The organism is Mucilaginibacter sp., from assembly GCF_964263795.1.
Taxonomy (GTDB): domain Bacteria; phylum Bacteroidota; class Bacteroidia; order Sphingobacteriales; family Sphingobacteriaceae; genus Mucilaginibacter.
Window position 1 is genome coordinate 57672 of the sequence record NZ_CAXVWK010000058.1, and the last position, 43091, is coordinate 100762.

At 41.0% G+C, this 43091-nt stretch carries 36 protein-coding genes and 1 tRNA gene (1 of these 37 only partly in view); 22 read left to right on the plus strand and 15 right to left on the minus strand.

What is annotated here, in order from left to right; translation table 11 throughout:
* Positions 1-326, plus strand: the 3' portion of a protein-coding gene (locus ACE5CV_RS11015) for an NUDIX domain-containing protein (RefSeq protein WP_374950224.1). 379 nt of this gene lie to the left of the window's left edge; the window shows 326 of its 705 coding nt (coding positions 380-705); its start codon lies off the left edge, out of view; its stop codon occupies positions 324-326.
* A 33-nt stretch (positions 327-359) separates the two neighbouring features.
* Here the strand turns inward: ACE5CV_RS11015 and ACE5CV_RS11020 are convergent, their stop codons facing one another.
* The 3 genes from ACE5CV_RS11020 to ACE5CV_RS11030 all read right to left on the minus strand — a co-directional run bounded on the left by ACE5CV_RS11020 (position 360) and on the right by ACE5CV_RS11030 (position 1855).
* Positions 360-800 carry a Fur family transcriptional regulator gene (locus tag ACE5CV_RS11020; RefSeq protein WP_374950225.1) on the minus strand — a complete coding sequence of 147 codons (441 nt, stop codon included), beginning with the start codon at positions 798-800 and terminating at the stop codon, positions 360-362.
* 15 nt (positions 801-815) lie between these two features.
* Positions 816-1238, minus strand: a complete 423-nt coding sequence (locus ACE5CV_RS11025; protein WP_374950226.1) for a MerC domain-containing protein — start codon at positions 1236-1238, stop codon at positions 816-818.
* A 125-nt stretch (positions 1239-1363) separates the two neighbouring features.
* Entirely contained in the window at positions 1364-1855 is a 492-nt protein-coding gene (locus ACE5CV_RS11030) for an inorganic diphosphatase (RefSeq protein WP_374950227.1), read from the minus strand.
* A 120-nt stretch (positions 1856-1975) separates the two neighbouring features.
* On the opposite strand from ACE5CV_RS11030, the gene ACE5CV_RS11035 reads away from it, so the two are divergent.
* Positions 1976-3355, plus strand: a complete 1380-nt coding sequence (locus tag ACE5CV_RS11035) for an alpha-L-fucosidase (protein ID WP_374950228.1) — start codon at positions 1976-1978, stop codon at positions 3353-3355.
* Positions 3356-3443: 88 nt separating this feature from the next.
* Positions 3444-4742 carry a zinc dependent phospholipase C family protein gene (locus ACE5CV_RS11040; protein WP_374950229.1) on the plus strand — a complete coding sequence of 433 codons (1299 nt, stop codon included), beginning with the start codon at positions 3444-3446 and terminating at the stop codon, positions 4740-4742.
* Here ACE5CV_RS11040 and ACE5CV_RS11045 read toward each other — a convergent pair.
* The 4 genes from ACE5CV_RS11045 to ACE5CV_RS11060 all read right to left on the minus strand — a co-directional run bounded on the left by ACE5CV_RS11045 (position 4729) and on the right by ACE5CV_RS11060 (position 16875).
* Positions 4729-5484, minus strand: coding sequence for a 4'-phosphopantetheinyl transferase family protein (locus ACE5CV_RS11045; protein ID WP_374950230.1), 756 nt, complete (start codon positions 5482-5484; stop codon positions 4729-4731). The two genes, ACE5CV_RS11040 and ACE5CV_RS11045, sit on opposite strands and share 14 nt — an antisense overlap.
* Positions 5484-9521 carry an amino acid adenylation domain-containing protein gene (locus tag ACE5CV_RS11050; protein ID WP_374950231.1) on the minus strand — a complete coding sequence of 1346 codons (4038 nt, stop codon included), beginning with the start codon at positions 9519-9521 and terminating at the stop codon, positions 5484-5486. The genes ACE5CV_RS11045 and ACE5CV_RS11050 overlap by 1 nt, the downstream gene beginning before the upstream one ends.
* A gap of 2 nt (positions 9522-9523) precedes the next feature.
* On the minus strand, positions 9524-16204 hold the full coding sequence (locus ACE5CV_RS11055) for an amino acid adenylation domain-containing protein (RefSeq protein WP_374950232.1): 6681 nt from the start codon (positions 16202-16204) through the stop codon (positions 9524-9526).
* 326 nt (positions 16205-16530) lie between these two features.
* Positions 16531-16875: a hypothetical protein gene (locus ACE5CV_RS11060; RefSeq protein ID WP_374950233.1), complete on the minus strand. Its 345-nt coding sequence runs from the start codon at positions 16873-16875 to the stop codon at positions 16531-16533.
* 178 nt (positions 16876-17053) lie between these two features.
* Here ACE5CV_RS11060 and ACE5CV_RS11065 point away from each other — a divergent pair, with 178 nt between their 5' ends.
* Positions 17054-19180: a tetratricopeptide repeat protein gene (locus ACE5CV_RS11065; RefSeq protein ID WP_374950234.1), complete on the plus strand. Its 2127-nt coding sequence runs from the start codon at positions 17054-17056 to the stop codon at positions 19178-19180.
* A gap of 204 nt (positions 19181-19384) precedes the next feature.
* On the opposite strand, the gene ACE5CV_RS11070 is transcribed toward ACE5CV_RS11065, so the two are convergent.
* On the minus strand, positions 19385-19879 hold the full coding sequence (locus ACE5CV_RS11070; RefSeq protein ID WP_374950235.1) for a hypothetical protein: 495 nt from the start codon (positions 19877-19879) through the stop codon (positions 19385-19387).
* Positions 19880-19939: 60 nt separating this feature from the next.
* A tRNA-OTHER gene (locus ACE5CV_RS11075) sits at positions 19940-20003 on the minus strand.
* Between the two features lie 57 nt (positions 20004-20060).
* Between ACE5CV_RS11075 and ACE5CV_RS11080 the strand changes: the two genes are divergently transcribed.
* A complete protein-coding gene (locus ACE5CV_RS11080) occupies positions 20061-21233 on the plus strand; it encodes a tyrosine-type recombinase/integrase (RefSeq protein ID WP_374950236.1) in 1173 nt (390 codons plus the stop codon).
* A 50-nt stretch (positions 21234-21283) separates the two neighbouring features.
* On the opposite strand, the gene ACE5CV_RS11085 is transcribed toward ACE5CV_RS11080, so the two are convergent.
* Entirely contained in the window at positions 21284-21802 is a 519-nt protein-coding gene (locus ACE5CV_RS11085; RefSeq protein ID WP_374950237.1) for a hypothetical protein, read from the minus strand.
* A gap of 765 nt (positions 21803-22567) precedes the next feature.
* Here ACE5CV_RS11085 and ACE5CV_RS11090 point away from each other — a divergent pair.
* The 5 genes from ACE5CV_RS11090 to ACE5CV_RS11110 all read left to right on the plus strand — a co-directional run bounded on the left by ACE5CV_RS11090 (position 22568) and on the right by ACE5CV_RS11110 (position 26365).
* The gene (locus ACE5CV_RS11090) at positions 22568-24397 is read left to right on the plus strand and encodes a hypothetical protein (protein ID WP_374950238.1); all 1830 of its coding nucleotides are present in this window, start codon (positions 22568-22570) and stop codon (positions 24395-24397) included.
* Positions 24398-24479: 82 nt separating this feature from the next.
* The gene (locus tag ACE5CV_RS11095) at positions 24480-24623 is read left to right on the plus strand and encodes a hypothetical protein (protein ID WP_374950239.1); all 144 of its coding nucleotides are present in this window, start codon (positions 24480-24482) and stop codon (positions 24621-24623) included.
* A gap of 258 nt (positions 24624-24881) precedes the next feature.
* Entirely contained in the window at positions 24882-25118 is a 237-nt protein-coding gene (locus ACE5CV_RS11100) for a hypothetical protein (RefSeq protein ID WP_374950240.1), read from the plus strand.
* A gap of 196 nt (positions 25119-25314) precedes the next feature.
* On the plus strand, positions 25315-26121 hold the full coding sequence (locus ACE5CV_RS11105; RefSeq protein WP_374950241.1) for a hypothetical protein: 807 nt from the start codon (positions 25315-25317) through the stop codon (positions 26119-26121).
* Between the two features lie 43 nt (positions 26122-26164).
* Positions 26165-26365: a hypothetical protein gene (locus ACE5CV_RS11110; RefSeq protein ID WP_374950242.1), complete on the plus strand. Its 201-nt coding sequence runs from the start codon at positions 26165-26167 to the stop codon at positions 26363-26365.
* A 28-nt stretch (positions 26366-26393) separates the two neighbouring features.
* On the opposite strand, the gene ACE5CV_RS11115 is transcribed toward ACE5CV_RS11110, so the two are convergent.
* A complete protein-coding gene (locus ACE5CV_RS11115) occupies positions 26394-26819 on the minus strand; it encodes a hypothetical protein (RefSeq protein WP_374950243.1) in 426 nt (141 codons plus the stop codon).
* A gap of 429 nt (positions 26820-27248) precedes the next feature.
* Here ACE5CV_RS11115 and ACE5CV_RS11120 point away from each other — a divergent pair, with 429 nt between their 5' ends.
* The 3 genes from ACE5CV_RS11120 (at position 27249) to ACE5CV_RS11130 (ending at position 28593) form a co-directional block, all read left to right on the plus strand.
* Entirely contained in the window at positions 27249-27728 is a 480-nt protein-coding gene (locus ACE5CV_RS11120; RefSeq protein ID WP_374950244.1) for a hypothetical protein, read from the plus strand.
* Between the two features lies 1 nt (position 27729).
* Positions 27730-27978, plus strand: a complete 249-nt coding sequence (locus tag ACE5CV_RS11125) for a hypothetical protein (protein WP_374950245.1) — start codon at positions 27730-27732, stop codon at positions 27976-27978.
* 114 nt (positions 27979-28092) lie between these two features.
* On the plus strand, positions 28093-28593 hold the full coding sequence (locus tag ACE5CV_RS11130; protein ID WP_374950246.1) for a hypothetical protein: 501 nt from the start codon (positions 28093-28095) through the stop codon (positions 28591-28593).
* Between the two features lie 20 nt (positions 28594-28613).
* On the opposite strand, the gene ACE5CV_RS11135 is transcribed toward ACE5CV_RS11130, so the two are convergent.
* Positions 28614-28856 carry a helix-turn-helix domain-containing protein gene (locus tag ACE5CV_RS11135; protein ID WP_374950247.1) on the minus strand — a complete coding sequence of 81 codons (243 nt, stop codon included), beginning with the start codon at positions 28854-28856 and terminating at the stop codon, positions 28614-28616.
* 239 nt (positions 28857-29095) lie between these two features.
* Between ACE5CV_RS11135 and ACE5CV_RS11140 the strand changes: the two genes are divergently transcribed.
* Both ACE5CV_RS11140 and ACE5CV_RS11145 read left to right on the plus strand, forming a co-directional pair.
* Complete coding sequence (locus ACE5CV_RS11140; protein WP_374950248.1) at positions 29096-29518, plus strand: hypothetical protein; 423 nt, start codon at positions 29096-29098, stop codon at positions 29516-29518.
* A gap of 105 nt (positions 29519-29623) precedes the next feature.
* A complete protein-coding gene (locus ACE5CV_RS11145; RefSeq protein WP_374950249.1) occupies positions 29624-29827 on the plus strand; it encodes a hypothetical protein in 204 nt (67 codons plus the stop codon).
* A gap of 52 nt (positions 29828-29879) precedes the next feature.
* On the opposite strand, the gene ACE5CV_RS11150 is transcribed toward ACE5CV_RS11145, so the two are convergent.
* Both ACE5CV_RS11150 and ACE5CV_RS11155 read right to left on the minus strand, forming a co-directional pair.
* Positions 29880-30653 carry a hypothetical protein gene (locus ACE5CV_RS11150; RefSeq protein ID WP_374950250.1) on the minus strand — a complete coding sequence of 258 codons (774 nt, stop codon included), beginning with the start codon at positions 30651-30653 and terminating at the stop codon, positions 29880-29882.
* Between the two features lie 591 nt (positions 30654-31244).
* Positions 31245-32831 (minus strand): helix-turn-helix domain-containing protein, encoded by a 1587-nt coding sequence (locus ACE5CV_RS11155; RefSeq protein WP_374950251.1) that lies wholly within the window; start codon positions 32829-32831, stop codon positions 31245-31247.
* A 422-nt stretch (positions 32832-33253) separates the two neighbouring features.
* Here ACE5CV_RS11155 and ACE5CV_RS11160 point away from each other — a divergent pair, with 422 nt between their 5' ends.
* Complete coding sequence (locus tag ACE5CV_RS11160; RefSeq protein ID WP_374950252.1) at positions 33254-34138, plus strand: DUF488 family protein; 885 nt, start codon at positions 33254-33256, stop codon at positions 34136-34138.
* A gap of 4 nt (positions 34139-34142) precedes the next feature.
* Positions 34143-35012: a hypothetical protein gene (locus ACE5CV_RS11165; RefSeq protein ID WP_374950253.1), complete on the plus strand. Its 870-nt coding sequence runs from the start codon at positions 34143-34145 to the stop codon at positions 35010-35012.
* 586 nt (positions 35013-35598) lie between these two features.
* On the opposite strand, the gene ACE5CV_RS11170 is transcribed toward ACE5CV_RS11165, so the two are convergent.
* Complete coding sequence (locus ACE5CV_RS11170) at positions 35599-38046, minus strand: hypothetical protein (protein ID WP_374950254.1); 2448 nt, start codon at positions 38044-38046, stop codon at positions 35599-35601.
* A gap of 508 nt (positions 38047-38554) precedes the next feature.
* Here ACE5CV_RS11170 and ACE5CV_RS11175 point away from each other — a divergent pair.
* The 5 genes from ACE5CV_RS11175 (at position 38555) to ACE5CV_RS11195 (ending at position 42902) form a co-directional block, all read left to right on the plus strand.
* Entirely contained in the window at positions 38555-39163 is a 609-nt protein-coding gene (locus ACE5CV_RS11175; RefSeq protein ID WP_374950255.1) for an ArdC-like ssDNA-binding domain-containing protein, read from the plus strand.
* The gene (locus ACE5CV_RS11180) at positions 39093-39482 is read left to right on the plus strand and encodes a zincin-like metallopeptidase domain-containing protein (RefSeq protein ID WP_374950256.1); all 390 of its coding nucleotides are present in this window, start codon (positions 39093-39095) and stop codon (positions 39480-39482) included. Before ACE5CV_RS11175 ends, ACE5CV_RS11180 begins: the two co-directional genes overlap by 71 nt.
* A 128-nt stretch (positions 39483-39610) precedes the next feature.
* Positions 39611-40999, plus strand: a complete 1389-nt coding sequence (locus tag ACE5CV_RS11185; RefSeq protein WP_374950257.1) for a leucine-rich repeat domain-containing protein — start codon at positions 39611-39613, stop codon at positions 40997-40999.
* A gap of 169 nt (positions 41000-41168) precedes the next feature.
* Complete coding sequence (locus ACE5CV_RS11190) at positions 41169-41852, plus strand: DUF2711 family protein (protein WP_374950258.1); 684 nt, start codon at positions 41169-41171, stop codon at positions 41850-41852.
* A 750-nt stretch (positions 41853-42602) separates the two neighbouring features.
* Positions 42603-42902, plus strand: a complete 300-nt coding sequence (locus ACE5CV_RS11195) for a hypothetical protein (RefSeq protein WP_374950259.1) — start codon at positions 42603-42605, stop codon at positions 42900-42902.
* The last annotated feature ends 189 nt before the right edge of the window (positions 42903-43091 follow it).

A 43091-nucleotide genomic window follows, 5' to 3' on the forward strand; every position in this document is an offset into this window, starting at 1 on the left:
CTAAACTCGCATTTGATCACAGCGAGATTTTTACTACAGGCTTTAATAAGATAAAACGCCGGTTAAACTACCAGCCGATAGCCTTTGAGTTATTGCCCGAAAAATTTACCCTGACTCAACTGCAATCCCTTTACGAAGCGGTACTAAACAAGAAGCTGGATAAACGTAACTTCCGTAAAAAGATGCTGAGCTATGGTTTCCTGAAAGAGCTGGATGAGAAGCAAAAAGGCGTATCATACCGCGCAGCTAAACTTTATAAATTCGACAGGCGCAAGTACACTAAAATTTTCCAAAACGACCTGATACTTGATAAAGTGGGGGTTTAGGCATAACCTTTTTTAGCACCTGATATCCTTTAATTAGCTAACCTTTTTGCTGCATGTTGGGCACAAGCCCGATGCGTACAGCGTAAAGCCTTCTGCACGGAATCCGGCTGGCAATTTTAAATCGGGCAAGGTTAATTCGTTTAAGCAATACACGTTATAGCAGGCTGTACAATTGAAATGTACATGCTCATCATGGTGGTGGTTAGCTTCGCAATCCGAATGGCAAACGGCATAGTTGGCGGTTCCGTTCAAATCGAACACTTTGTGTATAATGCCTTTCTCTTCAAATACGCTCAGTATACGGTAAAGGGTAACCCGGTCAATATCCTGCATCACGCTTTCCAGGTCGGGTTGTGAGGTAGCAGTGTTTTTTGAATACATCATAGACAATACCCTTAACCGTGCAGCAGTTTTTTTAAGTTGGTGCTTATCCAGCAGGTCCTCAAACTGGTATTTGTTTTTTACTGATGACATTTATTAAAGGTATAATTAAGCCGCTATATTATCATGCTTATGGTCATGTTTAACATGCAGAAAGCTATTGCCTGCCTGGCAGGTGCCTGCATATTTATAGTTGATAAAATGCGCTATCGCGATGGTAATGCCGCCAATAGGTACTATTACAGCCTCTAACCAGCCATGTGCAAAAATATGGCCTGCCATTATAATAGCAAAACCCGCAGCGAGTAACGCAATTGGCAACATGCGATGGTGAGAACGCAGATAGGAATTACCAATTGACGCAATGCCAATAAACAGCGCCAGGAGTATCATTGTCCATTCTACCCAGGGATTGGCTAAAAATCCTAAACCCAAAATTGGCAAACTGGTAAAAAATATCGGCACAGCAGCGCAGTGTATTGCGCAAAGGGCAGATGCTGTTATACCAATGTTATCCAGTTTTAACGCCATTGTTGTTGTTTATAATTCAAAGGTAATTATAAATGCAACATTATTACATTTAGAATTCGATTTATCTTAAATTATACAGCGATATAAGCGATACCTTACATTAAATCAACAAAGTTGCAATTGTTTTAAGGTTGCTTTTGCAGGTTGCTGATAATTAAATCGTATGCTTCAGCCGCATCGATTCGGTTCAGGATTTTTAATTCCTTGCCGGCTTGTTCATTGTAATTTTTAAAGAAATGCTCCAATTGGTTCACGATAGCCGGCGGCAGTTGGTTGATGGAATTGACATTGCTAAATTGCTGTGCAACGCCAGGTACTGCAAGGTACCGGTCGTTACGCATTGTACTGCCGTCGCGTTCGGTTTGCTCTACAACCAATGCGCCGATGATCCGTACATCCATTGCACAGCCTGTGAAGCTACCTAACTCAGATAGCACGATCACATCCAGCGGGTCACCATCTTCTCCTTTTGTTTCCGGGATGAAGCCAAAGTCAAACGGAAACACCAGCCCGGCCGGCAGCATTTTGTGCAGCTTAAAGCGGTTTAATTCCGGTTCAAAATCGTATTTCTGGCCGCTGCCCTTAGGGCTTTCGATAATTACAGTGATATTGTTCATTGATAAAGTAACAGCCTGCAATAGTTTTTGATTTCAATTTGCTACAACGATTTCGATATTATTTGTCGGAATAAATTCGATAAGCCGTATGTTAGCCATGTAATCTTTACTGCTATCGCCATGAAAAACACACTGCTTACCTGTATGCTTTTTTTAAACGTGTTGTTAACTGCAACGGCCCAAACCAAATCGTTAAGTGAATTGCAGCAAAAATTTGTCGACCTGAAGTTTGGGATGTTCATCCACTACAATATTCCTACTTATGCGGATGCCGACTGGCCTGATCCGGAAGCATCGCCGGCTTTGTTCAATCCTAAAAAGCTTAACGCCGACCAGTGGGCTAAAGCGGCAAAATCTGCCAACATGACCTATGGATGCTTAACCACCAAGCACCACAGTGGCTTCTGTATCTGGGATACCAAAACCACCGATTACAACGTAATGAATAGTCCGTTGAAAAGGGATGTGGTCAAAGAATATGCCGATGCCTTTCGTGCTAATGGCCTAAAGGTGATGCTGTATTACAGTATATTGGATACGCACCATAAACTGCGCCCGCACCAGATCACCAAAAAGCATTTTGAGATGGTAAAGGCACAGCTAACCGAACTGCTGACGAAATACGGGAAGATAGAAGCCATAATCATCGACGGATGGGATGCTCCATGGTCGCGTATTTCTTATGATGATATCCCGTTTGAAGATGTGTACCACCTCATCAAATCGATACAGCCCGAGTGTGTGCTGATGGACCTGAATGGTGCCAAATATCCTGCTGAAGGTTTATACTACAGCGATATCAAGACCTACGAAATGGGCGCCGGCCAGCGTATCTCTAAAGAAACCAACCGCATGCCCGCCCTGGCGTGTTTGCCGTTACAATCGAGCTGGTTCTGGAAAACAAATTTTCCAACCACCGCGGTAAAAGATCCGGCTAAAATGGTTGCCGAACTAACCGCGCTTAACAATGTAGATTGTAATTTCATCCTGAACGTTGCCCCTAACCGCGACGGGCTTTTTGATGATAACGCCCTTACCGCATTAAAAGAAATTGGCAAGCTATGGAAACATGAAGGACCCGCACCAAAGCTGGCCCCCACAGGCGCGCCGATCATTTCTACAAACATCGCTAAAAACAAACCCGCCAATTCCAGCTGGAGCGAGGATATGGACATTTCGGATTTTGCCAACGATGACGATTTTACTAGCTCATGGGTGTCGAGTAAATCGGTTGCTAATCCATGGTATGAGGTTGATTTTGGTAAGGATGAGGAGTTTAATACTATTACCCTAACCGAGAAAGCTGAGAATATAACTGCCTACCGTTTAGAGTACCTGCAAAACGGTGTTTGGAAACCCATCAACAAAAACGAGAAAAAATCACGCGTAAAGGTAAACCGCTTTGATAAAGTGTACGGCAGTAAAGTAAGGGTATGGATAGATAAATCGGAAAAACCAGCTTCCATTGCGGAGCTTGGTGTTTATAACGAGCGTAGGTAACGCCTGCGTAACAAATTGCGTTGTTTGGCAATTGCGTAAAACTTTAACCTTATCGTAAGGTTATAATCCAATATTTCTACATAATTGCATGTCGCCAACAGTTATAATCAGATCCTTAGTTGTCACCTTTACGTTCATATTGGCGTCGGTAACGTCAAAAGCCTATTCTTTACTTGCGCATGAAGCTATTATAGATGCATCCTGGAAAGAAGTACTGATCCCGATGCTGAAGCAAAAATACCCTAATGCTACACGGGAAGAATTGCTGAAAGCGCATTCTTACGCTTATGGAGGCAGCATTGTATCTGATATGGGATACATGCCATTTGGTAATGGTTTTTTTACTGATCTGGTGCATTATGTACGCAGCGGCGATTTTGTAGAAGCTTTGATCCGCGATGCGCAAAACTTAAATGAATATTCGTTTGCCCTGGGTGCGTTATCGCATTATATGGCTGATAAGTACGGCCATTCCATGTCTACCAACCGTAATGTTCCGTTGGTTTACCCTAAACTGCAAAAGCAATTTGGCAACGTAGTTACTTATCATAATGATCATACTTCGCACAGCCGGCTGGAGTTTGCCTATGATGTATTGCAGATAGGGGAGGGTAATTATACTTCAGAAGGTTACCAGGATTTTATTGGTTTTAATATAGCGGTACCGGTTCTTGAAAAAGCCTTCTATGAAACCTATGGCCAGGAACTGAGTTCAATATTCTCTAACATAAATTCGTCTATAAATACAATGAGATGGGGTGTGCGCAACCTGTTTCCGGTGCTTACCAAAGCGGCCTACAAAGCAAATAAGGATGAAATTATCAAACTGAACCCTGGCATGACCGTTAAGAAATTTAAGTATAAACTTAGCCGGCGCTCGTTTGATCTGCAATACGGTAAAGAGCACAAGCAATCAAAATTTTTTGCCCGGGTTGCTGTAGCTATTATTGGGATATTACCAAAAGTGGGGCCGCTGAAAACGCTTAAGTTTCAATCGCCTGGCGATGAAGGGCAAAAGCTGTTTGCAAAAAGTTTTATTGCCATTGTGCAAAACTACCGAACCGCTTTGGGCCATGTTGGCCAGCCGGGCTTTAACCTGCCGGATATCGACTTTGATACCGGAAACCTTACCCGCATTGGCGAATACCCGCTTGCCGATAAAACTTACGGTAAATTGCTTGCGACTTTAAAAAAGCAAAATTACAAAAACCTTACCCCAGCTCTGCAAAACAATATTGTAAAATACTACAACCACGCCGATACCGCCAAACTGGTGCTGAATCAACACCCCGAAGATTGGGCAAAGACAAGTATAGTGGTGAGAGAGATCAAACGGTTGCAGCCCCAACGACAAGACACCATAGTGTCTTTGGTTAAACAGGATTAATTAACCGCCAATCCCAGAATAGAAAACGGGGATCAGGTTCTTTTACCGTTACGCTACCGGTGTAATCCTCCGTTACGTTAAAACTTAAGGTATTCCACCGCTCTTTGTGGCCGGTCAGTTCGGTCGGCAGGTCATTGTAGCCATCAAGGGCGGAAGTTACTTTTAAATGTTCGCCCAAACCCTGGCCGGTGGCTTTTAAAAAAGCTTCTTTCCTGGTCCAAAATTTATAAAAATTTGCAATTTTATCGGATGTGTTTATACTAATCGCCTCTTTTTCGCTAAAATGTTCGGGAATAATATCGTCAAAATGGAAATCCGGGTCAAGGTACTCGATGTCTGTACCAACGTGTTGCTTTGCTATTGCCAGTAATACCCAATCACCCGAATGGGACAGGTTAAATTGCAAACCGGTATCGTCATTTGCAATGTAAGGCTTCTTTTCGCCTGTTTGTGAAAATTCGATTTCGGACGGATGGATATTTAAATAGCGGCTTAGAATAAAACGTAGCGCACCCCTGCTGACGGCGAATCGTTGACGGTCGGATTCGCGGTAGTACTTGCTGCCCCGAACAATTTCGCCCGCTGTAAACGTTGCCGATAGGGTTGGAATTAATTCGATATTGGAACTTATTTGCGCCCGCCAAACATCTACCTGGTTACTTTGAGGTATAGTATTAACATCGCCGGTTGCAGGTTGCCATTGCACCGCGGCCAAATCTTGATTGTGAACTGTTCCTGCCACTATTTTTTATCCATGGCGTTTAAACGTTCTTGCAAAATCCGGGCAAACACCTGGTCGTTAGGGGCTTTAAAAATGGTATTGTGCTCGCCGGGAATGGGATGGATGTTAACGCCCCTAAGCGCGAACGGTTTCCAGCCCATGTATACAAAGTCATCCAGGTAAAACGAACGTACTTCGGCACGAAAAAGCTCTACCGCTATGTCATACGGCTGGATGCGGTAATGTAGCTGGGCTATTTCGTTCATCTCATCAATCTTGTTGGAATAGCCAAAAAAGCCGATTTGCTCTTCCTGATTTTTGACCGGGTTAAGCTTCCAGGACAGTCGCATAACACTGCGCTTAAGTGACTTGGCGCGGAGCCGCATGGTCCGTTCAAAACCCTCCTGAAAAGTAAGTGAATACCACAACCTACGTACAAAATATAAACCACGTTTAAAGTATTGTACCGCCATCGAATCATAAAAGGGCGTGCGATAGGCATAAGTATCAAACATAGCCAGCATAGTTACTTTCAGGTTTAGGGCTTCTAATTGTTTGGCCATTTCGAAAGCAATTATCCCACCAAATGAAAACCCTGCCAGTGCATACGGCCCGTCGGGGTTTTGCACCCGTATAGCGGCAATGTAATGAGCCGCAATATCTTCGATACGGTTAAGCGGTTCATCAATGCCATTAAGCCCTTTTGCCTGCATGCCATACACCGGTTGATCCGGGTCCATGTGCGTTGCCAGTGTATTAAACAACAATACGTTTAACCCTGCACCATGTACAATATAAATGGGCGTTTTGCTGCCTTTGGGTTTTATGGGCACCAGCGAATCCCAGGTTACCGATTTGCCGTCCATTTGCAGGGTCAAAGCCAGTTTCTCTACCGTAGAATTTTCAAATAGTATGGCCAGCGGCAGGCGTTTGCCGGTTTCTTTTTCAATGTTTGCCATTACCTTAACGGCAATTAGCGAGTGACCGCCTAACTCAAAAAAGTTATCATAGATTCCAATTTGCTCAATGCCGAGGTGCTTTTTCCAAATATCTGCCACCAGGGTTTCTACATCTGTACGTGGTGCCACAAATTGGCTGGTTTGTTCTGTGGGTACCGGACCTTCGGCAAGCAGCGCTTTTTTATCTACTTTACCATTGGGTGTCAGTGGCATAGCCTCAACATGTACAAAGTTATCCGGCACCATGTAATCGGGTACCGCGCCGCGCAGCAGGCTTCGCCAAAAGTTAGTGCATTCCGTAAAATCCTGGCCTTTGGCCTCATCGTTAAAGGTAACGTAAGCTACCAGTTTGTCTACGCCGTTAGCATCAGGCCTGGCCAAAACTACTACCTGTTTAATGTCGGTATCCTTAGCCAGGTTAAATTCAATCTCGCCTGTTTCAATCCGGTATCCCCTTATCTTTACCTGGGCATCAATCCTTGACAGGTAAACGAGCTCACCGGTAGCGGTAAACTTAGCCAGATCACCGGTGCGATACATTTTTGAACCTGCTTCTGCAGCGAATGGGTCGGTAACAAACTTTTCGTTAGTAAGGTCGGGCTGGTTCAGGTATCCGGTACCTACGCCGTCTCCGCCAATATAAAGTTCGCCTGCAGCACCGGGCGCTATAGGGTTTAAAAACTTATCAAGCACGTAAACCCTTGTATTGGCAACAGGGCGGCCTATAGTAATGATTTTATCATAAGTTGTAATCTGTTTTAGTGTCGACCAGATTGTAGTTTCTGTTGGCCCGTAAACATTCCACAATGATGACGCGCGCGCAAGAATGCGTGTGGCCAGTTCCATTGGCAATGCCTCGCCCCCGCAGATCACTTTTATCGACTCTTTATCCCAGCCCGCCTCCAGCATAATGCGCCAGGTATAAGGCGTGGCCTGCATTACCGTAATTTTTTCGCGGTTGATGATGTCCAGAAGTGCGTAACCATCTTTAGCCTCGGCTGTGTCTGCCAATACAATTTGTGCACCGGTTATTAATGGTAAAAACAGTTCCAACCCGGCAATATCAAAACTGATGGTGGTTACGGCAAGTAACTTATCGGCAGCTGTTAACCCCGGTGCCTTTTGCATGCTGTACAAAAAGTTAACTGCATTGTAGTGCGCAATTTGCACGCCTTTCGGCATCCCGGTTGAGCCGGATGTGTATAAAATATAAACAAGATCTTGGCTGTTTATATAAACTGCAGGGTCGGTAACCGGATAGTTGCTTAACTGCGGCCAAACATCTTCCAACAATAGTTCATGAGCATTTGATGCATATTTGCCCTTATACTTTTTTGATGTTAATAGCACTACAGCAGCTGAATCGGCCAGCATGTAGTTAATGCGGTTGAGCGGAAAAGCCGGATCGAGCGGGATATATACGCCGCCCGATTTCATAATGGCCAGCAATGCAATTACCATTTCTGGTGACCGATCAAGCGAGATGCCCACCTTATCGCCGGGCTTAACCCCGTTCGCTATCAGCACTGCTGCTAATTGGTTGGCTTTCTGATCAAGTTGTTTGTAAGTTAATTCTTCCGCCCCAAATTTTAGTGCGATACGATCAGCGTGTTTTGCAGCGCTTTCACTGATGAGCTGATGCAAGGGCTTTTCTTTAGGATAAGCCATCGTGGTATCATTCCAGGCTTTAAGTTGGTCGAGCAATTCGGCTGAGCGCATTAGCGGCAACTTCCCGATAGTGACTTGCGGTGACTTAACCAGTTCGCGCAGCAGGTGTTCAAATTGCTGCATCATACGGGCAATGGTTGCCGCCTCGAAAAGCTGGCTGTTGTAAGACCATTCTACGGTTAACGGGCCTTTGTTATCCGTAATGTTCAGAAAGATCTCGAACGTTTCATATTCGCGCGGGTTGTTGATATAGCGATGCTTTAATTGGTAAAAATCAACTCCCTCATCCATACCAATATCGATGTTAAACACCACCGGAACCAAGGGCAGGCGCGAGGCATCCCGTGGGATGTTTAAGTTTTTTAGCAGTGTGCCGAAAGTGTATTGCTGATGATCATAAGCATCCAGTATCTCGCTTTTGCGCACTTTCAGGTATTCAATAAAGGTTTTATTGCCATCGGGCTGGCTCCGTAGTGCCAGCAAATTCATGCAATGACCCACCAGGCTATAGTTTCCTGTAGCCGATTGACCGGCTGCGGGTAACCCAATAATGATCTCGTCCTGTCCGGTAACCTGCTGCAAAAACACTTCAAAAGCAGTAAGCAGCGTGCTTACAAAGCTGCTGCCCGCCTTACGTCCCATTTTTTTGATATCATCTACCAACGGCGCATCCAGGTTAAAATCGGCACGCTGGCTTTTGTAAGTACGTAAAGCCGGGCGCGGATTGTCTGTCGGCATATTAAGCAGATGGTTGCTGCCCTTAAAATGTTCAAGCCAGTAGCGCTCGGTTTCGTTGTAGTCTTCTCCTTCCGTTAGATGGGTTTCCGCTATCGCATAAGTGCTGAAACGGGGTGCCGCAGGGAGGTTTGGTTGTTCGCCTTTGGCAAATGCGGTATACAATTGACTCAGATCCTGCAGAATGATCCCTACCGACCAGCCATCACAAATGATATGGTGCGTCAGCAGGGTTATGTAATGTTCGGTGTTGCTTAATTTGAATATGGCGGTTTTAAACAGGGGGCCGTTAATGAGGTCGAGCGGGGTGATCGCATTTTGCCTTGCAAAGTTTTTAATGAAAGCTTTGTGCTGATCATCATTTTGCTGCGACAGATCATGATAACTAATACTCACATCTATCTGCTCGCAAACGCAAATATGCTTACCGTCGCCACTGAATACCGTGCGTAACGCCTCATGCCGGTCACTTAATGCCTGCAATGCTTTTTGCATCGCCTGGTTATCAAAAATGCCCGTTAACATCAGCGAAGCAGAATCGTTATAAGCACAACTGGCATCCGATCCACCTATAAGGCACGACGTCCAGATCTCAACCTGCGATTCGGTAGCAGGCGCCACCAAACAAATTGCCGGCCCGGCAAAAGGGTCAAATTCAACCGCACTTACTTCGTAATTTACGTTAACACTACTCACGCTTACTCCGCTTTATGTTTTACCTGTAAAAATCTTCCCGGGGTTTGATCATCGCTGATGAACCAACCGGGGTTGCCGTTGTTATCGCGGCCAAGCCTGGCACCGGGTACAGGAGGTTCGTTCAAATCATTGAAATCTGCAACGGGCGCATCGTTTTCTGGTTCTGCGGCTGTTGTGTATGTTGGTATGAATTCGGCCGCGACCAGCTCGGCGATGCTTTCTTCAAATTTAGAGATAATGGTATCTACTTCACCCTCGCCATGCGCATCGGTAATAAAGCACGGGAAACCGTCCATAATATGGATGCCCTTTAACCGCAAATTAGTAAAGATCAGTTCGCTGTAAGGGAACTCCTCTTGATACTTCACCTTCCATAACGAGCCGAAGCGGGCTACGTACATTGGCGTTTTATATTTTAGCAGGATGCCGTTAAGTGCGTCGGCAAGTCGGGTGGCTTTGTCGGTAAGGCTTTGCTGTAGCGCAGGGCCACGCTCTTTCATGTAAAGCAATGATGCACGTGTTGCCGCCAGCGCTAAAGGGTGCCGAACGAACGTCCCTGCAAAGTAGGTCACGCCAGCTTCGGGGGTCGAATCGTTTCCGAACTCCCAGTAGCCACCGTCCAGCGCATCCATAAACTCTTTTTTGCCGGCAATTACGCCGACAGGCAGGCCTCCGCCGATAACTTTCCCATAAGTGCCAATATCTGCCCGAATGCCGGTAATGGCTTGTATGCCGCCCGGATGCATCCTGAAACCGGTGATCACCTCATCAAATATCAGCGCCGTTTTCGATTCGGCAGTTATCTCTCTTAGCTTTTTCAGAAAATCTATGGGGAGAAATTCGGGTCGTCGACTTTGTACCACCTCTACCAACACCGCAGCGATCTCATCCTTTCGTTCTTCTATAATGCGCAGGGTTTCGTCGGTACCGTAATCCAGTATCAGCATGTTTTGCACCGCCTCGGGCATAATGCCGGGTGCTGCAGGTATAGTACGCAGTTTTTTTGTCCCGCGGACAATAACCTCGTCCATGATGCCATGGTACGATCCGCTGAAGGCTACGATGGTAGAACGCCCGGTCACTGTACGGGCGATGCGCATAGCGCCTAATACACCTTCGCTGCCGGTGCTGCAGAGTGCAGCGCGATCGAAGCCGGTAAAATCACAAAGCAGTTTACACACCTCGCCGGCCAACTCATGCTGCGGGCCAATTTCGTAACCGCGTTCCAGCTGGTCGGCAATGGCTTGTTTGATGATGTCGGGCTGATAACCTAACATATTTGAACCGAATCCGTTAAGGGCATCGATGTATTCGTTTCCATCCACGTCCCACAGGCGGCATCCTTTTGATTTGTTAACCACTACCGGGTAAACGATCTCCTTGGTTAGCGGGCGGAAACCACTTACTACGCGTGGGTCGGCCATGTAAGCGCGGTGCTGCTGCGTTTGCGCCTTGCTGCCCTTGGTTTTGGTACTGTAATCAACAATCAGCTTGTCTAAAAAGGCTTGCTGTTTTTGATTCAGGCCCTGAATATGTTTCTCTATTTTGGCAGTTGCGCCAAATGGTTTTTTAATCTCAATTTGCTCTTCGGGTGTCAGATCTGGTTGTAACGCCGCAGGTGCTACCGGCGCAGTAACTTTTTCGGTTGTTACAAATGGTTTTGGTGCCGGTGATGCCGGTGCTGTAAACGGCACAGCGCCACCCTGCATAGTTGCAACCTGGCTGGCCAGCAATTGCAACTGCTGGGCTATCATATTTAAAGCCTGTGTGTTGCCGTCGGCGTAAACGGGTGCCTGCCCATTGGCAAAAACCTGCGGCTGATACGCTGGCTGCGTAGCCTGGCCGTTTTGATTATTGATCTGCGGCACAGCTACTTTTGCTGTTGGTTGAAACTTATCTGCCGGCAGGGCCGCGTCCAGGTAAGCCGAGAGGGTGTCAAGCGAGTTATAGTCTTCAAATAATTTCCTGAAAGTGATGGGTACGCCAAACTCTTTTTTAAGGTTGGTAGCTATCTGCGTTAATAGCAGAGAGTCGAACCCGATCTCTATAAAGCTGGTATCTGTGCTGTCAATGTAAATGCCGGAAGCATCTTCAAAAACAGCCTTTAATTTTTCCACTAACAGATCTTTTCTTAATGGCATGGTGGATGGTGTTTCTGGTATATGGTCAATTAAGATTTCAGTAGGTGTTTCAAATGGTGGCGTCAGCGTATTTAAAGGCGTTACCGGATCAACCCAAAGGCGCTTACGGTCAAAGGCGTAAGTTGGGATATTAACCCTTGCCCGGTTTTGCCCCGCATAAAATGCTTTCCAGTCAGGTTCGATGCCATTGAGCCACAGTTGGCCCAATGCTTTCAACACCGACCCGTAAGCGGCCATATCCTTAGTTTGCTCAATACCGGTTATGGCGATGGCCGCCTTGTCTGCGGCTTGCTGTTTAACCAGTGTGGCCAATACCTTACCCGGCCCAACTTCCAGCGCGATGCGGCCTTCATCTGCGGCGAGCAGGTTGGCCAGGTCGGCAAAGCGGACAGTGCTGCGCAGGTGGTTGGCCCAATATTTCGGATCGGTAGCTTCGGCTTCGCTCATCCAGGTACCGGTAATGGTAGAGATGATTGGCTTTACCGGGGCGCTAAGCTTTACTGTTTTTACCACCTGCTCAAACGGCTCCACAATGCTGTCCATCATGGCCGAGTGAAAAGCATGGCTAGTTTGCAACACTTTGTTAGCTATGCCTTTTGCTTCTAATCCGGCTACAAATTTTTCTATTTCGGGAATAGGGCCTGCCGCTACGGCAGCTTTATTGCTGTTCACTACTGCAATGGACAGTGTAGGGGGCAGTATGGCTTTTAGTTCGGTTTCTGATAATCGTACAGAGACCATGCTGCCCCGAGGGGTTTCGCTCACCATTTTGGCGCGGGTAGCAATCAGCTTAATCGCATCCGGTAACGACATTATCCCCGCAAAATGCGCGGCTACAAATTCACCGATGCTGTGGCCGGTTAATACGGCCGGTTGTATGCCCCAGCTCATCCACAGTTTCGCCATCGCGTAACTGATGATAAAGAGTGCCGGTTGAGTGTAAAGTGTATTCTTTAACAACTCAGAGACTTGCGGATCATCGTTAAAAATTATCTTTAAGATGTTTTCCTGCTCTGTGCCCTTCAGCAGATCGACGCACTCATTAACAGCATCAGTAAATACCGGGTGCTGCTCGTATAATTGGCGGCCCATATTCAGGTACTGTGCCCCCTGGCCGGGGAACATGAACGCAACCTCAGTAGCTTTACTCTTTAATGTTTTGCTTGTTGCCGCATCAGGTGCCGGGCGAAGTTTTTGAAGTAATTCCTCCCTGCTGCTGGCAATGATGAAGCTACGGTTATTAAAGTCCGTACGGGTGGTTTGTAGCGTGTAAGCGATATTTGCCAGGGCAACATCGCTGTTAGTAATATATGATGTCAGCTTTTCGCGGTATGCGGCAAGGCTGGTATCGGTCCTTGCCGAGATGGTGATCAATTGCAGGTCATTCCCTGTAGTTGGCATAGGTAATTTCGCCGGGTGATCTGCCAAAACCACGTGCACGTTGGTGCCACCTACTCCAAATGAGCTTACCCCTGCAATGCGTTTTTCGGCATTCCATGAAGTTAAGCCAGTGTTCACATAAAACGGACTGTTCTCGAAATCGATATTCGGGTTGGCGATGTTGTAGTGTAGAGAAGCAGGGATCTGTTTATGGTAGATAGCCAAAGTAGCTTTAATAAAGCCTGCCACACCGGCTGCGGCCGTAAGGTGGCCCATATTGCTTTTGATAGAGCCTAGTGCACAATACTGGTTTTTACCCTGCGGGCCAAACGCCATCGTAAGGCCTTCTATCTCGATAGGGTCGCCTAATACGGTAGCAGTGCCGTGGGCTTCTATATAGCTGATATCTGCCGCGGATACGCCGGCATTTTGAATAGCCATCGCGATAGCGCCTGCCTGCCCGGCAGCGTTGGGTGCCGTGAAGCTACCTTTGCCGCCGCCGTCGTTATTAAGGCCCACGCCTTTGATGACGGAGTAGATAGTGTCGCCGTCTGCAATAGCTTCTTCCAAACCCTTTAGCAGAACAACGCCTGCTCCGTCGCTAAATACGGTACCATCGGCATTAGCGTCAAATGACCGGCAATGGCCGTCGGCACTAAGCATGGTACCTTGCTGGTACAGGTGGCCGCTATTGATAGGTGAAGTAACAGACGCGCCACCGGCCAGCGCCACATTACACTGCCCGTTTCTGATGCTTTCTACCGCCTCGGCAATAGCCAGGAGCGAGGTAGAACAAGCCGAATGGACGCTTACTGCCGGGCCTTTTAAATTTAACTCGTAAGCTGTACGTGATGCGATATAATCCTTTTCGTTTATGGTGGTAACTAAAAAGCCACCCACTTTATCAACTAAATGCTGGTTAGGAATTACGTTGTTGATGTAGTAGGTGTTATTGCCGCAGCCGGCAAATACGCCCACCAGCCCATTGTACTTCGAGGGTAGGTGACCGGTGAGCTCCAGCGCTTCCCAGGCAATCTCTAAAAAGATGCGCTGCTGCGGATCCATCAATTCGGCAACTTTTGGGCTTAGGCCAAAGAACTGTGCGTCAAATTCATCCGCCTTATCAATAACACCCCTTGCCTTTACATAATTAGGTGCCGAGCGTACGGACTGCGGGATGTAGGGATCCAATTCTGTATCCGTAAAGAATTTTGTGGTTTCGCGGCCTTCAATCAACAACTGCCAAAGCTCATCAACCGTGTTCGCGCCGGGAAACCTGCCCGCCATTCCGATAACAGCAATATCGCCACTGCCGGCTTTTGCCAGCGGTTTATGCGGACGGGATTCAGTAGAAGTATTAACAGAACCATCCAGGTAAGCGGCAATACTGCCAATAGTAGGATACTGATATAGTTTAGTGATGGGCAACACCAGGTTGTGCAGTTTTTTTAACCCGGTAACAGTTTTTAATCCTAATAAAGAGTTGCCACCAAGTTCAAAAAAATTATCGTCTGTACCAATCTGCTCCAATTGCAACAGGTCCATCCACAGGGCTAAAAGTAGCTTTTGCGTTTTGGTTGATGCCGGTTTGTAAAGCGTATCCAGTTCGGGGCGTTTCAGGTCGGGTTTGGGTAGGGCGTTTCGATCTACTTTGCCGCTTGTGGTTTTTGGTAATTCCACCATCCATACAAAAGCTGACGGCCACATATAGTCGGGCAGTTTTTGTTCCAGGCTTTCGCGAACTACGGCTGTGTTACTTTTTCCGTTAGATGACACCAGGTAGGCCACCAACCGTTTATCGCCGGGGTTATCCTCACGTGCAATCACTACCGACTGCCGGATGCCATCCATCTGGTTGATCACTACCTCAATTTCACCTATTTCTACCCTGTTTCCGCGAATTTTTACCTGCGTATCTTTGCGGCCCAGGTATTCGATGTTGCCATCGGGCAAAAAACGGCACAAGTCGCCGCTGCGGTAAATCCGGGTGACTACGCCGGGTTGGCTTTCCCAGGTTTCAACAAATTTTTCGGCCGTAAGTTCGGGCCGGTTCAGGTATCCTTCGGCAAGGTTAATGCCGCTGATGCACAGCTCGCCCACTTCGCCATCAGGGATGTAATTGAGCTGTTCATCTAAAATGAACATTTCAGTATTTTCTATAGCCTTACCAATGGTAGGCAGTAGCGGCCAATTATCCGGCGGCCCCTGCAACCACAAAGAGGTACTGGTCACGCTGGCCTCGGTAGGGCCGTACATATTATAAAAGTCGCAGTCCGGTAATGTCGAAAAAAAACGGATGATCTGAGGTGTGTTCTTTAATTGCTCGCCGGCAGTTATAAATTCCGTCAGGCTTTGCGGATAAAACTTTTCGGCATCGGCAGCTTCCGTAAAATATTGTAAGGCCACAAACGGCAATATCATCCTTTTGATCTGCTGTTCATCAACAAAGCGGATAAGGCGCGTAGGGTCTAGCCGCGTATCATTATCTACCAAAACAAGTGTGCCGCCTATTAGTATAGTACAAAAGATCTCTTTTACAGATTCGTCAAAACTTAGCGGTGCAAATTGCAGCGTACGATCGCCATCTGTTAGTTTTGAATGTTTTTTATGCCAGTGTACCAGGTTAATCGGACCGGCATGGCCAACACAAACACCCTTAGGCTTACCGGTAGACCCCGACGTATAGATCACGTAGGCTACCCTTGTTCTGATACCATCAACCAGGGGTTCATAGTCAACATATTCCGCATCAGATGCAAGTACTTTTACAGGCAAACCTTCAAACTCAGCTCGTTGTGATTCGATTGCCAGGCAGGTATCTATTCCGGAATCGGTAATGATGGCATTAAGCCGTTCTTTTGGATAAGTCGGGTCGAGCGGGAGATAGGCTTTGCCGGCCTTTAACACAGCTATAACGCTCACGATAGTTTCAATACAGCGATGTGTACTCACGCCTACTGCTAATGAATTTGGTGTGCTGTTTATAACGGCTTTTGCCAGGGCATCGGCCTTAGCGTTAAGTTGCGCATAAGTAAGTTCTTCGCTGCCAAACTTAACGGCAATTAAATGTGGCGTAAGGGCTACCTGTTGCTCAAATAAGCGATGCAAAAATACGTCGCCGGCGGTATCTTGTGTGTATATATTAGCAGTAAGAATATCCATTAAGCTTGTTAATTCGGCTGGTTATAATGCCAGTCTTTAATTTTGCTTTGTTAGTGTTAAAATTGCGTTTAAGATATAAAAAATTAATACTGCAATCATTCAAACGACAGTCTTTTTTCACCCTAATTTCATTTAATCAGCACTTAACAACCTGTATGTTTAACGTTGCTTAGTGTGTATTGAAAGTTAATTTTTTGCCAACAGGATAAACACTGTCGCTATCGGCAAATTCTCAATGGGGTTTTAATTAACCGTTAATTACGCAGTTAAGTCCGGTTTGGAAATTTTATAAAAAAGTAGGACGTTACGCTATCAATGGACACCAATTATTGCGGGAAAGTGATTTGTGCCGGCTCTGCGGCAATAATTTCCGGGCGGCCTTTATGCATCTCAAAAACACCGGTCACACATAACTTTTTGCCTTTCAGGTTGGCCCAATCCAGCGCTATTTTGTTGCCCTTTACCGCAATGGTGTATTTTTGATTGGGGTAACTGCCGCCCATATTGATCAAAGTAAGCGTATCGCTAAAGATCCGGAAAGAAGATACTTCATCGCAAAGAGATTTTGATTTGCCCAGATTTGCTTTAAAATCGTCGGCATTGAATGTCTGAGCCGATGCTTTAAAACCGAAAAGTGCTAAAATGAACAGTGCTGGTAAGAGTTTTTTCATAAGTGTAAATATACACCTACTTAAAGATTAAAACCCGCCGGCATGATGCATTTTTTAAAAAATAACAGTGCCTCATATAAAAGCAGTTGTAACATTTAACTATATTTACGCTACGATATTATAGCACATAGTTGTACAACGCTGTGCGCTTATCGTCCCGATTAATTACAAACACCGTATGCCGAAGTCTATCCCGAGCACAACAAAAAACGCTATTATTTGCTGCGTTTTATTGCTTGCTGCTTTTTTACCGGCTGTTGCGCAAACCACCAGGGTAACCGAGCTGCAGCAAAAACTTAACGCCCGCATGGCCGATACCGCCCGGCTAACCGTTTTAAAAGATCTGACGACCGCATACTCTACGGTAGACCCGGTTAAGAAGTTTTACTATGCAAACGTTTACCGCTCGCTGGCGGTAAAACTGCATCGGGAAGTGAACGTTGCTGATGCCTATATACATATGGGTATTTCCTACGGTATTCGTAGTAATATCGATAGCGCCTTATATTATTTCAACCTGGCTTACAATCACGCAAAAAAGCATGATGCTAAATTAGAGCAGGGCCGTAGTTTGGCCAATATGGGTTTTGCTTACGGCCGTTTAGATGATGATAAAGAAGCTGTTAGCAAATACTTTGAAGCCCTTGCCATTTACACTAAGATAAATTTTGAGCTCGGTAAAACGCAGCTGTATAACAACATAGGCGGAGTGTATTTTGACCTGGACCGTTTTGACATAGCGCAAAGTTATTTTGAGCAATGCCTTGCAGGTTACACCAGGGCGAAAAATGATATGGGTATTGGCAATGCGCTTTTCTCTTTAGGCAATTGTTACAGGGCGCTTATGCAGAACCAAAAAGCGCTTGATTATTATAATCGCAGCCTGGCCATTCGCGAGCGCCTTGGCGATGTAAATGGAATAGCCTTATCGCACATGGGCCTGGGCCGTACGTATACGCAAATGAAGCAGTATAGTAAGGCAATAACTGATCTGGATACTGCTCTTAACAGAATTCGCACACTTGATGATAAATATATCGAAGCCAATGTACTAATTTCAATGGCTGAAGCTTATACGAGCAGTAAAGACTATGATACCGCTGTGGGGTATGCAGCCCTGGCATTTAAAATAAGCAGGCAAATAAAATCGAAGGCAGCCATTTACGAATCGATGGAGCAATTGGTAAACGCCTACAAAGGTAAGGGCGATCTTAAAAGCGCGCTTGATTTTCAAACCCAATCCATGCTAACCAAAGATAGCATCCGCGAAGAAAAGGCCCTGAAGGATGTATCGCTGATAGAAATAAACCGGATAAGAGGAGAGAATGCCAGCCTTGAAAAAAACAATCTAAACATAGCCGAACTAAATACTACTTACCTGGATAAGATTAACAAGTACAGCACGGTAATTATTGTTACGCTGCTGGTGCTGATCTCGGCATTGTTGTTTTTAGCGGTACTGTACCGCCGTAACATCGCCAAACAGGCCACAAACAAAGCATTGATTCACCAGAAAGAAGAAATTGCCGCGATAAATCATGAACTTGAAATGCTAAACGAGGAATTGAACGCGCAAATGGAACTTACCATTGCACAAAATGCCGAGCTGGAACGTCTTAACAGTATCAAGAATAAATTTTTCTCAATCGTATCGCACGACATGCGCAGTCCGCTAAGCACACTGCAAACGCTGCTTGCGGTTTATCGCGAAGGTGATATTGGCGAGCAGGAATTGAGCGAATTGCTGGTAAAACTGGAGGAGAGCATTTTAACTACCAGCACGTTTTTGGATAACTTGCTGGAGTGGTCTAAAAATCAGTTAGAGGGAATTGTAGTGAACCCGGTTAATTTCAACATCAGCGAAAGCATTGTAGAAAATATCCAATTGTTTGAGAACGCGATTGCGCTGAAAAAGCTGAATGTGACCAGCCTGGCCGACCGCGGGGTGGTTACCTATGCCGATCCGGATATGATTAACCTGGTGGTGCGTAACCTGCTATCAAACAGTATCAAATTTTGCCACCCCGGCAATGAGATCATTTTTAATGCCCAGGTGAATGACAAGCTGGTGATTGTATCTATCAGTGATAATGGCCCCGGCATTAGTAAGGAAGAAAGCGAACGGTTGTTTAGCCTGGACAGCACCATGAGCGCCGGTACCCGCGGCGAAAAAGGCAACCATCTTGGACTGATACTATGTAAGGACATGATAGAGCAGAACAAGGGCCATATTGGCTTTGAAACCCAGTTAGGCGAAGGTACTACCTTTTGGTTTGAATTGCCGGGAGCAGCAGAGGAGGAGTAGGAGACGGTTACGGTAGTCGTAGACTTCCAAGAACGGGGGTATCACACCCAGGCTGGCTCACGTGTACCACGTGATCACTCCATAATGTTACAAATAGCCAATTAATATAACGCTGATAATGAATTATTTATGAATATTGGCAGGTGTTCACGGCTGTGAACGTGAACACTTGTAGTACTCGGGCTTTTCTTTCAGCTTAACTACCTACAACAACAAACCCTTTAAATCTGCCGGAGAATAGTTGATAGATTTTAGTGTTTTATCGTCAGCGGTGCGGTAAACCAGAAATTTGGAGTCTTCTTCTTTAATGTACGATTCACTATTGTCTTTAGCAAGGTAATGAGCCACAGTTGCGTTGGCCTCGTCGATAGTTGTACAAGCCTTACTCATATTAGAGCGGTGCACTTCATCAAACAAAGCTTTGAATTTGTCGCCAAGGCCAAACTCCAGTATCGCACCGGCTAAAACGTATTGAATGTCGCAAAGGGCATCGGCAATCTCTACAAGATCTTTATCAGCGATGGCCTGCTGTAATTCACTAACTTCTTCAGCTAAAAGTGCTACACGCAGGTTACACCTTGCTTCAGAAGGTATAGCCGGCTGCTGTACTATCGGGTGTTTAAAAGTGGTATGAAATTCGGCTACTGAATTCAATGATGATGCTTCCTGCATGGTGATTGGATTTGGATGTCGGGTCAAATATAAAAAACTGACATGAAGAAAAAAGCCCTTCTAATCGCTTAGAAGGGCTTAATTTTGTGATCCCAATAGGATTCGAACCTATGACCTACAGATTAGAAATCTGTTGCTCTTATAGGAAATCATAGTCATTATGGTGTTTTAGGCCGTTTTACGTGCTAACTGCGCCAAATGTGCGCCAATGTCATTCAATAAACTAAAATTTACAGAACCACTCATTGTTACAAATGAAAACTTAAAAAACCGGTGTTACATCACCTTTTACCTAAACGGTAAAAGGGTACGGGTGTATAACGGAAACAATCTTGGGTTAGTTATAAATCCTAATCGCGCCAAGACAATAACGGAAAGAAATACTTTGCTCAAAAAGTTACTTTTTGAAACACACAAGGCTTTAGAATCGGGAACATATCTTAACTCAATAACAATTGAACAGACACCTCAACCCAAAATCTTTTCTGCTACTGCGGTAAAACGTGAAACAACAATCACTGTACTATTTAAATCGATAAGAGCTAAGATTCAGTCCGATCTAAGCAAAAAGTATAAGCGTAATCTTAAATCAATATACAGACAATTTAAATTGTTCCTGACCGCTGAAGAATTGAATGGAGCTATTCTTGATATAAATTCAGCAAGGATAGAATTATTTTTAAACCAATTTAGCTCAACTGGAACATATTATATGAATAAGCGTCGGGATTTGGGTGTGTTATTTACAGCAGCTGGAAGAGTTATAGATCTTCCCATATTAATTATTCGAAAAACTCAGAAGAAAAAAGCTAAAGCAAAACTACATAAGGCTTACGAAAAATCACAACTGACGCCAATTCTTGATTTTCTTAAAATACATAACTATAATCTTTATTTATGTTGTCTGCTTACTTATTGTTCGTGGCTACGCCCCCATGAGGAAATTAGGTTACTGGCTCTCGGAGATTTTAAAAAGAACTTTACTGAGATACATCTATCCGGAGGGGATAACAAGGGTGGTAAAGTGAGAGTAGTTTACATTCCTGAATATGCTCAAAAAGAGCTTTTGCCCATCCTTTCAATGTTGGATAGAAATGATAACATATTCAGCTTGAAGAAAGAGCCTTTTAATGAATCCTATTTTAACACAGCTTGGTCAAGGGCTTACAAAAAAATGTTCGCACTTGGCCTGATTTACGAGGATCAAACAATTTATTCGTTTCGCCATACAGCTGCAATTGAAGTATATAGGAAAACGAAAGATGTATATTTGTTGCAAAAGTTGCTAGGACATTCATCCATTCTAGTAACCCTAAAGTACCTCCGCAGCTTAGGTGAGTTTAATAGTGAGGAATTAAGGGATGCAGCACCAACCCTGTAAATAAAAAAGCCCGTCCTTCCACGAGACGGGCTTTAGCAGACTTTGTCTATTTACACTTCTTGGTCTTCAGGTTTCAACTTAAAGATAGGTGTGTATCCAGTGATGACTTTTTTCATCTTTGGACTATCAGATACAATAGGCTCTTCGCAGCAAATTTCTATAGTGTTTACTTCAACAATAAATAAGCTGTTGAACACTGCCAGGCAATTTCTTCGTATGCTAGATATGAATACTTTTCTACCGTGATCGCGCATTACACCTGTAACTGTTTTTATAATTTCGTTATCAGTTACTGATTCGCCTAAAGTAAATGCTTCAGCAAGATCATCATCCAATTGCTGTTCCTTGTAACCAGCACGCATCAATGCCTCTAGTTTTTCGTTGACTTTACTGAAGCCACGTTCACCCTTGCCTTCTAAGAGAAGCGTCAGGTGAATTGCTTTTTGCTCTTCAGGGTAAAAACCTCTGAATACAGAACATCTCTGCTTTTGTGTGTAGGTTAACTCGTTAAATGATGGTAGTTTTAAATCAGCAACGCCAGTTGCGGATTGTAATTCATGTTTTAACATGGTTTAAAAGAATAGTGTTTCTGAGAATAGAAACGGTTAATACAAATTGTTATAACCATTTTAAATTGGATCCAAATAAGCTGCTTATGCAACTTTGGGGCATGATTGCCCTCACTCAAGGTGGCCACCTTAAGCTACAATATATAGACTGAACAGGTTGCAACTCTGCTCAGATAGATTGGTCTAAATAAATGAAATATATCCTATTTCACTGTTTTTTCAGTATGTCAAAGAACGTAGAAAGTCCAATACCCCTTAGGGTTAATTTTTTGATTTGTGGCCTGAAATGGTGGCCGGTAGGTAAGTAAGTTACAAAATCAAGGCTTGAAACCTTTTGTGTTTATAACGACTGTGTTATTTTGCATTGCGTAAGTAAGTGTGCAAAACAATCGTTTAACGATGCAAATATAGCGGTACAATTTAAATGTTGAACAAATAATAAAAAATATTTAATTCATTGACGTTTATATGACAATTTAAACATTTTGAGATTTCAAATTAGAGTCCAAGAGACAGAGGCAAATACGTAAACAATTGATTATTATATAGTTATATTTTATTATACGTTTTTATTTTCGTATATTTGTGTCAACATACAAAGTCAATATAGCCATTAGGCACATACAATTTTAAAGGTCAGATTAGCTGTCTGATCTTTTCTTTTGCTCAAATTCTCCATTAATATTGACGTTTTAGATAAGCTTAACTCCCCACAGATTTACCTTATTAACTAGATCTTCTCGTATTACCTAAAAGGCAAAGACAATGTATAAAACAAAAACAATGCACCGAGTGAGTGCAAAACTAAGAATGGATAAGATTTTTCCAGATGGATTACCAGTTAACGCATTTATAGATAAAGGCCGTTGCGCCATAGGTGCGACTACCGGTGAGATTAAAAACAAGAAGAGGTGTACTATTATAGCCGTACCAAACATTAGCATCTGCATAGGCAAGAAGGCAGACCACCCTGAAATTGATATAGTTTATGGAAAGGTTTCTCCCCTGGAAGTCGAGCATATGCTTAGAAACCGTAAAGATGGGCATAAAATTATGACCACACCTGAGGGAATGAAGAAAATCATGGATGCTGCTTTTGAAGTTGGCAGGCTTGACGAGATTAAAACACAATGGTTTCTGCTGCTCGATGAAGCGCACACATTTATTAGTGAAGCCTATCGGAAAGGAATTTTAAAGCCCTTCGACTACTTCTGGGACTTCGATATGAAAACTTTGTTGACTGCAACTCCATATCATTTTAGTGATGAGCGGTTTTTGAGTCTTGACCTGCATGAAATTAGATTTACCGAAAAACTTGGTTGCATATCACTAGTTCATTGTGCCAGCGTTGTAGCAACGCTAAACAAAATTTTATCGATGCGGGATAATTATCCTGGTAACATTCACATTTTTTATAATTCGATAACTGAAATTGTAAAAGCTATTGAGCGTGCTACGTTAGATAATTGTCACTTATACTGTGCTGATGACAAAGAACAAAGTAACATGAAGAAACTCGGTGACCTTGTTAAATTCTTTGTGTCGCAACCGGAAACGGGAAATTATGCTAAGGTTAACTTTTACACCTGTAAATATTTTGAAGGATGGGATTTACATGATAAGAATTCGATAGTGATATTTGTAACAGATGTTAACAAAGCTCATACAAAGGTAGGTGTAAGTAGCAAAGGTAAGCAAGCCATTGGCCGTTTAAGAGATGATGCTTTTGATATGATTCACCTTACCAATCATAAAAATCTTGAATACATGAAAACTTTAAATGATTTTAAAACTGAGTACCTTAAAGATGCTCAAATGTTGATTAAACACCATAACGAATACGTCGCCGATTGTAAAGCAAACAACCTATCCGTAATTCCAGATGAACGATTAATTAAATATGCAGATACAGACAAGTTAACCCATGAAGCAACACTTAATCTGATGAAACTAGACCAACAAATAAACGAAGCAGCCAATAATGAAGTCTACAACCATATAGATTTTATCAAAACGGATTGGCAAAATGGCTTTTTCGATGTGGAATTAGAATATAGTAATATCACACTTGAAACGAACACCACAACAAAGCGTAAATCGGCATCTAAACAATTAGAAGAGGATTATCAATCCCTTAAAGTAGATAAAGCATCAAGAGCAAAAGGCAGCTTCATTTTAAAGATGTTTAGCCTGGTTGAAGATATCAAGAAAAGCAACCCCATGGCTTTCAAGGCTTTTGAATTAATAGATGAAGCCACTATGCTAAAATTGAAATACAATGTTAAGGCTGTGGAAAAGGAGTTGATTCTGAAACAAAATGGATTGGCGGAATTCAAACTTCTGAAATTGATGGAACTGGCCTTTAAAGTAGGGAATTCATATACAAACGACGAAGTGAAGGCAAGGCTTCAGGAATTTTATAATCTACTAGATATTAGAACCGATAATGGTATGATCAAAATAGCTACTGCAACTCAAATTAGAGATTTCGGCAGGTTTGAAGCAGACGATTGTAAAATAAAGGACTCTAGTGGTAAAGCCGTTCATGCTAAGTTTATAAGACGCGCCCAGTTCAACCTTAGAATGGTTGCCTAACGAGGATATTAAATCCATATTCCAATTACTTTCAGTTTTCATTGTTATGTAGGGAAGTTACAAGAAATAAAAACTTTCTGGAATGGCTTTTGAAAACTCAGTTGAGGTAACTATGGGTGATAATACATCCTACGCTAAACTCCAAGAGGTGCTTTTTGAATATTCTTCGCCTAAAGACGGTCTTTGCATCGTTAAGTACCAATATGATGTTATTGCTGTTATTTAAGCAATTATAAGCGTTTTGCATAAGCGCGATATTGTGATGGTCAACGCAGTGCCTTTTAATAAATTAAGAGAGCTATGTTTTTAAATCTCAAGTACTTATGGCTATAAATGCAAAATATATTACTTGTTAATGTCGACACAATTTCGTATCTTTACGTATGTAAACAGCTGATAGACAAGTTTCTATTTAAGCTTTTGTCAGTATCTCAGATCTACCTTGCACATCCAGTGCAATTGAACAAACAAATAACTTTTAGAAATGAAAATGAACACTCCCAATGTGGGTATGAACAATGTTGATGCAACTTCTCTTGATGCGAAATTAGATATGCTAAGGAAAACCTTAGTCAAAAAGTCTAAAAAGATTAAATGCCTTGAGGATGATGCTCAATCATTCTTTGATATGTGGGCTAAAGAAACCACTGATAACCTGGCCTTGTCAATTGAAAACTTAGAGCTTACAAAAGAAATTGCAAAGCTTAGGCTTCAATTATAAATTGCCTAAATAGATTCTTTATAACATAAAGCTGCCTAGTGCAGCTTTTTTTGTTTACAGCAATTGTTAACCGAGTTTTGTGGCCATCTTCTACATTCTTTAAAAGTTGACCATTCGCAGGTATCGAATAGTGCCTTCTAATAAAGTAAGTTTGAACGGAACAAGATGCTTTTGTATCTTGCATTATCAGCAGGCTATGAAGCGTATACTCGCAATTATCATATTTTCAATATTTGAATGTACCGTAGCTTTAGGGCAACAACAAGACACGCTCCATAAAGAATGGGTACAAATGGATGTCGACTTATTCCAATCGTTTTCTAAGGTTGATAAAACCAAACCACGAGAAGTTGAATGTTTCTTTAAGCATTTTGATAAGGATACAAAAAAAGACACACTTGGCTTTGACTGGGAAATGTATAACACTGGTAAAAGCGGTGGCTATGTATCACTCGAGGTTAATATTTACTATTACAAGGGTCAAATCGCTTCTTATAAACTGTGGGCTGAACTGCCTCACAGGTCCGACTTAGTCGACCAATATCGTAAGTTATACACTAGTGTTTTACCAGACTATTCTGAGGGCACTTACCTTTATCAATACAAACCAGATATAATACTCAAACCACTTACCCAATATCAAAAACATACTGATATAACTCCACAAATGGCAAGTTATATGTCTCCTACAGCAGAGCTGATATATGGTATTGCAGGTGGTTTGCCCATAACGATTTTGAATAATAGACAATATTTTAATGCTTTGAAGAATAACCTTAGCAATAATCAATTGGTGGCTTTGATGTACGCTATTAATCCGGTATCACGGCTAACCGCGATAGAGTATTATTATAAACACAAATCAGAGTTTGTTAGCCAAGAAAAATTTGATGCATGGATAGAAAGGGTTTACCAAACCAAGCCCGTCGTTCAGACTATAAGTGGCTGTATTATTTACAACGATAATGCTCGAAAATTGGTGGACTATTATTCAAAATACTAATGAGCCTATGGCATCGAAACATACCATCTCCTTTTACGATAAATTGAGCCAACAGGTAATCAGTCTGCAGGTTGCCCATTCATTAAAACTCAACCCCTACGATGGTTATTGGAATGTTGATACCAACCAAATTCTTCTTGGCAAGGATCGTTTTGAAGAATGGGAAAGCATGACTGGTCATTTGGAAAAACAAATAGAATTTCTACTTAAATTAAGTAAGGTAACACAGACACTTATTAATTAGTTTATTCTGACAATGTATAGCTATTCGATCAACTGGTAAGATTTACGCCAACTTGTATGGCATCTTCAAGTATAACCAAGTTTAAATCGCTTAACTTTTTAAACTTTATGCAATACCCTGTCACAATTGCTTTACCTATTGTCTCACGGTAGGCATTAGCCAAATACATTTTATCTTCAATTCCAAGTATGTACACGGAAATACCCATGGTGTTTGCACTGATGCCAATCTGATAATACTCCCTAGCACTGCCGTCAGCGTAATTTGTAATATGTGAACCATACCCGATACTAGGATTGCTAACGGTTTTACCCTCACTGTTCTTTCCATCATCAAACCATAATTTAGTATCAGGCATCACCCGAAGAATACGTTGATGCAACTCTTTCATATCACTCCGTTTTGATCCAGGTTGGCTGCTGATATAACTGTCGATCTGTTCTTGTACGCTCATAAATCTGTTTAGTTAATTTTAAATAAGCTTTCTAAATGTTCCAAATTACTAAATGCCAGCTAGCTCGTTGTAAAACTTTTCAAATATACCCCTCCGGCATAGCGATTAAAGCCCTCTGTCGTCATTTTACCGAACTACCCCTCCCCATATATCAACTATGTGAAATTACTCCGTTTGACGATTTTTATGTGTGGTCTGCGGACATCGGTTGTTCCCATATACCCCCTCTCCCTGTTTGCGATGAGAAGCGAAATATATAAGTAAGATTCGCTCACAATGACAGGATCAATCGCCTAAAATCCCGACCTCGTCAAGAAATCGCTTTACCCAATTGCGATTCCACTAATAATGCTGCCCAACAGCTTCACTTTTCAAACCTCCCATCACCAAAATCCATCAATAACGAACACCTAAAACCCATTTAAACCTATGAAAGAGATCTCACAGCCCATCGAAATCCCAATAACGACTACTTATAACCGAAAAGTTTTTCCTATCTCAAAACGTTGGAAAGTCGTTAAGAACAATAGCCACCCCAATCGCATGAAAGACGTTATTGCGACCAGGATTATTCAATATGAACTGATACTTGGCAAAGTAAAGGAGCTTTATAAATATAGTTGCGAGTTGTGCTACGAAAGAGATTACAAGCATGACAACGAAAACCCTTTTACGGTCTACAGCTTCCTCACATCAACATTTTACTGGAACATTGACTGCGGCCTTAACTTCAACATCACGCTTGAATACCAATTTTGGTTCTGCCCATTCGAGCAGGAGATAAGAGACTTATTTCTGCATTTTAATGCTAGTATTTACGTTACGGAAGTTAGCAAACAACCAACGCTGCCAGCGTTTTACAAAGCTGTCCTAGCTTATCAAAAACCGCAATACATTAAATACTTATAACATGCCAACACCACTAACCACATTTATTAAAGAAACACCGGCAGACAGCCTTTATCTTCTCGTTCAATGGCCTTGGGTGCAGGAGCTGATGGAATATAATTGGTTCCGCAAAGAATGTTTGCTGCATCATGCCTTTGATGACCAGGAATATCTTGATTCCGCATACTTTGTGCCTGTCAAAAGGATGCATGAGTACCAGTCCGGTGATAAGACTAATTTCATACAAAATGAGGAGGAAAGCTATTCCTGATCTATTTTTTAAAAGGTCCTGCGCATAAGTCCGCACATTCACATTTCAAGTCCTTGGTTGAGCAACCAGGGACTTTTTTATTAAACACATTTTCAAATCACTTAACAAAACATCATGAACAAAAAACCAATCCTTGACCCTCGAACAGTAACCTATAATAAAGCAGTTAAAGCAGCTTATTATAAAATCTTAAGAGCAGCACAAAACCTATTGGCTACCATCGAACGCCACGACCTACGCTGCACTATTCATTTACGCGACAAGACTTTGCTTAACAGACTGGAGCAGCATCAACTTATCTCACCATTGCTTTACCTGGCTCTTTACGCGGAAGAGGATGGAGAGCGTTATTGCATCCAGTTTGGCTTTGAACAGTTTAGCAATCGAAATGAATTCACCTTGATTACTGCGAAATTTATGCGCTTAGTGCATAAGTACACTGCCAAGGAAAACGCCGCAGTTGATATTGAAAGTTGCATTTACAGTCCTCATTTGATGAATACTTGCTCGGAATTGTATGAAGCAATAGAGGATAGTAAAATGAATTATCCTGTTGCGATTATACCATACAAGCCTCATGCGATTAAGAGAAAACAAATGCTGGCAGTCGCTTAAATCAGTAGAGGTTGAGGCCTCTACTTAAATGGTTGTTCAGGTATAAAATCTTTGACCGAGCACTTAAAAACAATTGCAAGTTTATTAAGGTGATTTAGATTGTATTTGGCAGGATATTTTGAGCTTTCTACTTGTCCGATGAACCCATCAGATACATTCAGCTCTAATGCCAGTTCGGATTGAGTGAGGTTTAAAGCCTCTCTTTTCTCCTTAACCTTATTGATCACATAAGCTTCAATATCAGATTTAATATTCGCTGCCATCAACAACGAAAGAATAAAAACAAAGCTTACATCTTACTTAGTAATAACTAAGTAAGATTCTATTTTAGCATAACAGACTTCAGTCCAAACATTGTATCAACAAATTACAAACCAACCTTATCATGTTCGAAGCCACACTTAGTATTATTACTAGCATAGTCATTTTTATTTTAGTTGTAAGAACTGTAATTAAATGGCTTAAATAAATTCACCTACAACAATTTAACCACATTCATATCATGAAAATAAACCTTATAGTCCTATTACTTCTTTCAATGATCTACTTGGGTTGCACCCACAGGTCAAATGGAAAATATGTTGTTTACTCAGTAAATAAAGTTTCAGGCAACGACACAATTCTAACCTTTCTTAACAAATCATTACAAGGCAAAAGGTATAATGTCACGTTCAACCCGAAGTTTGTATCTATAAAGTTATTGAACGGGTCGGACGAAATGTTATTAACGAAAACTCAAGACAAAATAGCCAAATACACCCAACGATATACTCAAGGTGGAGGTATTTTCAATATCGAATTACTTGATGATAAAGACTTGACGTTGATAGTATCGTTAGGATTCAAAAAAAGCCAACCTTTAATCATGCCAGCTCAATTAGGTAACATGGGGCCTTACCCATTTAACTTAAATATGCTACAGTAAAATGTTCTTTAGCTAAAGACGATGAATAACCTTAAATTAAGTTTGTCTAGACCTAACCTGTTGGATTAAAATAGGAGGCTGCATTTGTGGCCTCTTTCAAAGATTATGAAATACAATCCCATTACCAAAGAAATTTACAGGGATGAAGGTGCATTTCTAAAGAAACTGCATTGTACTGTAGCAAAGCAATGGGAAGAATTGAGTGCAACTAATTCTTTAAAAGGTAAACTGTGCGATCATTGCCAAACGACTATATTATACACAGCTTTATTAAACAACATTAAATCAAAGAAGTTTACTACCGACTAGCCACACACTTGCCTCAAAGTAGATTTAAATATCTTATTGCATATTTATTTTCTCAATGGCCGTCGTTAGTAAGGCTAAACTCAAGATCAGGTTTCATTTTAGACGCAAATGTATATTCATTATCGAGTAAATTTGCCCGATATTTGGTGCTATGAGGATGATCAATAGTTTCTTCAACTGACCTATTTGTTACCTTTTCCATATCCAGAACAACGAGCTTTTTATAAGCTTTGCCTTCTTCATCTTTAAAGTAAAGATAAAAGCTTACACCTGGCATTTCGAATTTCTTATTCATCTCTGCCATAAACTGCTTAGGGTTCGACTTGAGCAATGCGCTATCAACATCCTTTGTATGAAGTTTTACAGGGTATCTAATATAAAAGTCTGTATAAATTCCTTCTTCCATTTGAGGAATGTTAGTATTTCGTTGGAAAAAAACAGGATAACATCCATATGATGGCATTGCAATTACTTCCATGCAAACTTCCTGTGCCGTGTTCTTTTTACAGACAAATCTGTAATTATAGTAAGTATACACAGAATCACGACCGGAACTTAGGTATTCAAAATATAATTGAGGTTTAATTGCGCGGAATTCACGTTCTCGCTCAAGCTCTACCATATTGTGTTGATCTTTTTGGACTACAATTTGCGATTGCAATGTTTGATAAAGAAAAAAAGCAGTAATTGCAGTTAATAAGATCATTACCCATTCTGCAACTGAACCATATTGTTTGTTTGCAAGCCAAAGATAAAGTCTGCTTAAATCTGCTTTTATACTTTGAAAATTTAGTGCAGGAAATGTTCGGCGTCTGCGTACTGTCATTGTTGGAACTTACAGCTAAAGATAACGTTTATGTAAGACACTTACCAATCGGAACCATATTTAACCATCCCCTAAAAGTTGTTTAAGAGGGTATGGTGAAATCTGTTCCTCGCGCTTCGGGCCTTTCACACACCAGGAAGATCGGTGTTACGTTGCTTCAACCTCATCAAAACACTACGCCAAGCTTCGTTAAGCCTCAATAAGCTTTTTCAAAGCACATTAACGCTTAACCGGCAATGGCCGGCTTGTCATGCTGTTTGACTTTCGGAGAGTCGCAACTTCACATTCACTCTCGATATCCTTTCATACATTTCGCTCTACAGCATGCTCCGCTTAGCAATATCACTTAATATATAAAAGTCTATACGTTCTTAGTGTTAGGCTCACCTGCGTCTCGGGCGTTGCTTCTGCCTTGTCATGTGTTTTGGTAAGCCAGCGCACAAACCCGAATTCAAAACAAACGCCAAGCCCTTGTGAAGCATTCTTCCAATCGCTCGTTAGAGCTTCTTTTGGAAGACAACGCCCTCTGTTCGCAGGTCGGTTCGCTTTGATCTGAATGGATTCATGTAGTCTGAATTGAAAGAGTCGTTACTACTGAGCGAGTGATTGAGGAAATGCAGTTTGTTCGGCCTCTCCAACAAAGCCATGAGGAGAACAACCGCGCTGTCTAGCCATAGATAGCGCATCCCTGTCAAACCGATTTAACAACACTCGAAGATTCCCAGTAAAAATATTTTCAAGCCACTCTTTTTGTTTAGTAAGGAACCGCTTTATCACTGGTTCAGAATCGCCATAATAAAAGAACGAACCTGCAGATGGATGACTGGCTACATTACTGTCGCCAGGGGCAATGCATAGCACAAACTCACCGACGAAGTATTTCGCGGTAACAATTGTAATATCTTCCTCTAATTCGAGATGATCTATGAAATAGTCTTTAACTACGCTGCCGACTGCATCACACCAACTAGTATTAGGGTACCCGGGCTTTTTGGCCTGAAAGACTTCTGATGCCCTCCTAATATAGAAGAGTGCGTTTAAAACTGAATCAGGTTGATTATAGTAGCTCCGACCAACTAATTCTAGGGCTTTTACTTGCTTTATCAGCTCACTCTTCCTTAAGGCTGTGCCATGAATAAACACAATATATAAGCTCATCACCAATGGATAATATCTTACATTTTTACCAAGGTCTGTGAAGCGGATATTAGCTGGAGGTTCTGGCTGCTTACATAATAATTCGATGGCTTCAATAATAGAATTAATGTACTTCTCCTCTCGATCAGTTTTTATAATATATGTTAGCGCTTGCCAAAACTCTAAAGATTGTTCTTCAATTAGTTTAAGTGCCAAATGATTATGTTCATAAGCTGTAGGGTGCAAGGCCCATTCAAGATCATTTGAAGCCAAGAACAAAGTCACTTTCTTTGCAGCTTCCATTAAAGCTTCATGGACTGGATCAATCTGTTCTACTAAACCCGCTTTCAGCTTATCCATAACAGTTGCATTACTGTTAGCTACTGATCTATCCAAACGCTCTATAGGAGGATGTAATCTCTCAGGGGCATTATTTGGAATATCTATATGTTGGAGTGTGATTTTATTCTCCTTTAGTTCAGTAAGTTCTTTTCGTAACTCTCTAACGTGTTGCCTTATTTCGAATAACTCTTCATCCAAGTGTTGTCTAAAGAATCGCGCGTAGTCTCCTGGTAGTGCCTTATCTGTGGTTGTGCCGCGCCTTACGTATATATCGCCTCTATTACGCTTGTGAGCCTCTTTAACAACTACATGTGGGGCATTTTTGGTTGGTGGAATAACTACCACGCCCCAAGCTTTGTCAGTTGAGCCGAAGATCTTGATGTAAGTTGGTATAAATGGTTCTACGTGATTTTTAATCACCTCATCAATTGTAGCTTGTAAAGAATCAATGTTTTGTTCAAAGCTAGTGTAACATAACTTACCAGCATCAACACCTACCACGATAAAGCCGTAATTCTTATAATCGTAACTTAATGTATTAGCGAAAGCAATAACATCTTTCAGCAGCTCTGCTTGAGCTGATGGTGTCAGGTCGAGTTGTCTTTTAAAATCCACTTTGGTTGTTTCACCGAGGGGTATAATGCTCTCTAATAAGCCTTGCAACTCTTTATCGTCCCAGGGTAGGTGAAGGTCAGTCATATAAAAATTTATTAAGTGCAGAGACTATCTTGTTGAAACTATCGTTGCTAAGTTAAATAAATCAGTTTAAGGCAAATAGATTCCTGGTAATTTATTCTCTCCCCAAGTTACCTCTACACCATCTTATAGGCACTTCGTTTTAAGGTTGCACAAATCCAGCGTTTACCGTTGGAACCTACTTTTGACCAGATATAAATGTTATGCCATGCATGGACGGCTAATACTTGTTACAAATGTTCGTTAGGTCTGTAAATATACCGCTAGTACCTTGTGTAGCATTTTGTGCAGCACCTTAGGCTCCCTCTGCTCAGACCTTTTTTCAACTCGCAGGACAGCTCGCGAAATGATTGCACTCCTACTTAACTAGGGCTGTCCAAAAGCTGGCAAACATAACGATACTACTATTTCATTAACTTTGCGCAATGTACTACAGAAGAAAAGTTTTGCTTGCTTTACTACAATCCTTCGATAACAAATTGGGGAAATTACCATTACAAAAGCTGTTATTTTTAGTAACTAGATACCAAAAGGATAAGGCTTACGATTTCGTACCGTATAAGTATGGCTGTTATTCATTTCAGGCTGTCTCCGATCTGGGAACGCTTAAGAAATACAAACAAGTTGTTGAAGATGGCGAAACTTATTTGGGAGTTATGCAAGAAGATTTTATCTGTCAGCTTAGGCCGGAAGATAGATCTGCGATCAATAGAGTAAAGAGTTTGTTTGGAAGGATGGAAAGTGATGAACTTACTCGTTCAACCTATATATCGTATCCTTACTACGCAATTAACAGTTTAATGGCTGAACGCTTACTCACAAAAGAGCAGTTCGAAAAGGTCAAGAAAATCCGACCTGTTAAATATACTCCGACCCTTTTTACAGTAGGATATGAGGGTAAAACGTTAGAGGAATACTTAAATAGGCTAATTCTAAATGATGTAAAATTACTTTGCGATGTAAGGAGTAATCCCTTAAGTATGAAGTTCGGATTTTCAAAAAGTCAGTTGCAACATAGTTGTGAAAGTGTGGGTATCAAATACGTTCATTTACCTGATGTAGGAATAAAATCGGAAAAAAGACAAGATCTGCATTCACAGGCAGATTATAATCTCCTATTTGACGATTACAAGTTGACAACCCTCCGTAGCACTTTGCATATTCAAAAGTACATACTATCTTTACTAATTGAGAATAAGCGTATTGCGCTAACTTGTTTTGAATCTAACGTTTGTCAATGCCATCGGAAACCGCTCGCGGAGGCTATAACGAAGCTGCCTGGTTGGCAATTTGATCTCATTCATATTTAATTACATGAAGCAAAAGGTACTTATAGCCGTTACAACATATCCACTACCTTCGCGTAGCTATGATGAACTTGTATGCACCGCGGGTGTGCTTGAGGATGGAACATGGATTAGGATATACCCAATTCCATTTAAATTTCTTCAGGGTTTAAGACAGGATAATAAGGTTAGCACCTATAAGTATACTTGGATTGAACTGGAATTAAACAGACGTAAGGACGACTTCAGACCAGAAAGTCATTCTCCAGTTCGACGCGACTTTTCAGATGTAACAATTTTGGACTCTATAAGTACGAAAGGCACCGGATGGTCCATTCGCCATAGCTTTGTTGCAGCTAATGTGTACACAGATATGTCTAAACTTATTGAACAATCAAAAAAACCAACCTATAAGTCCCTAGCTACATTCAAACCGGCTAGTTTTACTGGATTTGAGTGGAAGGAAGAAAAAGAACGTGACTGGAAGCCTGAATGGAAAGATAAGCTTAAACAACTAGACATGTTTCTTCCTCAGAGCCAGGATGGTAGTAGTGTTCGTAAGATGATTCCAAAACTCCCCTATAAGTTCTATTACAGGTTTGCAGACGTTAATGGTAAACCAAGCCGATTAATGATTGAAGATTGGGAAATAGGTGTGTTATTTTTCAAGTGCCTAAGAGATTACGGATCAGAAACCTTAGCCCTTGAGAAAGTAAAACAGAAGTACTGGGATGAATTTATGAGTAAGAACGACATCTATTTGTTTCTAGGAACGACAAAGACGTTCCATGCCAAGAATGCACCAAATCCATTTGTTATTATAGGCGTTTTCTATCCACCGCTTAACATGTCCCAGCCTAAGCTTAAACCTACTCCCCAATTATCACTATTTGCATGATACTAAAAGACGCAAGTGAAGCCGCTGAAAGTGTAACCGATTACCCTGCATGGATAACTGCAATCACAGCATTAATCGGTATCCCACTTACTTTGGTAAGTATTATAAAGCTTGTAAGTAGAGATAAAGATTGTCGTTATTGTTTACCACTTTAATAATTGAAGATAATATAAATAATACAACAGAGGATTAGTCCATTCTATAGGTCGTTAACCTTGGACGATAATAATGCGCCTCTGTTGCTTAATAAAGCTAACAATTCATCTGCAAGCCCAATGATTTCTTAAAAGGTCCTGCGTATGGAATGTAGTTAATTTAGAATAGTACCGTTTAAAAAAAGCTTAACGCTGCATAAGCTAAACGCACATTTTATTTCCAACAGGTATAAGATAGTAAAGGATAGCTAAGAAATGTGCGGTGCATTCAAAAATTAGGGAATCAAGTATAAACTTATGTATCATTTAGAATAACACTGATTTTGTAGATAATTGATTAGGATAGGCAGCGCCTTCTTTTTTCGGGTTCGGCTTTTCCTTATCCTGTTTCGTTAAGTCAGGAACTTAATTGTTGGCCTAACAAATATCTTTTATTTAACAATTTTAAATTGTGTCTTTACTTTCCCTGCAAAACCATTCTCGGTTATCCCTTCGGCAACAATTTCAACATCAGCTTCTGCACTTGTATTATAATATTCAAATGTTGCAATGCCGGAATTGTTGGTGGTTAGTTCGGGTAGCCACATGATGGTGGCATTTAAATTTGATGATTTCAGTATGATTTTACCATCGAACTGTGACAAATTGAACTCTTTCGCCTTATAAAATCCGCTCAGGACAACGGGTAACATGCCTCGAGATACTATATCGCTTAATGATTTTCCTGATCCCTGCTTCGTTGTAATAATTAGAACACCACCTGCACCAGCTAGACCATATATTGATGTTCCTGAATATTTTAAAACCTCTATAGTTTCAACATCATTTACTCCTATATCATTGATTCCAGTTCCAAGTGGACGTTGAGTTCCATCAACAATGACAAGCATTGGTCGCACATCCCCGGAAAACTCTATACTTTCAGATGTTTTCAAATGAGGGGCGCCGCCGCCAGCTTTCGAAGGGTCATTAAAAACAACACCGTTTAGACGGCCATCGAGTGCACTGGTAAGTAGACCTCCTTTAGCAATATCTTTCATTTTAAGAACCTGGTCGGCATGTCCTGCACCAGCAAGGCTTTGAGTTGTATATTCCGCTTTCTTTGTGGCGCGAATATTTACCTGCTGTAACATAATACCCTTATTTTTGTACATGTGATTATCCCAAGTCCTTTGATTGCTATCAAGTGGATTATTTTTATTAATCGCGAAATCAATCGCATCCATTCGATCAATTTTCAATGGGTACTTGACAGTCCAATCATCATCCTGATTAATTGCAATTTTTGTATCCTTATTTCCTTTTGCATCTAACGCGCTAATAATAAATTTAGTAGAATCAAAAAAAGTCAAATTGCGAAAACTGAATCTACCGTCTCTATCTGTTTCTTCACTCAAAAGCTGCCCATCTGCTGTCCGGATCAGGGATATTTGCCCTCTATTTATACTTTTTCCATTTAATAAACTGGCAATTCCATTAATACTTAAACCTGTTTCCGGTTCAAAAGTCGGAGCCTTTAGATCGTCGTTTGTTATAGCACTCCAGTTAAAACGACGGAAACTGTTCGTCAACATAACCAAATCTAACTCATGCGTCTTTTGTTGATCAGTATTTGCAAAATAATAATTAGGATCTTCAATAGTCCCTTTAAGATTGGAGTTTAATTGTAAATAACTGTAAATACTTGGATAAAGGTCTAAAGGCCCACTATTTTTATTAACCACTGATACACTGAAATGGCCAACGGCGGGAGTTCCATCTGAATTAGTCGCCTTTAAAGTAACCGTTGTCTTGTTTCCCGTATGATAAATCTGTTTGTTGGTGGATAGTTCCAAACGAAGTTGATTTCCCTTATCGATAAATACCAATCTTTCGCATAACGGTTCACCAGTCGCGGAAATAAGCGTGATCTGCGCAATACCAGGGGATAAACCTTTTTTTTCAATATCAAAACGTTTATCTGGACCATCCATAATATCGTTGACTGTCGTCAATTTCCCTCCTGAGTAAATCATCAGCCCTATAACTTTATCTTTGTTATTCTCGAAGAATACGTTATTTGCTAAAAGATGAACAGACAGTTTGGTCAGGGAATCTTTGATGCCCAAAGCAATTCCGCTAGTCTTTACTTTGGGGAAATCACAATTGAATGTATGTTGGTTTGCAAATGTTATCTCCGCGTGATACAATTCATTCTCCAATGGCAGAAAGTAAAATGAGCCCATCCCCCTATGGGATGTAGAGAATTTAGCTACTGTTTGATTGGCAACATTCAAAATCTTTCCGGTTATAGGAACACCAACGCCTTCAGGAGAAACCGCTTTAAAGGCTATGAGAGCATTTACACCTGCCACCAAATCACCACCTTCTGGAAAAAATTGAACGTCAGGAAAATTGACGGACGAGGTAGGTGACAATATCGGCTCAAATTTGCTATCCTGGGACGCGACAGCAATTGCTCTCTTGAAAAAAACGCTTTCCCCATAATTAAGCATCGTTTTAGTATATGCCCTAACGTAATAACGACCGGTAACCAAAGAATCTGAAAGAAGGAAATCCCCCTGAGCCAGTCCGTTTCTAATAGGTAATTTTAAAGTACGATAAACTTTTAGGTCCGGAAAGAACAAATCAACATAGAGAACTTTACTTAAATTGGACAAATAGTTCCGTTCTCCAACAGTTACAAATGCCTTAAAGTAAATGGTGTCTCCAATATTATATTGCGTCTTATCAAAAGTTAAATATGCTTTTTCGATAGGACGTCTTTTAAAAAACTCTTTTACACTTTGTGCTTGTTGTAAAATAGGCTGCTTTACTTGGCCAAATACGACAGTTAAGGCAAGCAAAAACAAGAAAGTAAGAAAAAATAATTTCCTCATAGTTATGAAAGCCTACTGTCGATGATATCTTATCACTATTGACTCCAAAATCGATCTAGAATGTGATCTGTCCAGATGACTTAGGAGTGATTAAACTTGAATAATTGGTTATTTAAAGGTATTATATTATCAAGATAAAATAAGAAATGAATATTAATTGTTCAATCTACCTTTATGGATAATTCGACAAGTTCTTCAGTTATAAGAGATGTAGATTAATAGCAGGAAAGATAGAATATCCCACCACACATACATAATAATCAATACTGGCAAGCAAAATTAGCCAGTTAAGCCACAAACGGTGGCCTTATCCCCACATGCTCCCACTTCAAGGTAGTATCAAAAACTTTCAGCGCTTTCACGGCATAAACCCACGTTGCCATAGCGCTACCCTTTTATTCCATGTTCTTAAAGTTGTTTGCTCTCCACCTTGACCTTATAGTGTCTTACAGGCTGTAGGGCTGCCATAATTAATCATTTATCCATTCACTTAAAATCTTAAAAGATTATGGCAACTACAACACAACCCACTGCACCAACAAACACTTTCGTTGACACTTACCAAGAGGTAACAGACGCAGTAATCAAAGCACTTGAAGAAGGCACAGTAATCTGGCAATGTCCCTGGAACCAGGTTGGCCTACCGAAAAACATTACCACTAACATTAATTACCGGGGATGGAACCTATTCCTGCTTAACTTTCATTCGAGCATCAAAGGTTATCCAACTCCTTACTATCTCACTTACAAACAGGCAAACGACCTAAAAGGCTCGATTAAGAAAGGCGAAAAGGGAATCAGAATTATCTACTGGGCACAGATCGAATTGAAGAATCAGACTGACGATGCCACTTCACAACCTGTCGATGAAAATGCAAAGCCAAGAACAATCATGGTTCCTAAAACTTACACCGTATTCAACATCGCTCAAACAGAAGGAATAGATTTTCCAACCTTTGAAGCCGAAGTTAGATCTGAAGCCGAGGTAATCGAGTCCTGCGAAAACGTCATTGCTAACATGCCAAACAAGCCCACTATACGCAAGAATGGCACAAACGCATTATCAGCCTACTACCGATACCGTTGTCGTACCAAGCTTAAAAAGGTGCAAATCTAGTGAAGGCTACTACAGCACACTGTTTCACGAACTGGCACACAGTACCGGCCATGAAAGCAGACTAAACAGAAATGAGCTTTTATCATCAGAAGGCTTTGGCACAACTAACTACGCTAAAGAAGAGCTTACTGCAGAAATGACTGCTGCATTCTTAAGTGCCATTACCGGCATAGGTCAAGCAACCATCGACAACAGCGCAGCCTACATTGAAAGCTGGCTCAAAGCGTTGAAGAACGATAAAACATTAATCATTAAAGCTGCTGCTCAAGCTCATCGTGCAACTGATTACATTATGCAAGTTACTTATGAAACTGCATAAATTTTAAAGCCCTTTGGGGCTTTTTGTTATTAACATTGTTTTGGTAATTTAATTTAAGAACTTAAAATATGCATATTAGCTTGCACCAAGATTATCCAACCAATGTTTAAAGCTGCTTGGTACTAAACATGATTAATAAACTTAAACTTTATTTTACAAATCCACTCAAAATACTCGGTTTTGTAACCATTATTACAGGGCTGGTTATAGCCATTGCAACAAAGGGCTATTTACTACTTTTAAGCCTTTATATCATCGGTGTCGGTTGCCTGTTATATTTAGTCAATTACCTGATAATAAAGTTAAGTAAACGACATATCCGTTATAAACAATGGGGCTTAAGCACTTTATATCTGGTACTCTTTGCATATTCCTACTTTAAATGGCAGGAGCATACATCATTTACATTTCCCAATCATACTAAAAGTGCAGGCATAATATTCGGCATTGCTGGTTATCCCGAGTTACCACGCACTTTGTTTTGGACTAAGAAAGTTATTTTCCCTAAAAACGGCATTATTATTACTTCTACCAAAGCAGAGGACATGCCATACTGGCAACAATACTATTTTAGTGATAATTCGCATCCTAAAAATGATAGTGACGTGGTTTGGAATCCTAATTTTGCTTACAACTGTATTTTAAATAACAAGGTAATCAGAGCTTGGATTTTTACGCTAAGGAGCGATACAGGATTATCAGTTCAAAGAGCAATAACAGCTTTGAGTAATCAGATAAATAACGGTAAGTTAAAAACGTTCTACAAGACATCCGATCAGTTAATCATAAATGCAAAAGATGGACCCTATCTTAGCTTGCAGGGAAACGGGATTAGCTTCTTACCCGAAGCAGTATCTCACATTAAAGTAAATACAGTGTATCTCGCAGAAAATCATTTTACAACTATACCACGTCAATTATACCAGACTCCAGGGTTACAAGAGATTTACATTAGCGCTAATCCTATTAAAGAATTGCCAAATGACTTGTATAAAATTAGGGAATTGAAGAGTTTGTTAGTTAGCAAAACTTTAATCAAAGAAATCAGTGCGGATCTATCCAAGTTAAGCAATCTAACTTACTTTGATATCTCCGGTAACGATTTAACCGTTTTTCCTGAACATATAAAAGCGATTCCTCATTTGAAGTCATTGTCAATTGAGGAAAATAATTTTAAAGATTTAGACTTCCTTGATACTAAACTTCGTGGACTGGAGACATTGCACGTTTACAGCAATAATCTTAAAAGTATGAAGGGTATAGGTTTATTAGTGGAACTCAGGGAGTTACTAATATTTGACAATAAGCTTGATTCGATATCTTCCGACATTGGTAAACTTAAGAACTTGGAAAAGCTTGAAATATGGGACAACCCAATTCATTATATCTCTCCACAAATTAGAAAGTTGACCCATCTAAAAGAGCTTAGATTAGATGATAATTATTTAACAGCTAAAGAGAAACGAAATTTAAAAGAGTGGTTGCCACAATGCACCATCAATTTTCAAACCCGGTAATAGGTGTTTTCGCAATTAATTTGCTTGGCTAAAGTCTTATATACTCGCTGATGGCAAACACACTTATTTTTTAAAGTTATTGCCTGATACCTTTCATGACTCGAATAGCACCTTTAAATAATGAAGGGAGATAAATATACATGCGCAGTAATTTTCTTATGTTAGGAATGTGAAAAAAGTAAGCGATAGACCTCCGTTTGAAGCAGTACATAACTGCATCTGCGCTTTTCCAGATGTTCCTATTCTTGAGTTTTATAAAGGTTACTTCGAAGCCGTTTATATCTTGTTGCATCCTTTTATTCAATACAACAGCAAACAAGAGGTTATTAGATTTGTTTCCTGGCAGGAAATGCTCAACCTAACACAATTCAAAAACCTCAATCAACTAGATATAGCATTAAGAACTAGGATAGGTGGTCTGAGAAAAGAACATGAAAATAAAGTTGACGCAGAGATTCTGTTGAATACATGTAATAATAATAATATATCAGAACCGTCAGAAGGTCAATTTCAGGGAAGTCTTCAGACCGAAATGCTTAAGAGTTTACTTGAACTTGGATATAATTATATGTTTGTAGCTGATGAATTTGGGTTTGAAAGAAAACTTTCATACGTTCAAGAATATTTAAACGGCCAAGACGATACTGTCTTAAAATGGGGGAGTGAACGGAACTGGTACACCAATAATAATGAGATTTTTTATACAACCCATTGGGATAGTCATTTTACTATGCTGTGCTCCGATAAAAAAACTATAGAAAGCATACTTTCGAAGCACTCGTTCGAAGGTTTCTATTGTAATGAACGACTGACATTTACTGGGGCTTACCTGCTGACAGAATATAAATTATAAGGCTTACAATCACACTGGTAAGCCAAATCTTTAGACTATAGAAAAATGCTTGTTTCATCACTTATTCATCAATCCAACAAGGAACATTGCGAATACAAGTATAAAAACAACACTTCCCCATAGAACTGGGGACGGTTTTCTAAAAGCTAGGAAACCTACAATTAAAGCAGTGACAAATCCTATAGCGGCTTTGACCGGATAATGATTATCTAACATACCTAGTCCTCCTATTACTAGGAATAAGATAATAACTATGCAAGTGAATCTATAAGCTATGACATTTACTTTAGCTAGGTTCATGAATTGTGAAGGTTTAGTGCAGCAATATACTTAGTTCTGTCGCAACTTTAACTTTGTACCTTTTAAAAAATAAGTAAGATTGCAGTTCTAAACGTTACAAGAAGCTTTTCCAATAAATCTTAATTCTTTGCAATTCTCCTATATAAGATAGCTTGCATCAACTTTTTGGAAAACCATGTTTTTTGCTTCATTTGATGCCAAACATGCCTTTTGCATCGTTTTCGAGTTAAACAGTCGAATAGTTACCTTTTAAAGCAAAAGGTGGGAATTGCACCAACATTTACACCAAACTAAGTTTCAAACATCAATCCAGTTGAGTTTAGATACTTTTCCAAAAAATCACAAAATCTTGTAATCTTCCTATATATAGTACTTCGACAATACATTCTGGAAATTGTATATTGTTAGTTTAAAACCCGTAGTAATATATGTATGTTTATTAATCTCAATATGATGAAATATTATACTCTCTTAAGCAATACCGGCTCAGTCATTAAAAAACCTTTACTTCAAGATCTACTACCGTTCCAACCCGATGCAACATTAGTCTTTGAAGAAACCCTTTTTAGGACGAGAATCTTCTATCATGCTATAGACGAATTTAAATACCGAATGATTAACTTTCATGGAAACGATGTCATGTTGGATTTAAAGCATTTTACTATTCAAAGTATTGATGTTGATGAAAAAATGGGACAGGTACTTCAAGAAATGTTATCGTCAAAGAAATTCGAAGTGAAAAATTTATAGCAATTGAGACTTACACGCCAGGCTGGTTGTTTGATGACTTTATTACATCAACATTGAAAACTCTTATTCAAGATCTTGAGCTTGTAGACTCTTTGCAAGCATATCGTCTCTTTAAGGAAAACCAACAACTTAAGACTCAAATGGATTTACTTACTAGCGAATTAGCTGGAATTAAAGGAAGAGAGTGAG

Bases quoted from the DNA above. Each gene is read 5' to 3' on its own strand.
- ACE5CV_RS11180 (WP_374950256.1), top strand. From the start codon at position 39,093: ATGGCACAAACGCATTATCAGCCTACTACCGATACCGTTGTCGTACCA.
- ACE5CV_RS11120 (WP_374950244.1), top strand. From the start codon at position 27,249: ATGAAAGAGATCTCACAGCCCATCGAAATCCCAATAACGACTACTTAT.
- ACE5CV_RS11160 (WP_374950252.1), top strand. From the start codon at position 33,254: ATGTACTACAGAAGAAAAGTTTTGCTTGCTTTACTACAATCCTTCGAT.
- ACE5CV_RS11105 (WP_374950241.1), top strand. From the start codon at position 25,315: ATGAAGCGTATACTCGCAATTATCATATTTTCAATATTTGAATGTACC.
- ACE5CV_RS11035 (WP_374950228.1), top strand. From the start codon at position 1,976: ATGAAAAACACACTGCTTACCTGTATGCTTTTTTTAAACGTGTTGTTA.
- ACE5CV_RS11140 (WP_374950248.1), top strand. From the start codon at position 29,096: ATGAAAATAAACCTTATAGTCCTATTACTTCTTTCAATGATCTACTTG.
- ACE5CV_RS11175 (WP_374950255.1), top strand. From the start codon at position 38,555: ATGGCAACTACAACACAACCCACTGCACCAACAAACACTTTCGTTGAC.
- ACE5CV_RS11060 (WP_374950233.1), bottom strand. From the start codon at position 16,875: ATGAAAAAACTCTTACCAGCACTGTTCATTTTAGCACTTTTCGGTTTT.
- ACE5CV_RS11065 (WP_374950234.1), top strand. From the start codon at position 17,054: ATGCCGAAGTCTATCCCGAGCACAACAAAAAACGCTATTATTTGCTGC.
- ACE5CV_RS11145 (WP_374950249.1), top strand. From the start codon at position 29,624: ATGAAATACAATCCCATTACCAAAGAAATTTACAGGGATGAAGGTGCA.
- ACE5CV_RS11150 (WP_374950250.1), bottom strand. From the start codon at position 30,653: ATGACAGTACGCAGACGCCGAACATTTCCTGCACTAAATTTTCAAAGT.
- ACE5CV_RS11135 (WP_374950247.1), bottom strand. From the start codon at position 28,856: ATGGCAGCGAATATTAAATCTGATATTGAAGCTTATGTGATCAATAAG.
- ACE5CV_RS11080 (WP_374950236.1), top strand. From the start codon at position 20,061: ATGTCATTCAATAAACTAAAATTTACAGAACCACTCATTGTTACAAAT.
- ACE5CV_RS11130 (WP_374950246.1), top strand. From the start codon at position 28,093: ATGAACAAAAAACCAATCCTTGACCCTCGAACAGTAACCTATAATAAA.
- ACE5CV_RS11025 (WP_374950226.1), bottom strand. From the start codon at position 1,238: ATGGCGTTAAAACTGGATAACATTGGTATAACAGCATCTGCCCTTTGC.
- ACE5CV_RS11090 (WP_374950238.1), top strand. From the start codon at position 22,568: ATGTATAAAACAAAAACAATGCACCGAGTGAGTGCAAAACTAAGAATG.
- ACE5CV_RS11040 (WP_374950229.1), top strand. From the start codon at position 3,444: ATGTCGCCAACAGTTATAATCAGATCCTTAGTTGTCACCTTTACGTTC.
- ACE5CV_RS11155 (WP_374950251.1), bottom strand. From the start codon at position 32,831: ATGACTGACCTTCACCTACCCTGGGACGATAAAGAGTTGCAAGGCTTA.
- ACE5CV_RS11095 (WP_374950239.1), top strand. From the start codon at position 24,480: ATGGCTTTTGAAAACTCAGTTGAGGTAACTATGGGTGATAATACATCC.
- ACE5CV_RS11030 (WP_374950227.1), bottom strand. From the start codon at position 1,855: ATGAACAATATCACTGTAATTATCGAAAGCCCTAAGGGCAGCGGCCAG.
- ACE5CV_RS11125 (WP_374950245.1), top strand. From the start codon at position 27,730: ATGCCAACACCACTAACCACATTTATTAAAGAAACACCGGCAGACAGC.
- ACE5CV_RS11170 (WP_374950254.1), bottom strand. From the start codon at position 38,046: ATGAGGAAATTATTTTTTCTTACTTTCTTGTTTTTGCTTGCCTTAACT.
- ACE5CV_RS11115 (WP_374950243.1), bottom strand. From the start codon at position 26,819: ATGAGCGTACAAGAACAGATCGACAGTTATATCAGCAGCCAACCTGGA.
- ACE5CV_RS11055 (WP_374950232.1), bottom strand. From the start codon at position 16,204: ATGGATATTCTTACTGCTAATATATACACACAAGATACCGCCGGCGAC.
- ACE5CV_RS11165 (WP_374950253.1), top strand. From the start codon at position 34,143: ATGAAGCAAAAGGTACTTATAGCCGTTACAACATATCCACTACCTTCG.
- ACE5CV_RS11195 (WP_374950259.1), top strand. From the start codon at position 42,603: ATGATGAAATATTATACTCTCTTAAGCAATACCGGCTCAGTCATTAAA.
- ACE5CV_RS11185 (WP_374950257.1), top strand. From the start codon at position 39,611: ATGATTAATAAACTTAAACTTTATTTTACAAATCCACTCAAAATACTC.
- ACE5CV_RS11100 (WP_374950240.1), top strand. From the start codon at position 24,882: ATGAAAATGAACACTCCCAATGTGGGTATGAACAATGTTGATGCAACT.
- ACE5CV_RS11085 (WP_374950237.1), bottom strand. From the start codon at position 21,802: ATGTTAAAACATGAATTACAATCCGCAACTGGCGTTGCTGATTTAAAA.
- ACE5CV_RS11020 (WP_374950225.1), bottom strand. From the start codon at position 800: ATGTCATCAGTAAAAAACAAATACCAGTTTGAGGACCTGCTGGATAAG.